This is a genomic window from Nonomuraea sp. NPDC050478 (assembly GCF_044458265.1).
GTDB classification, from domain to species: domain Bacteria; phylum Actinomycetota; class Actinomycetes; order Streptosporangiales; family Streptosporangiaceae; genus Nonomuraea; species Nonomuraea ferruginea.
Genome location: NZ_JBITHT010000008.1, coordinates 102,091 through 144,899, shown reverse-complemented (window position 1 = coordinate 144,899; position 42,809 = coordinate 102,091). Strand labels below are relative to the sequence as shown.

The following is a 42,809-nucleotide window of genomic DNA, read 5'->3' as shown; positions in this document are numbered from 1 at the left end:
CGGAGGAGCGCGGGCGTGAGGCCGGTAAGGGCGCGGAGGAGCGCGGGCGTGAGGCCGGTAAGGGCGCGGAGGAGCACGGGTGGGGGGCCGAGCTTCAGGAGCCTTCGCTGGAGGACGGGGCGGGCGAGTGGCCCGCGGCTCCGGATCGGACGCATCAGCATGGCGAGGTGAAGCTGCCCGAGGTGGCTCCGCCGCCGGTCGAGGCCGCGCAGGAGGTGGTTCCCGGGGCGCCGCTGCCGAGGACCGTCGACGGGGCGCAGGTGAGTGTACGAGCCGCGGAGAGGACGAATCCGCTGGCCGGGGTCGGCGGGTTGCCGTACGTGGCGGGCGGGATCGGGGTGTTGCTCGTGGGACTCTGGGCAGTCGCCAAGGCACAGGCCCGGCGTATGCGGAGAAAGGTATTCTAGATCCGTCTTTACTGTTCCTTTGACCCGACTAGTATTCCCTTGACCGTGGATTCGCCAATCGCGGAGGGCACAGGTGGCACGCAAACGAGCGACGGCCGTCTCCGCCATGGTGCTCGCTATCGGGTTAACCGGCATCGGGGTCATCCCGTTCGTCGGCGCGGGCGCGACGGCTTCGGCTACGGCGCTGGACCCGGTGGAGCCGTGTGACGTCGGGCAGGAGTGCCCGCCGCAGACCACCGTGACGATCACCACCACGCTCCCGACCCCGACCCCGGAGCCGGAGCAGCCCGAGACCACGATCACCAAGACGGTCACCGCGAAGCCCACCAAGACGACCAAGGCTCCCGAGCCGACGAAGACCAAGACGACCAAGGCCCCCGACCCGGCGCCGGTCACGCAGTCGGTGGCCCCGCCGCCGCAGCAACTGCCGGAGGAGACGCCGCAGGAGGTGCCGGACCCCGTCACGTCGTCGGCCGAAGAGTCGGTGCAGATGCCCACCGTGGCCGGCACCGACACCCCGACACCCGCGCTCTCCACCGACGCCGCCTCCGTCGAGAGCGACACGGTGCAGCTGGAGGTGCGCAACGCGGCGCCGGAGTACGACCAGCGCAGTCTCACCCAGCGGCTCAGCATCCCGGCGCTGATCATGGTGCTGCTGGCGTTGTTCGCGGTGCTGATCTTCGAGGGGCGGCTGCGCCGGATGGCTCACGCCGCGGCCGTGCGCAAGGCAGGTCCGCAGGCCGGGGCCTACCCCGGGGGCTATCCTCAGCAGCCCGGCCCGTACCCGCACCAGGCCGAGGGCTACCCGGCGGGGCCCGGCTACGCCACCGCGGGCGTCGCGGCCCCCGGCTACCCTGGCGGCACCGCGTACGCGCCGATCATCAGCTTCGTGCCCGTCCAGACGTTCCCGAGCGGGCAGGTCCAGTACGGCGCGGTCTACCACGACCCGAACGCCCCCCACACCGCGCCCGCCCCCATGCCCGAGCAGGGTCCCGTCGTCCTGGCTCCCGACCAGTACGGTTCGTACAGTCACCAGCCGGGCGAGGACGCGTACGGTCGCCAGCCGGGTGAGGCGGGCAGGGACTCGTCGGGGCACCAGCCGGGTGAGGCGACCAGGGAATCGTATGGTCACCAGCCGGGTGAAGCGGAGAGGGAACAACTCCGGGCGCCGTTCGAGCCGTTGATCGCGCCGGAGCCGCCGTCCTCCGACATCCCGCCGGGCGGCGCGGCCCCGTACGAGGACACCCCGGATCGGCCTCTGGGCCCGGCCTCGGCTGCCGAATCTGGTGACTCCGAGCCCTGGTTCGGCCCGCGGACGACAGGCAACCCGCCGTCCGACCTCGACCGTACGATCGTGCAGCGCTTCCCCGACGACGATCACGGTCCGGACGAGCGCGGACGCCACCCCCGCTGACACGCGCCTGCGGCGAGCACTGCGCGTTCCGGGTCGAGTGTGTCCGTTCACGGTGAGCGCGGCAGGTTCCGAGCGAGGGCTTGTTCACGGCGGCAAGGCGTGTTTCCGGCCGAGCGCCTCGTTCCGGGCTGAGTGCGGCGAACGCGGCGTGTTCCCGGCGGCGGGCTCGTTCGCGGGGAGCAGGCGGGTTTCGGGCGAGCGTGTCCGTTCACAGCGAGCAGAGCGTGTTCTCGGCGGAGGCTCTTTCGCGGTGAGCGCGGCGTTTCCCGGCGAGCAAGGCGGGTTTCGGGCTTAGCGCCGGTTTCGGGCGAGCGTGTCCGTTCTCGCCCAGCGAGGAGTGTTCTCGGTGGGGGCTCGTTCGCCGTGAACAGGCCGTGTTTCCGGCGCAGGGGTTGTTCGTGGTGAGCGCGGCTCGTTCCCGGCGGAGCGCCTGTTCCCAGCGGGTACGGCGTGTTCCGGGCAACTGCCGGTAGGACGGTGCTGGAGATGGGAAACGCGGCGGGAACAAGGCCCGCCGCGTTTCCGAGGGTGTTACTTGGCGCGTTTGAAGATCTTGCTGCCGAGCCAGACCAGCGGGTCGTACTTGCGGTCGGCGACGCGCTCCTTCATCGGGATCAGCGCGTTGTCGGTGATCTTGATGTGCTCGGGGCACACCTCGGTGCAGCACTTGGTGATGTTGCAGTAGCCGAGCCCGTGGTCCTCCTGGGCCGACTCCTTGCGGTCCGCCACGTCGTACGGGTGCATGTCGAGCTCGGCGATCCGCATCAGGAACCGGGGCCCGGAGAAGGCCGGCTTGTTCTCCTCGTGGTCGCGGACCACGTGGCAGACGTTGTTGCACATGAAGCACTCGATGCACTTGCGGAACTCCTGGGACCGCTCGACATCGACCTGCTGCATCCGGTACTCGCCCGGCCGCACGCCCTCCGGGGGCGTGAAGGACGGCACCTCCCTGGCCTTCTGGTAGTTGTACGAGACGTCGGTGACGAGGTCCTTGATGACGGGGAAGGTGCGCATCGGCGTCACCGTGATCGTCTCGTCCTCGGCGAAGGTCGACATGCGGGTCATGCAGCTCAGCCGCGGCTTGCCGTTGATCTCCACCGAGCAGGAGCCGCACTTGCCGGCCTTGCAGTTCCAGCGCACGGCCAGGTCGGGGGCCTGGGTCGCCTGGAGCCGGTGGATGATGTCGAGGACGACCTCGCCTTCGTTCACCTCGACGGTGAAGTCCTCGAGCTTGCCCTCGCCGCTCTCACCGCGCCAGATCCTGAACTTCGCCTTGTAACTCATTGCGCGATCCTGTCGAACTCGTCCATCTCGTCGTCGGTGAGGTACTTGCTCAGCTCGTCGCGGTCGAACAGAGTGATCAGGTCGTCCCGCATCGCGGGCTGCTCCTGTTCTTCGACCGTGATGGACCCGCCGTCCTCGGTGGAGCAGACCAGCAGCTTGCGCCGCCACTCCGGCCGCATGCCCGGGTGGTCGTCGCGGGTGTGGCCGCCGCGGCTCTCCTCGCGCATCAGCGCGGCCTTGGCCACGCACTCCGACACGAGGACCATGTTGCGCAGGTCGAGCGCGAGGTGCCAGCCGGGGTTGTAGATGCGTGAGCCGCCCGCGCCGACGAGCTGCACGCGCTCCTTGAGCTTCTCCACGACCTCCAGCGCCTCGGTCAGCTCCTCGGCCTTGCGGATGATGCCGGCCAGCTCGTTCATGGTCCGCTGGAGCTCGTGGTGCACTTCGTACGGGTTCTCGCCGCTGGAGCGCTCGAGCGGCGCCAGCGCCTCGGTGCGGGCCGCGTCCACCTGCTCCTGGGCCACCTTGGGCCGGGCGGGCAGCGCGTCCACGTAGGCCGCGGCGCCGGCGCCCGCGCGCCGGCCGAACACCAGCAGGTCCGACAGCGAGTTGCCGCCGAGCCGGTTGGAGCCGTGCATGCCGCCGGACACCTCGCCGGCCGCGAACAGCCCGGGTACGGACGCGCCGCCGGTGTCGGCGTCGACCTCGACGCCGCCCATGATGTAGTGGCAGGTCGGGCCCACCTGCATGGGCTCGGCGGTGATGTCGACGTCGGCCAGCTCCTTGAACTGGTGGTGCATCGACGGCAGCCGCCGCTTGATCTCCTCGGCCGGGAGGCGGGTGGACACGTCCAGGTAGACGCCGCCCTGCGGGGACCCGCGGCCCGCCTTCACCTCGGCGTTGATGGCCCTGGCCACCTCGTCACGGGGGAGCAGCTCCGGAGGCCGGCGGTTGTTGGCCTGGTCGGTGTACCAGCGGTCGCCCTCCTCCTCGGTGGTGGCGTACTTGTCCTTGAACACCTCGGGGATGTACTTGAACATGAAGCGCTCGCCGTCGGAGTTGCGCAGCACGCCGCCGTCGCCGCGGACCGACTCGGTGACGAGGATGCCGCGCACGGAGGGCGGCCAGACCATCCCGGTGGGGTGGAACTGGATGAACTCCATGTTGATGAGGTTCGCGCCGGCCAGCAGGGCCAGGGCGTGACCGTCACCGGTGTACTCCCAGGAGTTCGAGGTGACCACGTAGGACTTGCCGATGCCGCCGGTGGCCAGCACCACGGCGGGCGCGTCGAAGAGGACGAAGCTGCCGGTCTCGCGCCAGTAGCCGAACGCCCCGGAGATCCGGTCGCCGTCCTTGAGCAGGCGCGTGACCGTACATTCCTGGAAGACCTTGATGTAGGCCTCGTAGTCGCCGTGCTGCTCGTGGTCCTCCTGCTGGAGGGCCACCACGCGCTGCTGGAGCGTGCGGATCATCTCCAGGCCGGTGCGGTCGCCGACGTGCGCCAGGCGGGGATACTCGTGGCCGCCGAAGTTGCGCTGGCTGATCTTGCCGTCCTTGGTGCGGTCGAAGAGCGCTCCCCAGGCCTCCAGCTCCCAGACCCGGTCCGGCGCCTCCTTCGCGTGCAGCTCGGCCATCCGCCAGTTGTTGAGGAACTTGCCGCCCCGCATGGTGTCGCGGAAGTGCACCATCCAGTTGTCGTCGGAGTTGACGTTCCCCATCGCGGCGGCGGCCCCGCCCTCGGCCATGACGGTGTGGGCCTTGCCGAACAGCGACTTGCACACGATCGCCGTGCGCTTGCCCTGCTGGCGGGCCTCGATGGCGGCACGCAGCCCGGCGCCTCCCGCGCCGATGACGACCACGTCGTACTCGTGACGCTCGATGTTGATCGAGTTATCCACTTGAACTGATCCTTACGCGAACGGGAAGGCGATGATGCCCTTGGCCACCAGGCGGACGTAGAGGTCGGCGCCCATGACGGAGAACATCGAGGCCCACGCCCACTGCTGGTGCTTGGCGTTGAGCTTGGAGACGAAGGTCCAGGCCCGGTAGCGGAGCGGGTGACGGGAGAAGTGGTTGAGCCGGCCCGCGGTGATGTGACGGCAGGAGTGGCAGCCGAGCGTGTAGCCGAGGATGAGCACGGCGTTGAGCATCAGGATCCAGCTGCCGAGGCCGATCGGCTTGTGCACGACGGCCAGCACGGCGTCGTAGGTGAGGATGGCGCCGATCAGGAGCGCGAAGTAGAAGAAGTAGCGGTGGATGTTCTGCATGATCAGCGGGAAGCGGGTCTCACCGGTGTACTTCCCGTGCGGCTCCTGCACCGCGCACGCGGCGGGCGACAGCCAGAACGAGCGGTAGTAGGACTTGCGGTAGTAGTAGCACGTCAGCCGGAACCCGCCCGGCAGGCCGAGGATCAGCAGCCCCGGCGGGAGCGCGTACCAGTCGCCGACGGGCGCCCACCCGAACAGCCGCGCGCCGTCACAGACCTCCTGCGTGGTCAGACAGGGTGCGGCGAAGGGGGCGATGTAGGGTTCGGCGAAGTTGCTCGTGTCGAGGATCGCCCACACACCGTAGATCAGAAATGAGCTGAGCCCGAGGAATACCAGCAGCGGGGTGAGCCACCACCGGTCGGTGCGCAGCGTGCGCACCTTGACCTGGGCACGCTGCTTTCTCGCTGGGGCATCGGGCGTCGTCTGGGTCATCGCGGACCTCTCCACCTCCCGCGGACCCCGCACGCCTGGGGTCCGGGTCGTTCTTCTAGGCGCGTTCGGCGGTGACTATGCCGCGCGGGCGCGCAGTTGGTGTGGCATACGTTACGACGAGCGCATCGCGATTTGTGAGGACGGTCACTCACTTTCTCCTGCTCACGCTGTGATTCCTGTCACGTATCCCGTCAGGGGCGCTGTCCCTGGTAAGGCAACTTCACCACAGTCACAAAAAAGTTATCGATTTGACGGACAACCCTTATGAATTGCCCAAAATCTACGGGTTTAGCCACGTATGCATTGGCGTGCAGCCGGTAACTCCGGACGACGTCCTCTTCGGCCTTCGACGTCGTCAGGACGACCACCGGGATCGTCCTGAGTACCGGGTCGGCCTTCACCTCCCTGAGCACCTCCAGGCCGCTCTTCCTGGGCAGGTTGAGGTCGAGCAGGACGAGGTCCGGCCTCGGCGCGCCCGCGTGGGCCCCCTCCTGGCGCAGGAACGCCATCGCCTGCTCGCCGTCGCCCACCACGTGCAGGCGGTTGCGCAGCTTGCCGAGGTCGAACGCCTCCCGGGTGATCAGCACGTCGCCCTGGTCGTCCTCCACCAGGAGCACCTCGACAGGCCGCCAGTCAGGCATCGTCGTCACCGGCGGCGGGCAGCGTCCAGCGGAACGTGGTGCCGCGGCCGCCGGTCTCGCCCGAGTCGCCGTCGAGCCAGAGCCGGCCGCCGTGATAGTCGACGATCTTGCGGCAGAGCGCCAGGCCGATGCCGGTGCCGGCGTAGACGTCGCGCGGGTGCAGCCGCTGGAAGATCAGGAAGATGCGGTCGGCGTACTTGGGATCGACGCCGATGCCGTTGTCGGAGCAGCTGAACTCCCACATGCCGTCTCTCTCGACCGCCTCGATCCGGACGTGCGGCGGCTCGTCGCCGCGGAACTTGACCGCGTTCTCGATGAGGTTCTGGAACAGCTGGGTGAGCTGGCTCGGACTGCCTGTCACCCGGGGCAGCTCGCCCGTGGTGACCGTGGCCCCGGCGTCCTCGATGGCCGCCGACAGGTTGTCCAGCGCCGCCCGCACCGCCACGCCGCTGTCCATGGGCGCCTTCTCGCCGCCCACCCGGCCCACGCGGGAGAAGTCGAGCAGGTCGTTGATGAGCAGCTGCATGCGCTTGGCGCCGTCGACCGCGTAGTGGATGTACTGCCTGGCCCGATCGTCGAGCTCGTTCTCGTACCGCTGCTCCAGCATCTGGGTGAAGCTCGCCACCTTGCGCAGCGGCTCCTGGAGGTCGTGGCTGGCCACGTACGCGAACTGCTCCAGCTCGCCGTTGGAGCGGCGCAGCTCGTCGGCCTGGTCGGAGGCGGTGCGCCAGGCCGACAGGATGCGCCTGCGCATGGAGTCGATGTGGCTCGACAGCTCGGCCAGCTCCGCGGGCCGCTCGACGCCGAGCCGGTGGTCGAAGTCGCCGCCCGCGACCGTGCGCACCTGCTCGGTCAGCCGGGCGATGGGGTCGAGCACGGTGAAGCGCACGATGAACGCCAGCGCCACACCGGCGACCAGGATCACCACGAACAGCACCACGAGCGCGACGTTGAGCCGGTCGATCTGCGCGGCCACCTCCGGGTTGGGGTCCAGCTCGCGCGCCTGGGCGATCATCAGCATGATGAGCGCCACGCCGGCCAGGAACGCCGCCGCGGTGGCCGCCCCGGCGAAGACGAACCAGCGCGCTATCGGCACCCTGCCGACGCCGGTCGGCGGCTTGGCGGGGGGAAGCGGGTTGATGCTCATGTCTCGCCCCTGCTGACGATCACGGCCGCCAGGTCGTCCTTGAGAGTCCCGACCTCGCCGATGAGCCGGTCGATGTCGATCGCGCCGTGCAGCCGTACCAGCTCGACGAGCCCCTCCACGCCGAGCAGCTCGCCGCCGACGGCGGCCTCGATCAGCCCGTCGGTGTAGAGCATCATCGACCAGCGCTCGCCCAGCGGCACGTCGAGCACCGCCCACTGGGCGTCCGGGAAGATGCCGAGCGGCGGGCCGGACGGCGCGCCCTCGACGACTTCGACCACCCCGTCGCGCACCAGCACCGGGGGCGGGTGGCCGGCCACCCGCATCCGGGCGCTCGCCAGGTCGGGCGCGATCGTGGCCATGCAGAGCGTGGTGAAGATCTCCGGGGCCCTGCGCTCGGCCCGCAGCAGCGTGTCGAGCGTGCGCAGCAGCAGGTCGCCGGTCTGCCCGGCGAGGACGAGGGTGCGCCAGGCGATGCGCAGCGCCACCCCGAGCGCGGCCTCGTCGGGCCCGTGGCCGCACACGTCGCCGACGATCACGTGGACCGAGCCGTCGGGCGTCTGCACCGTGTCCAGGAAGTCGCCGGCCAGCCGCTGCCCCTGCGAGCCGGGCAGGTAGCGGGTGGCGTGGCGCAGCTCGCGGGTGCGCAGCAGCGGCACGGGCAGCAGGCCGTTCTCCAGGCGGGCGTTCTCCTTGGCGGTCAGCTCGGCCTCGACCAGCCGGCGCTGGGCCAGGTCGGCGCGCTTGCGCTCCATGGCGTAGCGGATGGCCCTGGCCAGCAGCCGGGCGTCGACGTCCTGCTTCACCAGGTAGTCCTGGGCGCCCGCCTGCACCGCCGCGACCCCGACGTGAACGTCGCGTAACCCCGTCAGCACCAGCACCGCGGCGTGCGGCGCCAGGTCCAGCACGTGCTGCAGCGCCTCCAGGCCGGTCGCGTCGGGCAGCGAGAGGTCGACGAGCACGCACTGGATCTGCGGGCCGAGCTGGGCCTTCGTCTCCTCCAGGCTCCGCACCCAGGTGATCCTGGGCGGCGCCTCGGCCTGCATGAGCAACTCCTCCACGAGGAACGCGTCTCCCGCGTCGTCCTCCACCAGGAGCAGCGTCAGCGTTTCGTCCAGAGTCGCGGTCACGCACGCCCTTCCGCAGATTGAGGCCGTGCTGCTCATTCTGCGATGAGCTCGACCCCTTGTGGAAGGGTGCCTTCCTGCCCTGCTTCGATCACGTAAGAGAGAAGCGTCGCCCGGAACGCCTGCGCGGCCCTGATCGGTTCCACGTCCTTGCGGTGCGCCAGCGCGATGGTCCGGCTCAGCCCGGGCGGCGCCAGCGGCGTGCCGGCCAGCCCCGGCCGCCCGTCGAGCACCATCGACGGCACCACGGCCACGCCCAGCCCCGCCTCCACGAACCGCAGCACCGCGTCCATCTCACCGCCCTGGACCGCGAACCGGGGCTCGAACCCGGCCTGCCGGCAGGCCGCCAGCGTCGCGTCGCGCAGGTCGTAGCCGGTCCTGAACATCACCAGCGGCCTGCCGCGCAGCTCGTCGATGCGCAGGTACGGCTTGCGCGGCCGCTCGGCGGCGGGCGAGGCCACGACCAGGTTCTCGCGCAGGATCTCCTCCGTCACCAGCGACGGGTCGTCGTGCTGCAGCGGCATGATGATCAGCGACATGTCGAGCTGGCCGCGCGCCAGCGCGCGCACCAGGTCGCGCGAGCCGCCCTCCTCGACCAGCAGGCCGATCCCCGGGTACGAGTGATGGAAGCGGGCCAGGGCGTCGGCCATGAGCCCCGCGCAGAGCGAGGGCGTCGCGCCCAGCCGCACCTGGCCCCGGCGCAGCCCGGCCAGCTCGGCGACCGCCTGCCTGGCGGTGTCGGCGTCGGCCAGCATCCGGCGGGCCAGCGGCAGCAGCGCCTCCCCGGCCGGGGTCAGCGTGACGTTGCCGCGCGCCCGGGAGAACAGCGGCGCGCCCAGCTCGTGCTCCAGCGCCTTGATCTGCTTGCTGAGCGACGGCTGCGCGACCCGCATCCGCTCAGCCGCGTGGGTGAAGTGCCTGGTCTCGGACACGGTGACGAAGTACGCCAACTGCTGGAACTGCATGTGATTTTCCTCGCAACCGGCCAGCCCGGTGAACGTGCTTATGCCGTACAAACCAGACATCATAGCCGCTGGCTATCGAAACCAGGCCCCTCATGACTTGGACGGATCATCGCAGGCTACCTAGCGTCGATGAACGTGACTGCCACGATAGAGCGCGGCGCCGCCACCGCGCCCGTTATCCCCCCCAAGGGTGAAGAGAAGCCCAGAGCCAAGAGGCCTGGCGGATTCCTGACCTCGTCCAACGGCAAGAAAGCCGTCATGGCCGTCACGGGGGCCGTCATGGTGCTCTTCCTCGTCGGCCACATGCTCGGCAACCTCAAGATCTTCGCGGGCCGCGACTCATTCAATGAGTACGCGCTCGCGCTGCGCACCCTGCTGGAGCCGATCGCCCCGTACCGGACCCTGCTCACCCTCGTCGAGATCGTCCTCGTGGTCTCGGTCGTCCTGCACATGTGGGCCGCGATCTCGCTGTCCCGCCGCGCGGCGGCGGCCCGTCCGGTGAAGTACGCGGCCAGGAAGAAGTCGCAGGCCAAGGGGTACGCGACGCACATCATGCGGTTCGGCGGCATCACGATCGCGCTTTTCGTGGTCTGGCACCTGCTCGACCTGACCTTCGGCGTGGTGAACCCGAAGGGCTTCGACTCCTCACCGGCCGACCGGATGATCGCCGGGTTCGACCCGTCCCGGTGGTACGTGACGCTTCTCTACATCGTCGCCGTCGCCATGGTCGGCCTGCACCTGCGGCACGGCATCTGGAGCGCCTTCCAGACGCTCGGCGTGGCCAACCGCGACAGGAACAGGGCGCTGCGCGCGGTCGCGGGGCTCGGCTCCGCCGTCCTGGTCATCGGTTTCCTCGCGCCGCCGCTCGCCATCACGTTCGGAGTGGTCCAGTGAATTTCGTCGAAGGCGCGGAGATCCGCGACACCAAGGCACCGGCCGGTCCCATCGAGGAGCGGTGGGAGAAGCGCAAGTTCGGCGCCCGCCTGGTCAACCCCGCCAACAAGCGCAAGCTCGACGTCATCGTGGTGGGCACCGGCCTGGCCGGCGGTTCCGCCGCCGCGACGCTCGGCGAGCTCGGCTACAACGTCAAGTCGTTCTGCTATCAGGACTCGCCCCGGCGCGCCCACTCCATCGCCGCCCAGGGCGGCATCAACGCCGCCAAGAACTACCGCGGCGACGGCGACTCGATCTACCGCCTGTTCTACGACACGGTGAAGGGCGGCGACTTCCGCGCCCGCGAGTCGAACGTGTACCGCCTGGCCGAGGTCTCGGTGAACATCATCGACCAGGCCGTGGCCCAGGGCGTGCCGTTCGCCCGCGAGTACGGCGGTCTGCTCGACACCCGCTCGTTCGGCGGCGCACAGGTGTCGCGGACCTTCTACGCCCGCGGCCAGACGGGCCAGCAGCTCCTGCTCGGCGCCTACCAGGCGCTGGAACGGCAGATCGCGGCCGGGACCGTCGAGATGTTCACCCGGCACGAGATGCTCGACCTGATCGTCTCCGACGGCCGGGCGCGCGGCGTCATCGTGCGCGACATGGTGACCGGCGACATCGAGCGGCACTTCGCCGACGCCGTGGTGCTCGCCACCGGCGGCTACGGCAACGTGTTCTACCTGTCCACGAACGCCAAGGGCTGCAACACCACCGCCATCTGGCGGGCGCACGAGCGCGGCGCGTACTTCGCCAACCCCTGCTACACGCAGATCCACCCGACCTGCATCCCGGTCTCCGGCGACCACCAGTCGAAGCTCACGCTCATGTCGGAGTCGCTGCGCAACGACGGCCGCGTGTGGGTGCCGCTGCGCAAGAACGACTCCCGCGCCCCCGGCGACATCCCGGACGCCGAGCGCGACTACTACCTGGAGCGGATCTACCCCGCCTTCGGCAACCTGGTCCCGCGTGACATCGCCTCCCGCGCCGCCAAGAACGTCTGCGACGAGGGCCGCGGCGTCGGACCCGGCGGCCTGGGCGTCTACCTCGACTTCCGCGACGCCATCGGCCGGCTCGGCCGCGACGCCGTGGAGAAGAAGTACGGCAACCTGTTCGAGATGTACGAGCGCATCACGGGCGAGAACCCGTACGAGACGCCGATGCGCATCTACCCGGCCGTCCACTACACGATGGGCGGACTGTGGGTGGACTACGACCTGCAGTCGACGGTCCCCGGCCTGTTCGTGATCGGCGAGGCCAACTTCTCCGACCACGGCGCCAACCGGCTCGGCGCGTCCGCGCTGATGCAGGGCCTGGCCGACGGCTACTTCGTGCTGCCCACCACGATCGGCGACTACCTGGCCGACGGGCCGTTCGGTGACGTCGACGAGGAGGCCGTCGCGGCGGCCGAGGTCGCGGTGCGCACGAAGATCGACCGGCTGATGTCGGTGAACGGCACCCGCACCCCCGACTCCTTCCACCGCGAGCTGGGCAAGCTCATGTGGGACTACTGCGGCATGGACCGCACCGAGGAGTCGCTGCGCAAGGCCCTGGAGCGCATCCCCGAGCTGCGCCAGGAGTTCTGGGAGAACGTCAAGGTCACCGGCGTCGCCGAGGAGCTGAACCAGACGCTGGAGAAGGCCGGCCGGGTGGCCGACTTCTTCGACCTGGCCGAGCTCATGTGCCTGGACGCCCTGGTGCGCAGCGAGTCGTGCGGCGGCCACTTCCGGGCCGAGTCGCAGGACTCCGACGGGGAGGCGCTGCGCGACGACGAGAACTTCGCGCACGTCTCGGCGTGGGAGCACTCGCCGGACGGCACGCCGGTGCTGCACAAGGAGCCGCTCGAGTACGAGTACGTCAAGATGAGCCAGCGGAGCTACAAGTGAACCTGACCCTGAAGGTCTGGCGTCAGAGCGGCCCCAAGGACCGCGGACGCATGGTGACTTATCGGGTGGAGGATGTTTCGCCCGACATGTCCTTCCTCGAAATGCTGGATGTGCTGAACGAGCGGCTCATCCTCGAAGGCGACGACCCGATCGCCTTCGACCACGACTGCCGCGAGGGTATCTGCGGCATGTGCGGCATGGTCATCAACGGCGTCGCGCACGGCGAGCAGGTGGCCACCACCACCTGCCAGCTCCACATGCGGCACTTCGAGGACGGCGCCACCATCACCATCGAGCCGTGGCGGGCCGCGCCGTTCCCCGTGATCAAGGACCTGGTCGTCGACCGGAGCTCCTTCGACCGCATCATCCAGGCCGGCGGATTCGTCTCCGTCCCGGCCGGCTCCGCCCCCGACGCGCACAGCGTGCCCGTCCGCAAGGAGGACGCCGACGCCGCCTTCGACGCCGCCACCTGCATCGGCTGCGGCGCCTGCGTCGCGGCCTGCCCCAACGGGTCGGCGTCCCTCTTCACCGCGGCCAAGATCACCCACCTGAGCCTGCTCCCGCAGGGCCAGCCCGAGCGCCTGTCCCGCGCCAAGGCCATGGTGGACCAGATGGACGCCGAGGGCTTCGGCGGCTGCACCAACACCGGCGAGTGCACGGCCGTCTGCCCGAAGGGCATCCCGCTGGACACGATCGCCCAGATGAACAGCGACTACCTCAAGGCCAACGCCAAGTAGCCCGCTTCTCCGGAAAGGGCCGCGCGGTTCCACCGCGCGGCCCTTTCCTGCTCCTGTTGGGGATAATCCGGTTCGGGACGGTTGAGTAGGCTGGCGGCATGACCGCCATGGCACCGGGCCGCTCCGAGCCTGACCTGTCGTTCCTGCTCGACCACACCAGTCACGTGCTGCGTACGAAGATGGCGGCCGCGCTGGCCGAGATCGGCCTGACCGCGCGTATGCACTGCGTGCTCGTCCACGCCCTGGAAGAGGAGCGTACGCAGATCCAGCTCGCCGAGATCGGCGACATGGACAAGACGACCATGGTGGTCACCGTCGACGCCCTGGAGAAGGCGGGCCTGGCGGAGCGCCGCCCCTCCAGCACCGACCGGCGGGCCCGCATCATCGCGGTCACCGAGAAGGGCGCCGAGGTCGCCCACCACAGCCAGCGGATCGTGGACGGCGTGCACCGGGAGGCGCTGGACGCCCTGCCGGAGAAGGAGCGGGAGATGCTCCTGTCGGCGATGAAGCGGCTGGCCGAGGGCCATCTCGCCACCCCGGTGGAGGTCGCGCCCGGCGCGCGCAGGGCCAGGCAGTCCCGAAAGTAGTTCTGTAAAGGATCGTCTACAACAAAACTATCTGTTAAGGTCTCTCCTGTTTCCCATGAACAGGAGGGGCCATGTCGCCCACCCCGCACCGCCGGCTCGCGTTGATCGTGCTGTCCGCGGCGAGCCTGATGACGATCCTCGACGGCAGCATCGTGACCGTCGCGATGCCGGCCATCCAGCACGACCTGGGCTTCACGCCCGCCGGGCTGAGCTGGACCGTCAACGCCTACTTGATCCCCTTCGGCGGCCTGTTGCTCCTCGCCGGGCGGCTGGGCGACCTGATCGGCCGCAAGACGATGTTCCTGGCCGGCAACACCCTCTTCACCGTCGCGTCACTGCTCGCCGGCCTGGCCACCACGCCCGGCATGCTGGTCGCCGCCCGCTTCCTGCAGGGCGCGAGCAGCGCCATGGCGGCGGCCGTGGTCCTCGGCATCCTGGTCACCCTGTTCACCGAGCCGGGCGAGCGGGCCAAGGCGATCGGCGTGTTCAGCTTCACCGGCGCGGCCGGCGCCTCCATCGGCCAGGTGCTCGGCGGCGTGCTCACCGACGCGCTCTCCTGGCACTGGATCTTCTTCATCAACCTGCCGATCGGGCTGGCCACCGTCGCGCTGGCCGCCCGCGTGCTGCCCGCCGACCGCGGCACGGGGCTCTCGGCGGGCGCCGACGCCCTCGGCGCCGCGCTGGTCACCGGCGGCCTGATGCTGGGCATCTACACCGTCATCAAGATCGAGGAGTACGGCTGGGCGGCGGCCCACACGCTGGGCCTGGGCGCGCTGTCGGTCGCCCTGCTGGCCGGCTTCTTCGTCCGGCAGGCCACGGCCCGCACCCCGCTCATGCCGCTGCGCGTCTTCCGCTCCCGCAACGTCTCCGGCGCGAACCTGACCCAGATGCTGGGCCTTTCGGCCATGTTCGCCTTCCAGATCCTCGTCGCGCTCTACATGCAGAAGGTCCTCGACTACAGCGCGCTGGAGACGGGCCTGGCGATGCTGCCCGCGGCGGTCGCGATCGGCGGGATCTCGCTGTTCCTGTCCGCACGGCTGAACGAGCGGTTCGGGGCGCGTGCCGTGCTCATCGCCGGCCTGGCGCTGCTGATGGCCGCGATGGGCTGGCTCTCCCGGGTGCCGGTCCAGGCGTCGTACGTCACCGACCTGCTGCCGGCCATGCTGCTGATCGCCGGGGGCGGGCTGGTGCTGCCCGCGCTGGCCACGCTCGGCATGTCGGCCGCCAGGGCCGACGACGCGGGGCTCGCCTCGGGCCTGTTCAACACCACCCAGCAGATCGGCATGGCGCTGGGCGTGGCCGTGCTGTCCACGATGGCCGCGTCCCGCACGGGAGACCTGCTGGCCCGGGGCATGACGGACGCGGCGGCCCTCACCGGCGGCTACCGGCTGGCGTTCGGCATCGCGGCCGCCCTGCTGCTGACGGCCCTCGTGGTCGCGGTGACCGTGCTCCGCTCGCCCGCACCGGCCACGGAGCACCTCGTGGAGCGCAGGCCGGCCTGACGGCCTCCCCGGGGTGGGGAGGCCGTCGAAGAGCGGGTCAGCTGTGCGGGCAGGTGTCGCGATACTCCTCGATGGCGGTGCCCCGGGGGGCCGGGCAGAGGAAGGGGTCGTAGCGGAGGTCGTCGTCCACGAAGCGCTTCAGCCAGGCGACCATCGACTTGGCCATCGTGGTGTTGGTGGTCTGCGGGAAGAAGTGGCTGGCGCCGTTCAGCTCCAGATACGCCTTCTCCGACGAGGCGGGGATGCTCTCGTAGAACGGCTGGGAGTGGGTGGTGACCGAGGCGACCGAGTCGTTCTCACCGCCGATGATCATCGTGGGGACGCGGACGCCCGACCAGTTCTTGGTCAGGTTCCACGGGGCCAGCGGCACGGCCGCCTGCAGGCTGGGGCGGTCGTCGGCGGCTTCGAGGCTGCCGCCGCCGCCCATCGAGTGGCCCGCCACCGCCAGCCTCGACGGGTCGATGCGGCTGCGCACGGCGGTCGGGCTGTCCTCCACCAGCCAGTCGAGCGCGGCCAGGAGCTGGCGGCCGCGGCTGGCCGGCTGGTCGTAGCGGCTGTTGGTCTCGATGCCGATGACCACGAAGCCGTGCGAGGCGATCCGCGGGCCGAGCCACGACAGGCTCGACCAGGAGGCGGTGTAGCCGGGCGAGATGGCGATCGCGCCGAACGTGCCCTGGCTGGTGTCGTTCGGGTAGTAGACGCGACCGCCGCCGAACCCGGTCACGAGCGAGGACACGGACTGGTCCGAGGTGCTGAACGGGCCGCGGCTCGCCTCCAGGAGGGAGTCCGTCGGGTTCGGGCCGCGCTCGAACGGTCCGGCGGCGCTAGCCGGCTGGGCCAGGGTGAGGGCGCCGCAGGCGAGGGCTGCGGCCACGGCGAGTCTGGCGATCGCGTTGCGGGGATACACGTCGGCAACTCCATCTGTGGGGGGTGCGAACGCCGCCATTGTCAGACCGGGCGGCGCGTCCCCGCATCGCGTGAATCGCCGGTGTCAGAACAGCAGCCGCGCCAGCTCCACCCGGGACCGCACGCCCAGCCTGGCGAACACGTTGCGCAGATGATGGTCGACGGTGCGCGGGCTGAGGAAGAGCTGGGCGGCCACCTCCCGGTTCGTCGCGCCCTCCGCCACCAGCCGGGCGATGCGCAGCTGCTGGGCCGTCAGCACCTGCTCGGGGCCGCCGCCGGGCGCCGGGCGGGCCACGGTCTCACCGGCCGCGCGCAGCTCGGCGCGGGCCCGCTCGCTCCACAGCCGCGCCCCCAGCCGCTCGAACGTCTCCAGCGCGCCGTGCAGGTGCTCCCGCGCGGCTCCCGGCCGGCGTTCCCTGCGCAGCGCGCCCCCGTACAGGAGCTGGGTGCGCGCCGTCTCGAACCGGCACGCGCCCTGCCGGTGCAGCTCCAGGGCCTCCTGGAAACGCTCGCCCGCCTCGCCGGGCGCGGCGAGCAGCGCCCGGCAGCGCGCGACGAGCGCGCGCCGGTCCGGGCTGCTGGTGCTCCCCGCCCACCGCTCCAGCACCCGCAGCGCCGCCGTGGCGCGCCGGTCGTCGCCTGTACGTGCCGCGGCCTCGATGAAGTGCGGGCTGGCCATGACCCGTACGACGACATGGTCGTTGTCACGGTGCCCGCGCAGCCGGGCGGCGGAGTCGGCGAGCCTGCCGGCGGCCAGGTCGAGGTGGGCCAGCGCCCAGGTGCCGAGGGCGCCGGCGATGCCCAGGCCGTGCGACTCGGCCAGGTCGAGCGCGCGGTGGGCGCGGTCGCGGCAGGCGTCGGCGTCGCCCTGCACCGCGTCGGCGTGCGCCAGCCAGGCGAGATGCTGGGCGGCGGCGTTGGGCTGGCCGGACGCCTCGGCCAGCCGGAGCCCCTCCGCGGCGTGCGCGGCCACCGACGGGTAGCGGCCCAGCCAGAAGTGCGCCTGCACCACCGACTCCAGCAGTTGCGGCACGAGCGTGACCGCGCCGCGCCGGCGCGCCGTGTCGACCGCGCGCGCCGACAGCTCCAGCGCGGTCGCGTCCTCGCCCAGCAGCAGGCTCGCCACGCACGCCCACACCAGCGGGACGGGGCTGCGCACCGCCGGGGCGAGCCGCACCACCCGCCGCAGCGGCCCCGCCGCCGCGCGATGGTCGCCGCTGAACGTGGCGGCGATCCCCTGCAGATACTCGAACATGAGCTGCGCGTTCGCGCAGTCGTCGGGACGGCGCAGCAGGGCGACCTGCCCGGCGATGGCGTGGAAGGTACGGATGTCGCCGGTCAGATAGCTGGCCTCGGCCGCGTGCAGCAGCGCCTTGACGCCGTCGATCCGGTCGCGCTGCACCAGGCAGGAGGCGGCGGTCAGCAGCTTGTCCCTGGCGCTGTCGGCGTGACCGCTCAACAGCTCCAGCCTGCCGCGCATGAGCTGGGCCTGGCCCTCCAGAGGGTGCCTCGGCTGCGCGAGCAGCCACCTGGCCCGGGGCACGTCACCGGACACCCAGGCGTGGCGGGCGGCCGCGGCCAGCCACTCCGTCCTGCGCTCCTCGACGCCGGTCAGCTCGGCGGCGTGCTCGTACGCGGCGGACCTGCCCGGGTAACCCCGCGCGGTGGCGGCGGACGCGGCGGCGGCCAGCTCGGCGGCGAGCTGATCGGGCAGCCCGTCCAGGGCGTGCGCGCGGTGCCAGGCGCGGGCGAGCCGGTGCCGGTCGCCGTCGAGGAGCCTGCCCAGCAGGGCGTGCGCCGCGCGCCTGCGGGCCGGCGGCGCCTCCGCGTAGGCGACGGCACGCACCGTCTCGTCCGCGAACCCGTACCGCCCGCCCTCCGCCCTGATCAATCCCGCGCGCTCGGCCGGCGCCAGGACGGCGGGCGGCCCGGCGGCCAGGAGTTCGCGGTGCAGCCGCGCCTCTGCGCCGGACTCCTGGGCGGGTCGCCGGCGGAGAGTCTCGGCGTTCAGCCCCGGATGGGCGGCGAGCAGGAGGAGCAGGAACCGGGTGGCTTCCGGGAGCCGGGCCAGCCGCTCGGCGTGCGCGCGGTGCAGACGCCCGCCCGGCGGGAGGCCCGTGGGCGGCGCGGCCAGCCCGGCGAGCTGCTCGGGCGTCAGCGATCCGACGAGCTCGCGCCAGGCCAGCGGGTTGCCTCCGGCCAGTCGCGCCAGGCAGGTGCGCAGGTCGTCCGGGAGCGCGCCCGCCGCCAGCTCGTGGGCGAGCGCCCGGCACGCGGCGGGATCCAGCCCTTCCAGCACCCGCACGGGCACGTCCTCCGGCAGCCCGGCCGCGTCCCGCACCGCCAGCAGCAAGGCGATCCGCTCGCCCGCCACCCTCCTGGCAGCGAAGCACAGCGCCTCCCTGCTGACTTCGTCGAGCAGGTGCAGATCGTCCACGCACACCAGCACCGGCTCGGCCGCCGCCAGCTCGGCCAGGAACTCCAGCACCGCGGCGGGCAACGCCATCCCGTCCCCGGCCGTGCCCCGCCGCAGCGCCCGCGCCAGCACCGGCGACCGGACCAGCCGCGCCACCGGCCGCAGCAGCGCGTGCAGCCCGGACCCGGCCAGCCGCGACTCCTGCGGCACCCCGCGGGCGCGCAGGACGGCGAACCCACCGGCCATGGACGCGGCCCGGCCGAGCACGGCGGTCTTGCCGATACCCGGCGGTCCCGCCAATACCAGCGCGCCGCCGTCGCCGGCCCGCGCCGCGTCGAGCAGCAGCCGCACGGCGTCCAGCTCGGCGGCTCGGCCATGCAGCCCCTCTGACATGACCAGAGTGTGACTCGCGTTTGTCAACCGGAAAAGGGCCCAGCTGTAAAGTCGGCGAAATCGCCGATGGGGCCGCGTGACTTAATGAGTACGTTTCAGAGCGTACAAATGAGGTGGCACACGATGCAGAAGCCCCAGCGGGTACTGGCCCGCGAGATGGAATGGTCGGCGTTGACCAGCTTTCTCGAGCACACCCGGATCGCCGGCTGCGGCTGGCCGTGGTGTCCGGCAGGCGGCGGGTGGGGAAGAGCTACCTGCTGCGCGCCCTGGCCGAAACCGCGCATGGTCTCTACGTCACGGCGGTCGTGGAAGAGGGCGTGGTCCTCGCCAGGCGGCGGTTCGCGACGGAGATCGCGCGGTACGCGGGCATCGACCCCGGGCTCATGGCGGACGCCGGTTGGGAGACCCTCCTGACCACGGCCATCGAGTTGACAGCGGGCCGGGGTGGGTTGCTGGTGATCGACGAGTTGCCGTACTGGATGGCGCACTCTCCGGAACTGCCCGGCCTGTTGCAACTGCTCTATGACCGGTCGCAGGCGGGGGAGGGGTCGGAGGGCGGTCGGGTGATCGTATGCGGCTCGGCGCTCTCGGTGATGAACGAACTGTTGTCCGGCACCAAGGCGCTCCGAGGTCGCGCCGCCGTCGACCTGCGGCTGCATCCGTTCAACTGTCCACCATGGCTCGCCACTGGGGCATCGGTGATCCGCACGCGGCCCTGCGGGTGCACGCCGTCTACGGCGGCTCCCCGGGTTACCGCAACCTGGCCAACGTGCCACCGCCGCAGTCTCTCGCGGAGGTGGACGACTGGGTCGCGGCCACGGCTCTCGACTCCAGCCAGGCGCTGTTCTCGGAGAGCGAGAGCGAGTATCTGCTCCGCGAGGATCCCCGCTTCACCGGCAGCTCCCTGCACTACGCGATCATCAACGCGGTAGCCGGTGGGGCGACGAGTCCCAGCAAGATCGGCGGCTTGCTTGAACTGTCGCGTACGTCGCTGACTTGCCCCATCGAGGCGCTGGTCACCGCGGGTTACCTGCGGTACGACAGCGATCCGTTGTGGGAGCGCCGTCCGGTGATCAGCGTGGTCGACCCCATCGTACGGTTCCACAACCTGATCACCGTGCCGCAGCGCGACCTGGTGGAGACCGGACAGGGAGCGGAGGCCTGGCGCAGGGCGCGACCCGCCTTCGACTCCCGGATCCTCGGCCCGCACTTCGAGGAGTGCGCCAGGGGGTGGCTGCGGGGTCAGACGGCCACCGCGCTGCGTGGCGCCGCAGGTCAGATCACCTCGACCGTGGTCAACGACGGGAGGGGACGGGCCAGGCACGAGATCGACGTCATCGCGCTGGACAAGCGAGGCGGGCGAGCGGTCGTCGGCCTCGTCGGCGAGGCGAAGGCGACGATCACCAAGGGGGGCATGGCCGATCTCGACCGGTTGGACATGCTCGCGGGGCTGCTCTCACAGCACGGTCACGACACCTCGGCCGCCACGCTCGCGATCTTCTCGCTGACGGGATTCCACCGGGATCTCATCGAGGCGGCCCGCGCCCGAGGCGACGTGCTCCTCGCCGACCTGGAAACGCTCTTCGGGATTCGCGAGCCGGTGGTCACGCCCAGGGAAGGCTGAATGAGCCGGGCCGGAGCCGGACGGCTGCCGCGGCCGGTGAGGCCGGAACGGTCAGGCGACCCAGTCGGCGGTGTCGTCGATCCGCTGACGCCACAGCTTCTCGCCCTCGCCGCCCGGCTCCCACCGCGCGGCGAAGTCCAGCAGGTTGCGGCAGCGGTTGAGCATCGCCGCGTGACGCTCCTCCCACGACGGCACCGGCCCCCCGTACGCCTCGAAGAAGTGACGCAGGTGGGGAACGTGCTCCGGATGGTGGGCGCGCACGATCCACTCGCACCACGCCAGATCCTCCACCGGCCGGCCGGGATGCGCCCACTCCCAGTCGAGGATCGCCACCGCCTTGAACGTCTCCGGGTCGAACAGCATGTTCTGAGGCCCGTAGTCGCCGTGCACGAACCCCATCCGGTGCAGCCGGGACAGCGCGCGACCGCACTCGGCGAGCACCTCGACAGGGTGACCCTCGTCGAGCAGGTCCTGACCGTGGACGCCCGGGATGTAGTGCATGCTCACGCTCGTGTCGGTCACCGCGTGCAGCTTCGGCACCGGCATCCGTCTGCGCAGCCGCCGCAGGAACCGCGCCTCCGTCCGGAGCCGGACGGCGGCGTCGGGCCCCTGGTAGCACTTGACGACGAGAGCGCCGTCTCCGACCGTGCTGTTGGTGTACCCGTGCTCCACGAGAGACGATTGTGGCGTACTCCTGAGGTCGGTGTGAGGGGGCACGCCCAGACTGACCCATCTTGTACGAAACGTCGGGTGATCGACACGCTGCGGGATAAATCAATTGCCGATCAACCAGGGACTTTGCCACTGTTGACTGGCTATGCGCTCCCTTCCTGACGCCGACCCCGGCCTGCCCGACATCCGCAGCCCGTTCCGCTATCTGTGGTGGAACGCGCGGCGGCAGAGCCGCGCCCTCCTGGCCGGCATCGCCTTCGCCACCACCTGGTGGCTGGCGCAGGCGCTGGTCCCGGCCGCGCTCGGCATGGGCATCGACGCGCTCAGGCTGAAGGACACCGGCGCGCTGCTCGCCTGGTCGGGCATTTTGCTGGGGCTGGGGCTGGTGCAGGCGTTCACCGGGATCATGCGGCACCGGTTCGCCGTCTACAACTGGCTGTCGGCCGCCTACCGCACGGTCCAGCTCACCACCCGGCAGGCGGCCAGGCTCGGCGCCACCCTGTCGAAGCGCCTGTCGACCGGCGAGGTGGTCAGCGTCGGCAACTCCGACATCGCGCACATCGGCAGCTCCATGGACATCCTGCTGCGCGGCACCGGGTCCGTCGTGGCGATCGTCGCGGTCACCGTGATCCTCATCTCGACCTCGCCCGTACTCGGGCTCATGGTGCTGATCGGCGTGCCCGTGATGACGGCGGCCGTCGGGCCGCTGCTGCGGCCCCTGCACCGCAGGCAGAAACATCAGCGCGACCTGACCGGCGACCTGGCCACCAGGTCCGCCGACATCGTGGCCGGGCTGCGGGTGCTCCGCGGCATCGGCGGCGAGCAGGTGTTCGCGGAGCGCTACCGGGAGGAGTCGCAGCGGGCCCGCCACGCGGGCGTCGGCGTCGCCCGGGTGGAGTCGCTGCTCGAAGGCGCCCAGATCGTGCTGCCCGGCCTGCTCATCGCGCTCGTGACCAGCGTCGGCGCGGCCTTCGCCGTCGACGACCGGATCACCGTCGGCCAGCTCGTCACCTTCTACGCGTACGCGGTGTTCCTGGTCGCGCCGATGCGCACGATCACCGAGGCGGCCGACCGGCTCACCAAGGGACACGTCGCCGCCCGCCGGGTGGTGCGGATCCTGTCGATCGAGCCGGAGGTGACCGGCGGCACGGGCAGCACCGCGGGCGGCGTGCTGCGCGACAGCCACAGTGGTGTCACCCTGCAGCCCGGCTCTCTCACCGCGCTCGCCGCGGCCCGGCCGGAGGACGCCATCTCCATCGCCGACCGGCTGGGCCGCTACTCCGACGGCGACGTCACGTTCGGCTCCGCCGACCTGGCGTCGCTGCCGGTGGAGGAGGTCCGGGCGCGCGTCCTGGTCGCGGACAACGGCGCCCGCCTGTTCACCGGGACCCTCCGGGACGAGCTGGACGTGCGCGGCACCGCGACCCCCGAGTTGATCAGCCGGGCCCTGCACGCGGCGTGCGCGGAGGACATCGTCGAGGCGCTGCCCGGCGGGCTCGACGCGCAGGTGGCTGAGGCGGGGCGGGAGTTCTCCGGCGGCCAGCAGCAGCGGCTCCGGCTCGCCCGGGCGCTGCTGGCGGACCCCGAGGTGCTCATCCTCGTCGAGCCGACCAGCGCCGTCGACGCCCACACCGAGGCGCGCATCGCCGACCGGCTGGCGGCGGCGCGACGTGGCCGCGCCACGCTGGTCTGCACGACCAGCCCGCTGGTGCTGGGCCGGGTCGATCACGTGATCTACGTCGAGGACGGCCGGGTTCAGGCGGAGGGCACCCACCGCGACCTCCTGACCACCTGCCCGGCATACGCGGCCACGGTCACGAGAGGGGAGACCTGACGAGATCCCGCACCCTTCGGAGTTTCGGACCTCCAGAGGTGGGCCTGAGGGGATCAGCGGCGAAGAGGAGAAACGGCCCCCGACCAAGGACTGCGCGGGCGGCACGGCCCCCGGGAGGCGAAGGGTCGCACATCGGGAGGCAACGTGTCCGCAGGAGGAGCCCGACGCAGAGCGGAGACAGGACAGGGCGGCATCGGGCGAACGGGGGGAGCGGTAAGTGCGGAGATGGGCTCCAGTGACTCCGGGTGCACGGCGGGAGCAGTGACGGCGGAGGCAGGGCGGGTCGGCCCCGCGTGAACGGCGGGAGCAGTGACTGCTAAGGCGGGACGGGGTGGCTCCGGGTGAACGGGGGAGCGGTGAGTGCGGAGATGGAACGGGGTGGCCCCGGGTGCAACGGCGGGAGCGGTGACTGCGAAGGCGGGGCGGGTCGGCTCGCGTGAGCGGTGGGCGCGGTGACTGCGAAGGCGGGACGGGGTGGCTCCGGGTGAACGGGAGAGCGGCGACGGCGAAGGCGGGGCGGGTCGGCTCGCGTGAGCGGTGGGCGCGGTGACTGCGAAGGCGGGACGGGGTGACTCCGGGTGAACGGCTGGAGGTTGGCTGCGGAGCCGGGACGGGGCGGCTCGGGGTGAGGGCAGGGGCCGGCCTCGGCCTCGGCGGAGGCCGGATGGGGTGGGTTAGGACGAAGGCCGGGCCGGGAGTCTGAGGGATCGGGTGGAAGGGCTGGCCGGGAGTCCGAGGGATCGGGTGGGGGCCGGCAGGGAGTGGGACGAGAAGTGGATGTCGAGCTGAGAGGGGAGGGGTGACGGGGATGGCCCGCGAGATTCTTCCGGTCGCCGATCGGAAGCAGGTGCGCGCCTACGCGCGGCGGTTGACGTTGAAGTATCCGCGGCGGCTCGCCACCGCCCTCGCCCTGCACGCGCTCGCCGCCGTCGCCGGGCTGGTGGTGCCGTGGCAGCTCGGCATGCTGGTGGAGGACGTCGAACGAGGCGTCGCGGTGAACGTGGTGCTGTTCGCGGCCGGCGTCGCGGGGTTTCTGCTGCTGCAGGGCGTGCTGGTCAGGTATGCGGTGCTGGCCTCGGCCAGGCTGGGCGAGAAGGTGCTGGCGGAGCTGCGCGAGGAGTTCGTCGAAAGGGTGCTGGCCCTGCCGCTGTCGACGGTGGAACGGGCCGGCTCCGGCGACCTGCTCACCCGCACGTCGCGCGACGTCGACTCGCTGTCGAGGACGGTGCGGCACGCGGTGCCGGAAACCCTGATCGCGGTCGTCACGTTCGTCATCACCATGGGCGCGATCGTTCTGGTCAGCCCGCTGCTCATGCTGCCGATGCTGCTGGCCGCGCCGCTGCTGTTCTTCTCCACCCGCTGGTATCTCCGGCGGGCCAGGGACGGCTATCTTCGCGAGAACGCCGCGTACGCGGAGATGACCGAAGGGCTGGCCGAGACCGTCGAGGGCGCCAGGGCCGTGGAGGCGCTCGGCCTGGAGCGGCGGCGGCGCGAGCGGGCCGACCGCGACATCGCCGGTTCGTTCGCCGCCGAACGCTACACGCTCGGGCTGCGCACCGTCTGGTTTCCCTCGGTGGAGCTGGGCTATGTGGTGCCGCTCGTGGCGACGCTGCTCGTCGGCGGGTTCCTCTACAGCGCCGAGTGGGTGACGCTGGCGCAGGTCACCTCCGCCGCGCTCTACGCGCAGCAGCTCGTCGACCCGCTTGACCGGTTTCTCATGTGGATCGACGAACTCCAGGTGGGCGGGGCGGCCATGGCGCGGCTGCTCGGGGTCGCGAACGTGCCCGACGACCGCGAGCCCTCCGGCGCCCGGCCCGCCGGTGAGCTGCTGAGTGCCGACCAGGTGCGCTACGCCTACCGGGAAGGGCGGGACGTGCTGCACGACGTGTCGCTGACCGTGCGGCCCGGCGAGCGGCTGGCCATGGTGGGGCCGTCGGGCGCGGGGAAGTCGACGCTCGGCAGGTTGCTGGCCGGCATCCACGGCCCCGGCGCCGGCACCGTCTCGGTCGGCGGCGTGCCGCTGGTGGACCTGCCGCTGGACGAGCTGCGCGGGCACGTCGCCTTGGTCACCCAGGAGCACCACGTGTTCAAGGGCACCCTGCGGGACAACCTCGTGATCGCCAGGCCCGGCGCCGACGAGGAGGCGGTGCGTGAGGCGCTCGCGGCCGTGGACGCCCTGGACTGGGTGCTCGGCCTGCCGGACGGGCTGGACACGGTGGTCGGCTCGGGCGGACTGGCGATCTCGCCCGCGCACTCGCAGCAGCTCGCGCTGGCCAGGCTCGTGCTCGCCGACCCGCACACGCTGGTGCTGGACGAGGCCACGTCGCTGATCGACCCGCGGGCCGCCAGGAACCTGGAGCGCTCGCTGGCGGCGGTGCTGGACGGGCGCACGGTCATCGCCATCGCCCACCGGCTCTACACCGCGCATGACGCGGACCGGGTGGCGGTGGTGGAGGACGGACGGATCATCGAACTGGGCTCCCATGACGAGCTGGTGGCGGAAGGCGGCTCCTACGCCGCTCTCTGGCAAAGCTGGCACGGCACCTCGGACCGCGCTCCGGTCTGAGCCGGTCTGCGATGCGTGTCTGACGGCCCGCTCGGCCCGCCGGAGCATCCGCGTTCACGATGGTCAGCACTTCGCCGGGGTCGGGGGCAGGGTCTTGTCGGTGAGGTAGCGGTCGATGTGGGTGCGGGCGCAGGGGTTGGAGGTGTAGAGGGTGTGGCCGGGGCCGTCGTGGGTGATGGTGACGCTGCCTGGGACCGTGCTCATGGCTCGGGTGACCGCGTCGGACTCGCCCCAGGCGCCGGCGCCCAGGAGGGGTGGGAGGGTCTTGGGAAGTGGGGCGGGCGGGTTGGTGACGGGGACGGGCCAGCCGACGCAGGCCAGGCCCGCGGTGGCCATGGTGTTGGCGGCGCCCGCGTTGGGGGCGGCCTTGCGCAGGCGGGCGGTCATGGCGTCGAGGGCGGACCGGCTCGTGGGGCGCGGCCAGTCGGTGCACTCGGTGACCCCGGTGGCCTGGTCGGGGTAGCGGGCGCCGCGGGCGGGGAGGAAGGCCGAGGCGTCGCCGCCGTGGGCCTTGCGGATCGCCGCGGCCAGGCCCGGCCAGGCGGCGCGGCCCTGGCGAGCCGAGGAGACGGCGAACGAGCGCAGATCGCGGCCCGTGTAGGCGACGCCGTCGGCGGCGCGGACCGGCTCGCGGTCGGCCCCGGCGACGAGCGAGCGCCACTTGCGGGGGACGTCGCGGCAGCCGCCGGTGGCGCACCAGTCGAAGAAGCGGGTCAGCGACCGCTCGTTGCTCCTGGCCATCGCCTCCACCTCCTTGCCCCAGTCGGCCGGGCTGTGGTTCCACGTGCCGTCGAGGACCATGGTGCGGACCTGGCCGGGGAAGAGGCGGGCGTAGGCCTGGCCGTAGAAGCCGGCGTAGGAGGCGCCGTAGTAGTTGAGCCCGCCGTCGCCGAGCGCCTTCCTGATCGCCTCCATGTCACGGGCGTGGTCGGCGGAGCTCATGTTGGCGAACAGCTCGGGGTCCTTGTGGCGGCACGCCTCGGCGAGACCGCGGTTGGTGTCGGACAGGCGCCCCCACTCGGCGTCGTCGCGCGGCGCGGCAGGGATGGGGACGCGGGTCCAGACGCACGGCAGGCCCGTGCTCCGGCCGCGGAACTGCTCGCCGTAGCCGCGGGTGTCCCACACCACGACGTGCATCCGCTTGCGCAGCCCGGCCCAGGTGTCGACGATCGGCTCGGTGTAGGCGATGCCGGGGGCGCCGGGGCCGCCGTAGGCGACGAGCGCGGAGCCCTCGGCCCGGCCGGTGGCCTTGAGCCGGCCGAGCTTGAGCGTGATTTGCCGCCCCTCGGGCTTGGACCAGTCGACCGGCACCCGCAGGTCGGCGCACTCCATGCCGATCTTGTCGCCGGGGCACGCGGCCCAGTCGAGTGAGGCCGTCTCCTGTGCGGGCGCGCCGCCCGAGAAAACCAGCGTCAGGGCCATCGCGATTGACTTCAGCATGCCGATCACGATGGCCGAACGCCCCGCCCTGCCACATCGGACCACGGTCTGGTTTCAGGAGGGCCGAATCAGACCGTGGTCTGTCATCCCGCTACAGGTGCAGCGACTTCTTCAGGAAGTCGACCTGGAGCAGCAGCAGGTTCTCCGCCACGATCTCCTGCGGCGTCATGTGGGTGACGCCGGACAACGGCAGCACGGTGTGCGGCCGGCCCGCCGCCAGCAGCGCCGACGACAGGCGCAGCGTGTGGGCCGCCACCACGTTGTCGTCGGCCAGCCCGTGGATGAGCAGCAGCGGCCGCTCCAGCTTGGCCGCGTCGCCGAACAGCGACGACGTGTCGTACACCTCAGGCTGCTCGTCGGGATGCCCGAGGTAGCGCTCGGTGTAGCAGGTGTCGTACAGCCGCCAGTCGGTCACCGGCGCCCCCGCCACCGCCGCGTGGAACACGTCGGGCCTGCGCAGCACCGCGAGCGCCGCCAGGAAGCCGCCGAACGACCATCCGCGGATCGCCACCTTCTCCAGGTCGAGGTCGTCGGGGTACTGCTCGGCGACCCCATGAAGGGCGTCGACCTGGTCCTCCAGCGCGGGCGTGGCCAGGTCGCCGAGCACCTCCCGCTCGAACGCGGGCCCGCGCCCCGGGGTGCCCCGCCCGTCGGCCACGACCACGGCGAACCCCTGCTCGGCGAACCACTGGCTCTCCAGGTAGCCGCCGCGCCTGTTGAGCACCCGCTGGGCGTGCGGGCCCCCGTACGGATCCATGAGGACCGGCAGCCGCCGCGAGCCCGGCTCGTGCCAGGAGGGCAGCACTACGGCGGTCGCCAGCTCGCGACGGCCGGAACGGCCGAGTGAGACGCGCAGGTCGAGACCGGGACGCTCGGCGTAGGAGGGGATCGGGACGGCCACGCCGTCGCGGCGCACGACGGTGGTGGAGACGCCCTCGGTGTCGAGGTTCTGCTCGGTGAGCACGCCGACGCCGCCCGCCATCCGGCCGGTGAACACGCCCGACCGGGTGGAGACCGGCAGCAGCGAGTGGCCGTCCCAGGTCCACAGCTGGATCTCGGTCGGGTCGCCGCTGGCGCTGAACAGCACGCTGTCGTGGTCGACGTCGAGCACCGCGCGCACCTGCAGGGTGGGCGGGGTGACGGGGCGGTCGCCGACGAACAGCCGGTGGCCCCCGTCGGCGGCGGCCACCCAGACCAGCGAGCCGTCGTCGAGGTGGGCGGGCACGCCGGAGACGACGTCGACCCAGGCCGGGTCGGTGTCCTCGCGCACGAGGGTGGACTTCCCGGTCTCCGGGTCGACCGAGAGCAGGCGCATCGTCTTCTGGTCGCGGGAGAGCGTCACGATCGACAGCGCGTGGGAGTCCCACGCCGCCGCCGCGAGGTATTCGTGCTCGTACGGGACCGCGACCCTGGACCCGTCGAGCCCCAGCACGAACAGCTCGGTCACGGCGTTGGGCGTGCCGGCGGCGGGATAGCGCTGGACGGCCGGGGGCCGGCCGGGGTTGGCCGGGTCGGCGATGTGCCAGGTGTGGACCGGCGCCTCGTCGGCCCGCTCCACCAGGAGGGCGTCGCCGGAAGGCGACCACCAGTGGCCGCGCATGCGGCTCATCTCCTCGGCGGCGATGAACTCCGCCAGACCGTACGTGACGGTCTCCGACTCGGGGGTGGCGAGCACGCGGTCGTCGCCGGTGGACAGGTCGTGGACGTGCAGGGCGCCGCCGGTGACGTAGGCGACCCGGCGGCCGTCGGGGGAGAGCCGGGGGTCGATGACCGCGCCCGCCGTCTCCAGCCGCCGGGTGCGCGCGGCGGCCAGGTCGGTCACGTAGAGGCCGCCGGACAGCGCGAACGCCGCCGTGGTGGCCTCCGCGTCGGTCGAGTAGGACACCACGCCGCCGGCCTGCTCGCGGCTGCGCTCGCGCCGGGCGCGCTCCTCCGGCGGCAGGTCCTCGTCGCCGGAGTCGAGCGAGCGCGGATCGACGACCAGCCGCTCCACGTGAGTCTCGGTGTCGAGCTCCCACAGACACGTCACAGGGTCGGTGCCCGACTTGGTGCGCAGGAACAGCACCCGCGCGCCGTCAGGGGAGATGGTGAAGCCCCTGGGCACTCCCAGGGTGAAGCGGCGGGTCCTGGCCGACAGGCGCGGGAAGCTCTCACTCATGGGCCCAATCCTGCCAGTTGTTACGCTCGGAGCATGATTGACCGACGGCTGCTGCTCGTGCACGCCCATCCCGACGACGAGTCGATCGGGACCGGCGCCACGATGGCCCGCTACGTCGCCGAGGGCGCCCACGTCACGCTCGTCACCTGCACGCTGGGCGAGGAGGGGGAGATCATCCCCGTGGAGCTCTCGCACCTGGCGTCCGAGGAGGACGACGTGCTCGGCGACCACCGGATCGGTGAGCTGGCCGCCGCCTGCGAGGCGCTCGGCGTCGAGGACCACCGCTTCCTGGGCGGCCCAGGGCGCTGGCGCGACTCCGGGATGATGGGGGTCGCCACCAACGACAGGCCCGACGCGTTCTGGCGGGCCGACCTCGACGAGGCGGCGGGCGAGCTGGTCGCGGTCATCCGCGAGGTGCGGCCCCAGGTGCTCGTCACGTACGACGAGAACGGGCATTACGGTCACCCGGACCACATCCAGGCCCACCGCGTCTCCCGGCGGGCGTTCGAGCTGGCGGCCGACCCGGGATTCGGCGAGGGCGAGCCGTGGCGGATCGCGAAGTTCTACCACACGGCCACGCCGAGGTCGGTGCTGGCGCGGTCCAACGAGGCGCTGCTGGAGGCGGGCGCCCCGTTCACCGTCGCGAGCGTGGACGACATGCCGTTCGGCGACCCCGACGGGGTCGTCACCACGGAGATCGACGCCCGGCCCTGGCTCGGCCACAAGGCGGCGGCCATGCGCGCGCACCACACGCAGATCACGGTGTCCGAGCCGTGGTTCGCGCTCTCCAACCACGTCGGTCAGGAAATCCGGGGAGTCGAGCACTTCGTGCTGGCCATCGGGGAGCGCGGGCCCGCCGTGCCCGGTCCTCCGGTCGAGGCAGGAGGGCTCGGCGAGCCGTACCAGCGGGAGAACGATCTGTTCGCCGGCATCCACTAACCTCGACCGACATGGAGCAACGCAGCCAGGTCGAGTCGGCGCTGGGGGGAGCCGCCTACGGCATGCTCTTCGTACTGGGCGTCGTCATGGGCGTGGTGGGCGGGTTCACCCACAGCGCGTGGCCGGGTCTCCCGGTCGTCTCCGCGGTGCTCTGGCTGGTGCTGATCTTCGGTGTCTCCCTGGGGGCGGGCAGGCTGATGGGCGGGCGCGCGGCCGCCGCCGTCACGTCGGCCGGGTGGGTGCTGGTGTCGTCGGCGTTCTCGCTGAGGCTGGGCGCGGGGGATCTGGTGATCGCCGGGGACGCGTCGGGGCACGTGTACCTCTACGGCGGGATGGTGGCCGCGGTCGCGGCATTTCTGATGTTGCCCTCGTCGGGGGGATCGTGGCTGTTGCGCGGATATCCGGAAGAGGGCTCGGCTCCGCCGGGTAAAGTGCAGCAGGGCCGATGAAAGCGCTGCTTAATAGCGCGACAGGCATGTGAATGATCTGTCGCCGCGCGCTATATGAAATTCACTGGATTTAGCAATATGTTTCTCCCGGCCCGGCGGCTGAAGGGAGGCCGCCGGGCCGGGGAAACGTGATCACTGCGCCGGTGGCGTCACGGTCTCCGTCGGGGGCGGGGTGTCCGTGGGCACATCGGTCGGCGTGTCGGTCGGGGTGTCGGTCGGAGTGTCAGTCGGCAGGTCGGTGGGAACCTCCGTCGGGATCTCGGTCGGCTCCGGACATGTCGGGATCTCGGTCGGGCTGATAGTCGGATCCACCGTCGGGTCGACGGTCGGGGAGATGGTGGGATCCAGGGTCGGGTCGACCGTCGGGTCGACGGTGGGATCGACGGTCGGGTCCACTGTCGGGTCGACGGTCGGGTCGACGGTGGGATCAACCATCGGGTCCACTGTCGGGTCGACGGTGGGATCAACCGTCGGGTCCACTGTCGGGTCGACGGTGGGATCGACCGTCGCTGTAGGCGTCAACGTGGGGGTTTCCGTCGGAGGCGCGGGCTGACAGGTGAACGTGACCGTCGCCGTGGCCGTCTCGGTGACCGTTTCCGTGACCGTCACCGGGGGTTCCGTGACCGTGACCGTGGGGCCGGGGAGCGGCCACATCCTGATCCTCGGCTTGCCGCGCAGCCAGTAGTCGCCGCGGCCGAGCCGCTTCGCGGCCTCGCCCGTGCCCGAGGCCACCGTGAGCCCGACACGCACCGTACGGCAGGACTTGCGCTTGCAGACCCGCTGCCTGACGCTGAACTTGGCCGCGGTCTCGTACGTGACGGCGACGTCCAGATAGGTCACGCCGTCTCTCTCGACGATCTCGGTCTTCGCCACGTACGCCCCCGGGGCGGTGGTGGCGGGTAACGCCGCCGCGGCGGCGGCTGGGGAGTCGGCGACGCGTAAGGGGACGGTGGCTGATGTCTGGGTGATCGCGATTCCGCCGGCTCCGGCCAGTGCCGCGGAAGCCAGCAGCGCGCCCAGGATGGTGAATCTCATAAATCCTGCTCTTCTAGGAGATTTCAGGACTCAGATCATTATTCCGATTTGTCAAGATTGGTCAAGACTGAGACGCATGGACAGGCGATATCGGTTCCGCCGAGTCATCAATTTTCTTAATCTCACCACTCCACTCGGCCTGCTCATCGCCGCGATCGGCGGCGCGACCAGGCGATCCGGCCCGGACGGGCTCGTGCTCGCCTGCGGCTACCGCTTCCGCTTCCCCATCGCCGGGGCGTTCACGGTGGGGAACGTTGTAATCACCAGACGTGACGGTCTCGACGAGACCCTGATCGGTCACGAGAGCAGGCACGCCACCCAGTGGGCCTGGTGCGCCGGTCTGCCCATGCTCCCGCTGTACCTCCTGGCGATGCTGGTCTCGGTGATCGTCTGCGGCGACCAGGCGTCGTACAACCCCTTCGAACGGCTCGCCGGTCTGGACGAGGGCGGCTACCGGCGGGCGCAGCCCCGCTGGCGCGGACGCGCAGGTGAGCCTCCACGCGCGTGACTGATCCATTACGCGGGGCAGGGGATCTCCATGACGCAGATCATCCGTGCTCCGAAGAGACCCGAGAGCTATCGTGACCGCCTCACCGACACCCCGTCGGGGCTGCGGGAGGTGCTCAGCATCGCCTGGCACACCGCCTTCCCCCCTGACTTGAGCGAGGCCGCCCGCATCCCCGTGGCGGGCGGCGGACTGCCTCCGGTCGCGCGGGGGGAGACGTCCGTGACGTGGGTCGGGCACGCGACCTACCTGCTCCGGACGGGCGGACTGTCGATCCTCACCGACCCGGTGTGGTCACGGCGCATCCCCGGGGTGCGGGCCCGCGTGAGCATGCCCGGCCTGGACTGGGAGGACCTGCCGCCGATCGACGCCGTGGTCATCAGCCACGACCACTATGACCACCTGGACTGGCCCACCGTGCGCCGGTTGCCCAGGACGACGCCGATGCTCGTGCCTGCCGGGCTCGCGAAGTGGTTCACCGATCGCGGCTTCACCGAGGTGATCGAGCTGGACTGGTGGGAGTCGGCCACCGTCGGCGGCGTGAGCTTCGAGTTCGTGCCCGCCCACCACTGGAGCAGGCGCACGCTCTTCGACTTCTGCAAGACGCTGTGGGGCGGGTGGGTGATCGGCGGGTCGGTGTACTTCGCCGGCGACACCGGTTACGGCGAGCGGCTCGCCCAGATCGGCGCCCGCCACCCCGGCCTGGACCTGGCGCTGATGCCGGTCGGCGCCTACCAGCCGCCGTGGGCGATGGAGCCCGCCCACGTCGACCCGCCGCAGGCCGTACGGGCCTTCCTGGACGTGGGCGCGCACCGGATGGCCACCATGCACTGGGGCACGTTCGTGCTGTCCGGTGAGCCGCTGCTGCGGCCCCTGGAATGGATCCGCGAGGAGTGGGCCGCCCACGGCCTGCCCCGCGAGTGCCTGTGGGACCTGGCCGTGGGCGAGTCGCGCGCCTTCGCCACCTGAATGGTCAGGGGCGGAGCCGGAGCGTGTGCACGGCGGCCTTGGTCACCGAGCCCGCGTCCGAGCGCATCGGCAGCATCTCGCCCCTGGCCCACAGCTCCGCCTGGTCCCAGTAGTTCTCGTGGAAGGCGTGCCCCGACGCGCCCGTCAGGTTGATCCACCGCGACTCGTCCAGGTCACCCAGGTCCACGACCATGCGCATGGACGGCACCGTCGTGACCGCGTACCCCTCCAGCACGTTCCAGCCGGTGGCGTTCACCGCGTCCTTGCCGCCCGCCGAGGCCAGCGGCCCCCGGTTGAACAGCGCCTCGATCGGCGCGATCCCCGAGGCGCCGAGCGAGCCGTGGGTGAGCTTCAGCCCGTGCAGGTCGCCCCAGCGCCACGCCTTCACGTCGTCGCCGAGCAGCTCCGACAGCTCCTGGAAGGCCGAGGCCATGGCCTGGCGCAGGATGTCGTCGCGCCGCTCGGTGATCCCCTCGGTGCGGGTGTCGTCCCAGTACGGGTCGTCGGGGTCGCGCAGGAGCCCGGCGACGACCTCGTACCAGCGGTCGCCCCCGTTCGGCCTGGCGCCCTCCGGCAGCTCGTCGTGGAAGGTCAGCTCCAGCAGGTGCCGCCAGACCGCGTTGAAGTACGCCGCGGCGGCCGATCCCGCGTCCTGGGCGCCGTCCCAGCCGTCGAGCAGCCCGCGGGCCTCCTTGGCGGGCCCGGCCAGGTCCACGGCCATCAGCGAGGGCACCAGGGTCCCGGCGAACAGGTTGCGGTCGTCCCGCTGGACGCGCGCCATCGTCGCGGCGTCCACCTGACCCTTGCCGATCTCCTCGCGCAGCAGGTCGAGGATGCGCTGCGAGCGGTATCCGTACGACCAGTCCTCCGTCAGGTGCGGCCGGTAGCGCCGGGGGTCGATGACGGCGTTGTTGGCCGTGACGACGAACCCCTCCGCCGGGTTGCGCACCGACGGAAGCTGGTCGTACGGGATGGGCGCGGTGTTCCAGTCGTACTCGCCGGTCCAGCCGGGCACGGGCACGGTGCCGTCGCCCGACTTGCGCACGGGGATGCGGCCGGGCGCCTGGTAGCCGATGGTGCCCGAGGTGTCGGCGTAGACCAGGTTCTGCGCGGGCACCTCGAAGAGCGCGGCCGCCGCCCGGAACTCGTGCCAGTCGCCCGCCTGGTTCAGCTCGAAGATCGCGTCGACGGTCCGGCCGGGCATGAGAGCGGTCCACGACAGGGCCACCGCGTTGGCCTCGCCGCTCGGTTCCACCGCGCCCATGACCTCGTTGACCAGCGGCCCGTGCAGGGTGCTGCGCACGGTGATGGTGACCGGGGCGCCGCCCGCCACCTCGATCCGCTCCTGACGGGTCTCCAGCGGGACCTGCTCGCCCTGGTAGAGGTACGTGTCGCCGTCGACCTTCTCCAGGAACAGGTCGGCCACGTCGGGACCCAGGTTGGTGAACCCCCAGGCGATCTTGTCGGTGTGCCCGATGATCACACCGGGGACGCCCGAGAACGAGAACCCGGTCACGTCGTACGGGCACGCCTCGCTCGGCACGCGGCAGTGCAGGCCCACCTGGTACCAGACCGAGGGCAGCTGCGCCGACAGGTGCGGGTCGTTGGCCAGGAGCGGCTTGCCGCTCTTCGTGTGCTCGCCGGAGACCACCCACGAGTTGGAGCCGATGCCCTCCCGGTCCGTCGCGCCGATCGTGCTGGGCACCGCGTCGAGCGCCCGCGCCGCCTGGGCGAGGGCCCGCGCGCCGGTCCGCGTGTCCTGCCGGGTGCGCGGCTCGGCGGTCTGGTCGAAGCGCTCCCGGTCGATCGTGCCCCGGGTGACGATCGGCTCGTGCTCGTCGTACGGATAGCCGGGGTAGAGCTGGGCCACCCGCTCCGGCGGCAGCGCGGTGAGCGCCAGGGCGCGGTCGATCTCGTCCTCGAGGTTGGAGCGGAGGTCCCAGGCCATGGCCTTGAGCCAGGCGACGGAGTCGAGCGGGGTCCACGGCTCGGGGTCGTAGGCGCCGTTCTGCGCCTTGAGAATCGAGTATTCGAGACTGCGGTCGGAGGCGTTGGGGTTGGCGGCGGTCCAGGAGTTCACGCCCTTGGCGTAGGAGTCGAGGAAGCGCCTGGTGCGCTCGGTCAGCTCGGGCAGCTCCTGCTCGGCCACCTTGCGCCAGCCCATGGTCCTGATGGCCTTGTCGCTGTCGAGGGTCGTCGCGCCGAACAGCTCGGAGAGCCTGCCGGCGGTCACGTGGCGGCGGAAGTCCATCTCCCAGTAGCGGTCCTGGGCGTGCACGAAGCCCTGGGCCATGAAGAGGTCTTCGGCGGTGTCGGCGTAGATGTGCGGGATTCCGTATTTATCACGATAAATCTCCACATTCCCGGTTAAGCCGGGGAGCCGCACCGTACCCTCCACCTGCGGGAACGACTGCCGCACGGTGACCACGAGCACCGCCGCGAGCATCAACGCGATCGCCAGGAGAACGGTAACCACCCGCGCGAACCACCGCAGCGGCCCCGGCATCCACGCGTACGGCCTCAACCTCACGAAAACCTCCATACTCCCCGCGCTGGCACCCAGTTTGGCAGTCCTCGCCGACTCCTCTCGCCGCCGTCACACCGCGTTTTCCTCCACGCACCGGGAGGTACCTCGCAACCCAGATGCAACCCGAGATCTGCCTATCGTTTCGCTTGGCGCGCTACCGTCCACACCCCCGCACCAGGACGGCGCCATCCCGGGCGGACGGCTCCTGCCATGCCGTCCGCCCGACCTCACACCGCGACGGGCCGCCCGCTCAGGGCCGGGGCTTGCCGATGTCGGCGGGCAGGTCGAGAGCCAGGACGTGGTCCAGGTGCAGGAACGACTCGAACTTCGCGCCCGGCGGCACCGAGTCGTCGCGCTCCAGCTCCTCCAGGACACGCAGCGCGGCCGGGGTGTCGAGGTCGTCGTCCAGCGCGGACTCGGCCCGCCGGACGTACGCGGCGGCCATCGGCGCGCTCGGCGACTCCGACCATTCGGCCACCCGGGCGCGCAGGCGGCGCAGGGTGCCGTCGGCGGCGCGCAGGACGTCCCAGGTGAGGTCCAGCGGGCCGCGGTAGTGGTGCTGCAGGAACGCCAGCCGCACCGCCAGCGGGTCGAGCCCGGCCTCCGCCACTTCGGCGAGCTCCCGCGGCCCGTCGCCGGGCGTCACCCCGTCGGGACCGGGCGCACTGCCGCCCGGCGCCAGCCCTGCGCTGTGCGCCCAGCGGCGGACCACCTCGTGCCCGGCCGCCGCGTCCGACTGGGCGCGCATGGCCTCGTGGTGCGGGAAGATCAGCTCGGTGCCGCCGGTCTGGATGTCGACCCGGTCGCCCAGCCGCCGCGACGACATCGCCGAGCACGCGACGTGCGGGCCGGGCACTCCGCGCCCCCACGGCGAGTCCCAGGCCGCCTCGCCGTCCGCGGGCCGCCACAGCACCCAGTCGGCCGGGCGCCGCCGCTCCGGCCCGTCGTGGGGGAATCCATCCCCGCCGTCGTGCGGGGACCGCTCCCCGTCGTGGGGGAATCCATCCCCGCCGTTCGGGTCCTTCTCCCCGGACAGCTCGCCGTACGAGGGAGAGCCGGCGGAGTCGAAGAACACCCAGCCGCCGTCGGCCGCGTACGCGTGACCGCGCTCGACCAGCGCGGCGACCAGCTCGACCACCTCGCCGGCGTGCTCGGCGGCGCGCGGGGACAGCTCGGGCGAGCGCAGGTTGAGCGCCGCCGCGTCGCGGGCGGACGCCTCCTCGTACGCCCGAGCGCTCTCCACCGGGCAGCCCACGTCGTCGACGCCCAGGCAGACCACCATGCGCACCCGATGCCGTTCCAGGACCCGGCGGATCAGATCGGACAGCAGCGCCGGGCGCAGGTCGCCGAGGTCCGCCCGGCGGTGGACGGGCGGCGCGCAGGCGTACATCCGCAGCCCCCGGGCGGGCGCGATCTCCTCGACCTGCCCGGTCAGCGTGTCGTAGATCCGCAGCATGCCTCGACCCTAGCCGTCATCTCCCCAGGAAGCCGAGGATGTCGCGGTCACCCCGCTCGCGCAGCCGGGCGAGGACCTCCTCGCGGGTGGCGGTCTCGGGCAGCCCCACCCGCGCGCCGATCAGCCGCAGCCCCTCCAGCTCGGAGTTCACCGGCGCGGTGTAGCCGATGAGGTAGAGGGCCCGGTTCAGCGCGGGCATCCCGGGAGGGGCGGCCGGCAGGTAGCGGGTGAGCAGCTCCCCGCCGTCGGAGACGGTGAGGAACACGTGGTCGCCCTCGCTGGCCTTGAAATCGGCGAGTACGTTGCGTATCGAGCCCATCGTCGGCTGGTTGTGCCAGCTGATGACCACGTCGCCCGAGGGCGTCGAGGCGGTGAGCGACCCGCCCGGCGCCATGCCCAGGTGCGCGGCGAACCCGGTCGGCAGCGGCGAGCCGGAGCCGCGCAGGTGCTCGGCGTTCACGTCCACCCGGTGCCACCAGCGCCCGTCGCGGCTGCGGAAGCTGCGCCGGGTCTCCGAGACGTCCTTGCGCGGCTGGTACGCGCCCGCCTCCCCGGAGGGTGAGGTGCCCGCCACCCGGATCCAGCCGCGCTGGCTGCGCTCGAACCCGGGACCGCCCGAGTAGGCGCGCACCGAGCTCTCGCTGACGTCGTAGCGGGAGGTCAGGTTGGCCACGATCGTGCTGACCGGGGCCTCGCCGCCGGCCCGCTCGATCTCCCTGACGATCATCTCCCGGATGCCCAGGTACTGGTCGCCGCCCCAGCGGGTCAGGCCGTACTTGTTCCTGTCGAGCCGCAGGAACCGGTCGTCGGCGGTGAGCTGGTTGCGGATGCCGACGAGGCTGTAGTCCTCGCCGATGCGTTCCTGGATCTCCTCCGGGGACATCGGCTTCCCGGAGACGGCCAGCACCGCCTCCGCCTTGTCGTTGATGCTGCGCGGCCACGGCACCACGTGCCCGTCGAGCACCCGCAGCTGCGGCACGGCGAGTATCCACCGTTCGGCCACGTCCTCGCGGACGCCGAGCTGGGTCACCATGGTCACCGCCTCGGCGAGCGGGTGCGGCCCGTCGGCGAACAACTGGCGGGTCTTCTCGCGCAGGTCGTCGGCGCCGCCCGCGATCAGCCAGCCGTCGGTCTGCTCGTAGCCCGTCAGCAGCGTGCGCACGAACCGCCAGGCCGGGATGCCCAGCGTGCGCAGCTCGGCGCGGTGCCACGGCACGGCCGCCGTCAGGTCGTCGGCGGGCGCGGCCGAGCCGAGCCGGCCGCGCAGCCAGGTGACGTGCGCGACCAGCGCCGCCGCCTCCGGCCCCGCGAGCCACAGCTCCACGTGGTCGCGCAGGTCGCGCTCGATCTGCCGGATCCGCTCCCTGGTCACCGAGAAGCGCTGGGCCAGCTCGTCCAGGGTGGCCCGGTCGGCCGCGTACAGCCGGTCGCGGGCGATGGCCCGCTGCCGCTCGTCGAGCGCCGCGAACAGGGCGTCGACCAGCTCAGGCAGCGGCTTGTCCTGCTGGACGGGCGCGGCGACCGCGGCCGCGGGTTCGAGCAGCCGGTCGAGCACGCCGCCGAACAGCTTCTGCACCACGTCCTTGCCGAGCGTCTCGGGTGTCCGCTCGGCCTCGGCGGGGTCGGAGAAGCGCAGCAGCGGCAAGATGTCGCCCAGCACCAGATGCCCCCAGAAGGCCACGGCGAGGTCGGCGAGGCGGCCCGCCACGACCTGCGTGCCCACGATGGCGCACGCCCGGTCGAGCGGGATCGCCTGCCACCATGCCTCGGGCAGCTGTGGCTCCTCCGCGATCGGTGCGATCTGGCCAGGTGCGGTCCAGCGCAGTGGTGGCGCGATGTCGCTCAGACTGAGGTTCATTGGGGTCCAACCGGCAACGATAGATATCCGCAGTTCAGACTATGTGATCAGAAGGACAGAAAAGGGCTACCTCTTCCGGAATGCGAAATGTAGAGCATCGTCCGGGCCCGGGTGCACGCCACGAACAGCATGCTCCGTTCCCGTTGCAGCGCGCGGGCCCGGGCGCCCGGATCGTCGGGAGGGCGCTCCGGCACGACCCCCTCGGCCACGCCGATGAGCGCCACCCTGTCGAACTCCAGCCCCTTGAGGTTGGCGAACGTCGACACCCGTACCGGAACGTCCCGCAACACCCGCTTGGCGGCCCGTACCAGCCCCTGGTTGCGCGCCCCGACCGCGATCCGGTCGGCGGGCACGCCCTCGTCGAGCCAGTCGGCGACGGTGCGCTCCAGGCCGGCCAGCTCCGCCTCCTCGCTCTCGTACGCGCGGACCACCGGCCGTGGCCCGAACCGCCCCGACCGGAACCCGTACAGCGCCGACATGCCCTTGACCAGCCCGGCGGCGGGCCCGCCGCCGCGCAGCCGGACCGCGAACGTCAGCAGCTCCTGCGGCAGCCGGTGCGAGACCCTGAGCGTGTACTGGACGGCGGGGATGCCGACGGCGCCGAGCGCGACCCGCGTGTCGGTGACGCGCTGGTGCGGGTCGCCGACGATGAACAGGTCGTCCGCCGCGCGCGGCGCCGCCGCCCGCAGCAGCCGCCACTGCGCGGGGCTGACGTCCTGCGCCTCGTCCACCACGATGTGCCGGTACGGTTTGTGCCCCGGTTCGACGTCGTCGAGCAGATCTCCCGTGGTCCTCGACAGCAGCCGGAGCGCCTCGTCGATCAGCTCGTCCATGGTCCGCGCGCCCGGCCCGACCAGCGCCGGGCGGCGGCCCTCCACCTGGGCCACGATGCGCATCGCCAACCGCTCCGGGTTGTCCACCTCGACGCGCTTGCGCATCGGCTCGTCCTGGACGAGCTGGTCCAGCCGGCCGGTCAGCTCGTCGCAGAGCCCCTGGGAGAACGTCACCAGCAGCACCGGCCCGCTGCCGTGCGCGGCCAGGTGAGCGGCGCGGCGCAGCGCGAGCACCGTCTTGCCGGTCCCGGCCCCGCCCACCACCAGCACCGGATGGTCGTAACGGGCCCTGGACAGCCGGTGCTGCGGCGGATGCGGGAACACGCACCACTCGGGCGCCGTCAGCAGCCGGTCCAGCTCCGTCTTGTCGGCGGCGAACGCGGCCCGGTCGGGGCTGCGCAGCAGCGCCTGGTGGAGGTCCTCGGCGTCGACCGGCTCCTCGGGGTCCTCGTCGAAGGCGCGGCAGCCGTCCAGCTCCCGCCACGCCTCGGCCAGCGTGCCGCCCCTGGCCAGCACCGCCAGCGGAACGTACTGGGTGGGCGGCAGCAGCGGCTCGAGCGCGGCCACGTCCGCCTCGGTGGTGATGAGCCGGACCAGCGGCAGCGCGTGCACGTCGATGCCGAGGGCCAGCAGGTCGCCGTCGCAGATCGGGTCGAACAGCCTCGCGACGCCCGCCGACCGGCGTAACGCGGGCTCGACCCGCTCCAGCGCCTCGGCGTCCCACTCCTCGACCACGCCGAGCACCGGGTTGATCCCGTACCGGTGCCGTGCGGCGTACGACCAGGCCTCGGGGTCGGGCAGCACGGTGCGCAGCCAGTAGACGTCCCGCCGGCGCACCACCACCCCCCGATGCCCCCCGGCGAGCCGGAGAGTCGCCACCCGGGGGTCCCTGGCGCCCCTGACCGACTCGGGATGCGGGGCGCCCGACACGTTCAGCAGGAACCGCCGCAGCGCGACCACGGCGTCTCGGCGCACCGGCTGTGCCAGTGCGCCGAGTTCCCTGGGAACCTCAGGGCCGATCGCGAGCCGCGGCACCGCATCAGTCCAGGAGTTGGAGAAGGTCGCGGTCCCCGCGCTCGCGGAGCCTGGTGAGCAGGTCCGGCAGCTTCACCGGGCCCGTCATGCCGATCCTCGTCGCGATCACCCGCGCCGCCTGGTCGCGGGTGCCGCCCGGGGCCGTGTAGCCGACCAGGCGGAGCGCCTTGGTGATCTTCTCCGCGCCGGCCGCGGCGACCGGCAGGTGCCGGGCCCGGAGCACGCCCTCGTCCGACAGCGTGAGGAACAGGTGACCACCCTCCTTCGCGCCGACGTCCGCCAGCAGCCTGTCGATCGACTCCAGCACCGGCCGGCCGTGCCAGGTCATGGTCAGCTCGCCCGCGGCGCTCCTGGCCGCCTTGCTCTCGCCCGGCGAGAGCCCCAGGTACGCGGCGAACCCGGTCGGCAGCGGGCACTCGCCGCCGCTCAGCTGCTCGGCCGTCACGTCCACGCGCAGCCACCACCGGCCGTCGGGCTGCCGGAAGCAGCGCCTGGTCTGCGAGACGTCCTTCAGCGGCTGGTACGGCTTGCCTGCCGCGCCGTTCTCCTCGCTCTGCACCGGCACCGCCGGGGCGAACGCCTGGAACTGCGACGGCACCGGATCGGGCGGCATGAACCCCGGCGGCAGCCCCGTCGGGGCCGGCTTCTGGACCGGCTTCGGTACTGGTTTCGGGGCGAAGGCGGGGGGCGGCGGCTCGGGCAGCTTGCCGTACGGCGCGCTGAACGCCGACGGCGACGCCGGCGAGCGCTGCGGCAGCGGCCGGTCGGGCAGCGTGGCGAGCACGAACTGCCAGGCGGGCACCTCCAGCGCCTTGATCTCCTTGCCGTGCCAGTCGGCGGCCTTGATCAGGCGCTCCTTGGGAGCGGACGGGCCGATCTTCTCCCGCAGCTCCTCCAGGTGCGCCCGGTACGGGGCGGCCTCGTCGCTGACCAGCCACTCGTCGAGCATGGCGCGCAGCCGGTCCTCGGTGGCGGTGATCTCGGCGGGGGCCACGGCGAACAGCTTGGCGAGCTGGTCCACGGCCGACGGCTGGTCGGTGAACACCCGGTTCTGGGCGACCGCCCAGCTCTTGTCGTCGAGATGGGCGAACGCGGCCTCTATGAGCTGCGGCAGATCCGAGTCTTCCTCCGGAGCCCCAGGGGCGGCCTCCACCGGTTCCCCACCGGCCTCCTCCTGCCGCCCATCCGAGCCCTGCACAGCGAAGAATCCCGGCGCGACGCCCTCCTCAGCCTCATCCTCCCGGCGGCCTTCCGGCGTCTCCGCCCCACCGGAGTCGCCACCTTCCTCGGCAGCCTCGGGCCGCTCGTCATCGGCGGTGTCACCGTCCTGAAGATCGGCGCCAACAGGAGCAAGCTCGCGCCCCGCCACACCCTCTTCACCGGAGCCGCGCTCATCGGAGACGCGCCCCTCGACGGAGTCGCGCCCTTCGTCGGAGCCGAGGTCCGTGCGAGCCGCCTGCTCCGGGTCGGAGCCCAGGTCCGTGCGAGCCGCCTGCTCTTCGTCGGGGCTGAGGTTTGCGCCAGGCGCTCGGCCCTCGTCGGGCGCGAGGTCCGCGCCAGACGCGCGGTCCTTGTCGGAGGCGAGTCCCGGACGAGGAGCCCCGTCCTCGTCGAGGGCGCGGCCCTCGCGAGGCGCTCGGGGCTCCTGGGCGGGGTCGCCCTGGAGGTCCTCTTCGGGGGTTTCCGTCCCGTCGGGGGCGTCGCCGTCTACGGAGGCGAGCTCCTTGTGGGACGTGGGGACCTGCGCCGCCTCGGGATGCTCTTCGTCGGCGGTGTCGCCGTCTACGGAGGCGAGCTCCTTGTGGGACGTGGGGACCTGCGCCGCCTCGGGATGCTCTTCGTCGGCGGTGTCGCCGTCTACGGAGGCGAGC

Annotated in this window: 30 protein-coding genes and 2 pseudogenes; 14 read left to right on the top strand and 18 right to left on the bottom strand. The window is 71.8% G+C overall.

Features of this window, described 5'->3' with window-relative positions; translation table 11 throughout:
* Together ACIBF7_RS36435 and ACIBF7_RS36430 are read left to right on the top strand one after the other, a co-directional pair.
* Positions 1-407: pseudogene (locus ACIBF7_RS36435) on the top strand (hypothetical protein); the annotation flags it as partial.
* A gap of 73 nt (positions 408-480) precedes the next feature.
* Positions 481-1,821 carry a hypothetical protein gene (locus ACIBF7_RS36430; protein WP_397199179.1) on the top strand — a complete coding sequence of 447 codons (1,341 nt, stop codon included), beginning with the start codon at positions 481-483 and terminating at the stop codon, positions 1,819-1,821.
* A gap of 531 nt (positions 1,822-2,352) precedes the next feature.
* Here ACIBF7_RS36430 and ACIBF7_RS36425 read toward each other — a convergent pair.
* The 7 genes from ACIBF7_RS36425 to ACIBF7_RS36395 all read right to left on the bottom strand — a co-directional run bounded on the left by ACIBF7_RS36425 (position 2,353) and on the right by ACIBF7_RS36395 (position 9,681).
* Positions 2,353-3,105, bottom strand: a complete 753-nt coding sequence (locus ACIBF7_RS36425; RefSeq protein ID WP_148029212.1) for a succinate dehydrogenase/fumarate reductase iron-sulfur subunit — start codon at positions 3,103-3,105, stop codon at positions 2,353-2,355.
* Positions 3,102-4,991, bottom strand: a complete 1,890-nt coding sequence (locus ACIBF7_RS36420; RefSeq protein WP_397199260.1) for a fumarate reductase/succinate dehydrogenase flavoprotein subunit — start codon at positions 4,989-4,991, stop codon at positions 3,102-3,104. Before ACIBF7_RS36420 ends, ACIBF7_RS36425 begins: the two co-directional genes overlap by 4 nt.
* 24 nt (positions 4,992-5,015) lie before the next feature.
* Positions 5,016-5,804 carry a hypothetical protein gene (locus tag ACIBF7_RS36415; RefSeq protein ID WP_148029213.1) on the bottom strand — a complete coding sequence of 263 codons (789 nt, stop codon included), beginning with the start codon at positions 5,802-5,804 and terminating at the stop codon, positions 5,016-5,018.
* A 191-nt stretch (positions 5,805-5,995) separates the two neighbouring features.
* On the bottom strand, positions 5,996-6,445 hold the full coding sequence (locus ACIBF7_RS36410; protein WP_271280052.1) for a response regulator: 450 nt from the start codon (positions 6,443-6,445) through the stop codon (positions 5,996-5,998).
* Complete coding sequence (locus ACIBF7_RS36405) at positions 6,438-7,592, bottom strand: ATP-binding protein (RefSeq protein ID WP_397199178.1); 1,155 nt, start codon at positions 7,590-7,592, stop codon at positions 6,438-6,440. Before ACIBF7_RS36405 ends, ACIBF7_RS36410 begins: the two co-directional genes overlap by 8 nt.
* Positions 7,589-8,719 (bottom strand): PP2C family protein-serine/threonine phosphatase, encoded by a 1,131-nt coding sequence (locus tag ACIBF7_RS36400; protein WP_397199177.1) that lies wholly within the window; start codon positions 8,717-8,719, stop codon positions 7,589-7,591. Before ACIBF7_RS36400 ends, ACIBF7_RS36405 begins: the two co-directional genes overlap by 4 nt.
* Before the next feature lie 32 nt (positions 8,720-8,751).
* A complete protein-coding gene (locus ACIBF7_RS36395; RefSeq protein ID WP_148034272.1) occupies positions 8,752-9,681 on the bottom strand; it encodes a LysR family transcriptional regulator in 930 nt (309 codons plus the stop codon).
* Between the two features lie 135 nt (positions 9,682-9,816).
* Here ACIBF7_RS36395 and ACIBF7_RS36390 point away from each other — a divergent pair, with 135 nt between their 5' ends.
* The 5 genes from ACIBF7_RS36390 (at position 9,817) to ACIBF7_RS36370 (ending at position 15,323) form a co-directional block, all read left to right on the top strand.
* On the top strand, positions 9,817-10,575 hold the full coding sequence (locus ACIBF7_RS36390) for a succinate dehydrogenase cytochrome b subunit (protein ID WP_397199176.1): 759 nt from the start codon (positions 9,817-9,819) through the stop codon (positions 10,573-10,575).
* Entirely contained in the window at positions 10,572-12,497 is a 1,926-nt protein-coding gene (locus tag ACIBF7_RS36385; protein ID WP_148029218.1) for a fumarate reductase/succinate dehydrogenase flavoprotein subunit, read from the top strand. Before ACIBF7_RS36390 ends, ACIBF7_RS36385 begins: the two co-directional genes overlap by 4 nt.
* A complete protein-coding gene (locus ACIBF7_RS36380; RefSeq protein WP_148029219.1) occupies positions 12,494-13,234 on the top strand; it encodes a succinate dehydrogenase/fumarate reductase iron-sulfur subunit in 741 nt (246 codons plus the stop codon). The genes ACIBF7_RS36385 and ACIBF7_RS36380 overlap by 4 nt, the downstream gene beginning before the upstream one ends.
* Before the next feature lie 98 nt (positions 13,235-13,332).
* Positions 13,333-13,821, top strand: a complete 489-nt coding sequence (locus tag ACIBF7_RS36375; protein ID WP_397199174.1) for a MarR family winged helix-turn-helix transcriptional regulator — start codon at positions 13,333-13,335, stop codon at positions 13,819-13,821.
* A gap of 71 nt (positions 13,822-13,892) precedes the next feature.
* On the top strand, positions 13,893-15,323 hold the full coding sequence (locus ACIBF7_RS36370; RefSeq protein WP_148029221.1) for an MFS transporter: 1,431 nt from the start codon (positions 13,893-13,895) through the stop codon (positions 15,321-15,323).
* Positions 15,324-15,360: 37 nt separating this feature from the next.
* On the opposite strand, the gene ACIBF7_RS36365 is transcribed toward ACIBF7_RS36370, so the two are convergent.
* Both ACIBF7_RS36365 and ACIBF7_RS36360 read right to left on the bottom strand, forming a co-directional pair.
* Positions 15,361-16,269, bottom strand: coding sequence for an alpha/beta hydrolase (locus ACIBF7_RS36365; RefSeq protein WP_148029222.1), 909 nt, complete (start codon positions 16,267-16,269; stop codon positions 15,361-15,363).
* 45 nt (positions 16,270-16,314) lie between these two features.
* A complete protein-coding gene (locus ACIBF7_RS36360) occupies positions 16,315-19,038 on the bottom strand; it encodes a LuxR C-terminal-related transcriptional regulator (RefSeq protein ID WP_397199173.1) in 2,724 nt (907 codons plus the stop codon).
* A gap of 676 nt (positions 19,039-19,714) precedes the next feature.
* On the opposite strand from ACIBF7_RS36360, the gene ACIBF7_RS36355 reads away from it, so the two are divergent.
* Positions 19,715-20,662 (top strand): DUF234 domain-containing protein, encoded by a 948-nt coding sequence (locus ACIBF7_RS36355; protein ID WP_261808303.1) that lies wholly within the window; start codon positions 19,715-19,717, stop codon positions 20,660-20,662.
* A 51-nt stretch (positions 20,663-20,713) separates the two neighbouring features.
* On the opposite strand, the gene ACIBF7_RS36350 is transcribed toward ACIBF7_RS36355, so the two are convergent.
* Positions 20,714-21,334 (bottom strand): phosphotransferase, encoded by a 621-nt coding sequence (locus ACIBF7_RS36350; RefSeq protein ID WP_148029224.1) that lies wholly within the window; start codon positions 21,332-21,334, stop codon positions 20,714-20,716.
* Positions 21,335-21,479: 145 nt separating this feature from the next.
* Between ACIBF7_RS36350 and ACIBF7_RS36345 the strand changes: the two genes are divergently transcribed.
* The gene (locus ACIBF7_RS36345) at positions 21,480-23,168 is read left to right on the top strand and encodes an ABC transporter transmembrane domain-containing protein (protein ID WP_397199172.1); all 1,689 of its coding nucleotides are present in this window, start codon (positions 21,480-21,482) and stop codon (positions 23,166-23,168) included.
* An 808-nt stretch (positions 23,169-23,976) separates the two neighbouring features.
* Positions 23,977-25,734: an ABC transporter ATP-binding protein gene (locus tag ACIBF7_RS36340; RefSeq protein ID WP_397199171.1), complete on the top strand. Its 1,758-nt coding sequence runs from the start codon at positions 23,977-23,979 to the stop codon at positions 25,732-25,734.
* Between the two features lie 63 nt (positions 25,735-25,797).
* Here the strand turns inward: ACIBF7_RS36340 and ACIBF7_RS36335 are convergent, their stop codons facing one another.
* Positions 25,798-27,174 carry an alpha/beta fold hydrolase gene (locus tag ACIBF7_RS36335; protein WP_271276296.1) on the bottom strand — a complete coding sequence of 459 codons (1,377 nt, stop codon included), beginning with the start codon at positions 27,172-27,174 and terminating at the stop codon, positions 25,798-25,800.
* Between the two features lie 91 nt (positions 27,175-27,265).
* The gene (locus ACIBF7_RS36330; RefSeq protein ID WP_397199170.1) at positions 27,266-29,332 is read right to left on the bottom strand and encodes a prolyl oligopeptidase family serine peptidase; all 2,067 of its coding nucleotides are present in this window, start codon (positions 29,330-29,332) and stop codon (positions 27,266-27,268) included.
* A gap of 33 nt (positions 29,333-29,365) precedes the next feature.
* Here ACIBF7_RS36330 and mshB point away from each other — a divergent pair, with 33 nt between their 5' ends.
* A complete protein-coding gene (mshB, locus tag ACIBF7_RS36325) occupies positions 29,366-30,271 on the top strand; it encodes an N-acetyl-1-D-myo-inositol-2-amino-2-deoxy-alpha-D-glucopyranoside deacetylase (protein WP_148029230.1) in 906 nt (301 codons plus the stop codon).
* An 11-nt stretch (positions 30,272-30,282) separates the two neighbouring features.
* Entirely contained in the window at positions 30,283-30,720 is a 438-nt protein-coding gene (locus ACIBF7_RS36320; RefSeq protein WP_397199169.1) for a DUF6113 family protein, read from the top strand.
* Positions 30,721-30,852: 132 nt separating this feature from the next.
* On the opposite strand, the gene ACIBF7_RS36315 is transcribed toward ACIBF7_RS36320, so the two are convergent.
* A complete protein-coding gene (locus ACIBF7_RS36315) occupies positions 30,853-31,755 on the bottom strand; it encodes a hypothetical protein (protein ID WP_397199168.1) in 903 nt (300 codons plus the stop codon).
* 76 nt (positions 31,756-31,831) lie between these two features.
* Here ACIBF7_RS36315 and ACIBF7_RS36310 point away from each other — a divergent pair, with 76 nt between their 5' ends.
* Together ACIBF7_RS36310 and ACIBF7_RS36305 are read left to right on the top strand one after the other, a co-directional pair.
* Positions 31,832-32,263 carry a hypothetical protein gene (locus ACIBF7_RS36310; RefSeq protein WP_148029233.1) on the top strand — a complete coding sequence of 144 codons (432 nt, stop codon included), beginning with the start codon at positions 31,832-31,834 and terminating at the stop codon, positions 32,261-32,263.
* Between the two features lie 30 nt (positions 32,264-32,293).
* Positions 32,294-33,229 (top strand): MBL fold metallo-hydrolase, encoded by a 936-nt coding sequence (locus ACIBF7_RS36305; RefSeq protein ID WP_397199167.1) that lies wholly within the window; start codon positions 32,294-32,296, stop codon positions 33,227-33,229.
* A 4-nt stretch (positions 33,230-33,233) separates the two neighbouring features.
* Here the strand turns inward: ACIBF7_RS36305 and ACIBF7_RS36300 are convergent, their stop codons facing one another.
* From ACIBF7_RS36300 to ACIBF7_RS36280, 5 genes and pseudogenes are all read right to left on the bottom strand, one after another.
* Positions 33,234-35,735, bottom strand: a complete 2,502-nt coding sequence (locus tag ACIBF7_RS36300; RefSeq protein ID WP_397199259.1) for a penicillin acylase family protein — start codon at positions 35,733-35,735, stop codon at positions 33,234-33,236.
* Positions 35,736-36,006: 271 nt separating this feature from the next.
* Positions 36,007-37,212 carry a cysteine--tRNA ligase gene (locus tag ACIBF7_RS36295; protein WP_271276302.1) on the bottom strand — a complete coding sequence of 402 codons (1,206 nt, stop codon included), beginning with the start codon at positions 37,210-37,212 and terminating at the stop codon, positions 36,007-36,009.
* 16 nt (positions 37,213-37,228) lie between these two features.
* Entirely contained in the window at positions 37,229-39,070 is a 1,842-nt protein-coding gene (locus tag ACIBF7_RS36290) for a sigma factor-like helix-turn-helix DNA-binding protein (RefSeq protein ID WP_148029236.1), read from the bottom strand.
* 47 nt (positions 39,071-39,117) lie between these two features.
* Positions 39,118-40,938 carry a UvrD-helicase domain-containing protein gene (locus ACIBF7_RS36285; RefSeq protein WP_397199166.1) on the bottom strand — a complete coding sequence of 607 codons (1,821 nt, stop codon included), beginning with the start codon at positions 40,936-40,938 and terminating at the stop codon, positions 39,118-39,120.
* Positions 40,939-40,942: 4 nt separating this feature from the next.
* Positions 40,943-42,809: pseudogene (locus ACIBF7_RS36280) on the bottom strand (hypothetical protein); the annotation flags it as partial.

Bases quoted from the DNA above. Each gene is read 5' to 3' on its own strand.
- ACIBF7_RS36395 (WP_148034272.1), bottom strand. From the start codon at position 9,681: ATGCAGTTCCAGCAGTTGGCGTACTTCGTCACCGTGTCCGAGACCAGG.
- ACIBF7_RS36425 (WP_148029212.1), bottom strand. From the start codon at position 3,105: ATGAGTTACAAGGCGAAGTTCAGGATCTGGCGCGGTGAGAGCGGCGAG.
- ACIBF7_RS36320 (WP_397199169.1), top strand. From the start codon at position 30,283: ATGGAGCAACGCAGCCAGGTCGAGTCGGCGCTGGGGGGAGCCGCCTAC.
- ACIBF7_RS36375 (WP_397199174.1), top strand. From the start codon at position 13,333: ATGACCGCCATGGCACCGGGCCGCTCCGAGCCTGACCTGTCGTTCCTG.
- ACIBF7_RS36370 (WP_148029221.1), top strand. From the start codon at position 13,893: ATGTCGCCCACCCCGCACCGCCGGCTCGCGTTGATCGTGCTGTCCGCG.
- ACIBF7_RS36405 (WP_397199178.1), bottom strand. From the start codon at position 7,592: ATGAGCATCAACCCGCTTCCCCCCGCCAAGCCGCCGACCGGCGTCGGC.
- ACIBF7_RS36305 (WP_397199167.1), top strand. From the start codon at position 32,294: ATGACGCAGATCATCCGTGCTCCGAAGAGACCCGAGAGCTATCGTGAC.
- ACIBF7_RS36345 (WP_397199172.1), top strand. From the start codon at position 21,480: ATGCGCTCCCTTCCTGACGCCGACCCCGGCCTGCCCGACATCCGCAGC.
- ACIBF7_RS36335 (WP_271276296.1), bottom strand. From the start codon at position 27,174: ATGCTGAAGTCAATCGCGATGGCCCTGACGCTGGTTTTCTCGGGCGGC.
- ACIBF7_RS36355 (WP_261808303.1), top strand. From the start codon at position 19,715: ATGGCTCGCCACTGGGGCATCGGTGATCCGCACGCGGCCCTGCGGGTG.
- mshB (WP_148029230.1), top strand. From the start codon at position 29,366: ATGATTGACCGACGGCTGCTGCTCGTGCACGCCCATCCCGACGACGAG.
- ACIBF7_RS36330 (WP_397199170.1), bottom strand. From the start codon at position 29,332: ATGAGTGAGAGCTTCCCGCGCCTGTCGGCCAGGACCCGCCGCTTCACC.
- ACIBF7_RS36300 (WP_397199259.1), bottom strand. From the start codon at position 35,735: ATGCCGGGGCCGCTGCGGTGGTTCGCGCGGGTGGTTACCGTTCTCCTG.
- ACIBF7_RS36295 (WP_271276302.1), bottom strand. From the start codon at position 37,212: ATGCTGCGGATCTACGACACGCTGACCGGGCAGGTCGAGGAGATCGCG.
- ACIBF7_RS36340 (WP_397199171.1), top strand. From the start codon at position 23,977: ATGGCCCGCGAGATTCTTCCGGTCGCCGATCGGAAGCAGGTGCGCGCC.
- ACIBF7_RS36360 (WP_397199173.1), bottom strand. From the start codon at position 19,038: ATGTCAGAGGGGCTGCATGGCCGAGCCGCCGAGCTGGACGCCGTGCGG.
- ACIBF7_RS36315 (WP_397199168.1), bottom strand. From the start codon at position 31,755: ATGAGATTCACCATCCTGGGCGCGCTGCTGGCTTCCGCGGCACTGGCC.
- ACIBF7_RS36415 (WP_148029213.1), bottom strand. From the start codon at position 5,804: ATGACCCAGACGACGCCCGATGCCCCAGCGAGAAAGCAGCGTGCCCAG.
- ACIBF7_RS36290 (WP_148029236.1), bottom strand. From the start codon at position 39,070: ATGAACCTCAGTCTGAGCGACATCGCGCCACCACTGCGCTGGACCGCA.
- ACIBF7_RS36410 (WP_271280052.1), bottom strand. From the start codon at position 6,445: ATGCCTGACTGGCGGCCTGTCGAGGTGCTCCTGGTGGAGGACGACCAG.
- ACIBF7_RS36365 (WP_148029222.1), bottom strand. From the start codon at position 16,269: ATGGCGGCGTTCGCACCCCCCACAGATGGAGTTGCCGACGTGTATCCC.
- ACIBF7_RS36310 (WP_148029233.1), top strand. From the start codon at position 31,832: ATGGACAGGCGATATCGGTTCCGCCGAGTCATCAATTTTCTTAATCTC.